Source organism: Streptomyces sp. NPDC043738 (assembly GCF_056436545.1).
Genome location: NZ_JBWKCJ010000012.1, coordinates 90,146 through 145,358, shown reverse-complemented (window position 1 = coordinate 145,358; position 55,213 = coordinate 90,146). Strand labels below are relative to the sequence as shown.

Sequence of the window (55,213 nt, the reverse complement as noted above, 5' to 3'; positions counted from 1 at the left end):
TGCCGTGCGAGGCAACGACCCCACCGGCAGCCGCAATCCGTGTTTGGATCCGAGCCATCACCGGCCATCCACCCGACACACGGGGGCATCAACAACCCATGACCGACGAGCTGAGCTTCACCGTCCTCGGACCACTGCACATCACCCAAGGCGGCCACACCCACGCACCCCGCGGCCCCAAAATCAGCAAACTCCTCGCCCTGCTCCTCCTACGAGCAGGTCAACTCGTCGACACCGACACACTCATCGACGAGCTATGGGAAACAGACCCACCACGACACGCAATCAGCACTGTCCGCACCCACATCTACCACCTACGCCACCAACTCAAGAACCACCCCGGAAATCACAACGACCAGACCCAGCATCTTCTCGAAACCCGTCCCCGCGGCTACATCCTCAACGCCCCGCCCTACACGATCGACGCCGCTCAATTCACCACCCTCCACGCCCAGGCCCGTCATCAGATCGCCAACAACCAACCCCACCAAGCCGCCCATACCGCTCACGCAGCGCTCGCTCTCTGGAAAGGGCCGGCCCTCGCCAACACCCCGGCCGGCACTCACCTAACCGCCCACAAGCAGCATCTCGAAGAGCAGCGCATTCAAACCCTCGACATTCACATCAACGCCAAACTGAAACTCGGCCACCACCGAGAAATCCTCCCCCAACTCCGCCAACTCACCACCACCCACCCCCTCAACGAACAATTCCACACCTACCTGATAGAAACCCTCCACCACACCGGTCGCCGCGCCGAAGCCCTCACTGCCTACCACCAGCTACAGCACACCCTCCACAGCGAACTCGGGCTCCAACCCACTCCCACCCAACACCATCTCCAACACATCCTCCTCGCCAACTAAGGACATCCCCCGCACTCACCACCAAAAGCCCGACACTTCACCGGACGCAGCCCCGCCGGATAGACCCACACCGCAGGACTTCGATAAACGTCCCGTCCCGCCCACCCCCGCGCCCTGTCAACCGAACCCGCCCGCAAACCCAGACCAACGGCACCCCGAACAGGCGCAATATCAGCCATCTTCACCACTCCTTTCCGCCGCCCACCTTCACACCGCGCCATAAAAGCCCGATCAAACGACGGGGAAATCAACCCCGGACAAGTAGCAACGGAACACTCGACTACTCATACCGGCCAGCCCGCCTACTACTTGCGAAACAGCTGACCGCCGCCGGAGCAGCGGTACGACTGCCCGAACAGCCCGGTCCGCTACCGGCATTGACTGCGCGGGCCGGCCACATCCTGAGGGCCGCCTCCGAGGACACCGTGCCTGGTCGCGCGGCACGACCCTGTGTCAGTCAGGGCGCCGAGGTCCACTAGGGTCGTCACGACGTCCAGGCAAGGAATCGGGGGGCACGCGTTGCCACACAAGACGGACATCATCGCGGCTACCACGCTCGTGCTGGCATTGTTCGTGGTCCTTTTCAGCAGCGCCGGCATGCCCAAGGGCATCGGCGTACGCCAGGAGGGAAATGGCGTGCTGCAGATGCGGCCGGGCGAGGTCATGATGATCGGTAAGGACGCCTTCGTCCTGGAAGAGCACCACTGACCTGCCGAACGGTCGAAATCGTCTTCCGTCAGCCCTGATCGAAGTCAAGGGTGACGTTGTCCGCGGTCGGAAAGGTACGGCAGGCGAGGACATATCCGGCGTCGATATCGGCCGGCTGGAGTGCACAAGGGGGCTGGAGGCGGACCGGGCCCTTGGTCAGCTTCGCTCGGCACATTCCGCAGACGCCCTCGCGGCAGGAGTGCGGAAGGTCCACGCCGGCGCGCAGTGAGGCGTCGAGGACGCTCTGCTGGGCGGGGACCGTGACGGTCGTCCGCACACCACGGTCGATCACGTGCACCCGTGAGGCCTCCTCCCCCGCCACACCGTGTGCAGTCGTGTCCGCCGTGCGCGCCGTGCCCGCCGAGTCCGGAGCCGAATCCGGAGCCGGAGCCCGATGTGCGGCTGCCGGGGCCCCGGAGAACCCCTCCGTGTGGATCTGTTGCGTCGTCAGCCCCAGCCCCGTCAGGGCCGCGCGGATGCCGTCGACGAAGCCGCCCGGCCCGCACACGAACGCTACGCTCAGGCCCTTGGTGAGGTCCGTCGCCTCGGCGAGTTCGCGGAGCTTGTCCTCTGACAGCCGCCCCCGCAGTATCGGGTCCGGGGAGCTGCCGCTGCTGTGGACATGCACGACGCGCAGACGCTCACCGTAAGTGCACGCCAGAAGTGCGAGTTGGCGGCGGAAGATCGTCGTTGCGCTGTCGCGGCTGCCGTAGAGGAGGGTGCAGCGGGTGTACGGCTCGACGGCGAGCAGGCTCTTGACGATGGACATCACGGGTGTGATGCCGCTTCCGGCCGCGACCGCGAGCACATGACGGCTGTGGGAGGGGGCGAGGTCCGTGGTGAACCGGCCGCGGGGGCGGGAGACTTCGACCCGGTCTCCGGCCCGCAGGTGGGTGTTGATCCAGGTGGACACCTTGCCGCCCTGCTGCTGCTTGACGGCGATCCGCAGTTCCCCGTCGGCGATCCCGCTGCAGATGGAGTACGCGCGCAGGGCCTGGACACCGTCGAGCACGGTGCGCAGCAGGACGTGCTGCCCGGGCCGGAAGCGGAACTCGGCGGCCAGCTCGACGGGGACGGCGAAGCCGACGGACACGGTGTCGGGCGTCTCTGGACGTACGTCGGTGACGGTCAGCCGGTGGAATCCGCGCGCGGTCGGGGAAGCGGGCGGCTGCGGGCCGCGGGGCCGGCCGAGCCTTCGGAGGGCATGTGCGATCCGGCGGCCCGCATGCAGCCGGTGGGCCACCAGGATGCTGAAGGCCGCGCCGGTGACCGTAGCGGTCCACCGGGTGAGCGGATCGCCCGTCGTCTTCCCCGCCGTGAGGGAGTGCAGGGTGACCAGGACGAACACGGCGAAGGAGCCGCGGTGGACGTGACGCCACAGCCGCTGCGGGAGCCGGGGGCGCAGGACGGACGTGGCCTGGATCGCGGCCATCAGGTACACGGCGGCCACGCCCCAGGCCCCGGCGAGTGGGCGGTGGCGGGTCGGCAGGGGTACGAGGAATTCGGCCCAGCCGAACAGCAGGCGGGGATCGGCGGCCAGGCCTGCCAGGTGGAGTGCGGTCAGGGTCAGGGACGTCGCGGCGAGGTGTCGGTGCACCTGGACGAGCCGGCCGGCACTGCGGCCGCGGCCGATGACGCGGGTGGACAGCAGCAACCCCCACAGCACGGCTGCCGAGACCAGCCACCATGCCGCCAGCCCGCCGGCGCGGGCGACGTGGGCGCAGAATTCGGGCGTCGACATGCCTCCACCGTGTGGTGGGGCAGACCGGTGCGGCAGCCACGCATTCTCGTTACTTGACGCCGTCGAGCCATGCGCGTCACTTGACGCCGTCGAGGGGCGCGGCCAGCGAAGCCGCCGATCGGGCGCGGGATCCGGCGGACAGCCGCCGAAGGGGCGCGGGATCGGCGGACAGCCGCCGAAGGGGCGCGGGATCGGCGGACGGCCGCCGTAGAGGGGCGGGGCCCGGCGCGCGACCGTCGAGGGGGCGGGGTCCGGGTGGTCGCCGAGCACTCTCGATTGGCCGTGCCCGCCCGCCTCCTCCCCCTACGCCGGCTACCCGCCTCCGTCAAGGCACGGATTGTCGCTGCTTGGCCGACGCTGCGCCGCCACCTGTCCTGGTGAGAGCGGCGACCTGCCGCTATCCGGCGCATCCCTCCGGTTGCGGATGTGCGGAACTGTGGTAGGAGGAATAGCGTCGTGTATATGAACGACCGCGGGATGGTCGCCGCTATGCAGGCGTCCGATCCGCAAGGGCTGGCAGAGGCGTACGACACTTACGCACATCGCCTATACGGCTACTGCTGCTCCGTACTGCACAACCCCGATGCGGCGGCTGACGCACTGCAGGACACGTTTGTGCTCGCCAACGAGCGGATCGGCCAGCTGCGCAATCCCGAGCGGCTGCGCCCCTGGCTGTACGCCATAGCCCGTAACGAATGCCTGCATCAACTGCGCGGTCAGCGACGTACCGCCGCGATCGAGGAGGCCGGCGAGGTGCGTGACGAGACCGTCGACCTCGATGCGGATCTGCGCACCGACGAGCTGCGGCACCTGGTGCAGGACGCGTTCGACGGGCTGAACACCCGCGATCGCGAGGTGCTGGAGCTGGCCATGCGCCAGGATCTCCAGGGCTCGGAGCTCGCCGCCGCGCTGGGCCTGTCGCTCAATCACACCCATGCGCTGCTGTCCCGCGCGCGTCAGCAGCTGGAGGGCGCCCTGGCCGCGGTGATCGTGGCCCGTAACGGTCGGCGGGACTGCGCGGAGCTGGCGCAGATGCTCGACGCCTGGGACGGCACGATGACGATCCTGATGCGCAAGCGCATCAACCGGCACATCGCCGCCTGCGAGATCTGCGCCGAGCGCAAGCATCGCGACGTCAGCGCCGCCTCGCTGCTGGCCCTGCTGCCCGTCCCCGTACTCTCGCCGACTTTGCGCGATCAGGTCGTCGAGGTGGTCACCGGTCCGCGGCACGCAGAGCGCCGCCGCGAGGTCACCGAGCGCGCCCGTCACTTCGACGCCAACGGCTTCCCCGTCCCCCTCGACAGGTGGGCGCGCCGGATGTCTCCCACGCCGGCCAAGATGGCCGCGGCCGGTGCCGCGGGCGTGGGGATCCTCGTCGCGGGCCCCTTCCTGTGGGCGAGCGGCGGGCCGGGGCCGGGGCAGGGGCCGGGCGAGGACCGCCCCGGACCGCAGGTCACCCGAATAGAGCCCGGCGGCACCGTGCCCCCCGGGACCGTGCTGGGGCCCGGCGACGTCGTCAACGGCAGGACGCTGGCCCCGGGCGAGACCTACCGGCCGGGCGACAAGGTGCCGGCGGACGCACCGGATCCGCGCCTGCACCGTGGCTCGACGAACCAGCCCGGGGAGAATCCGGGGGAAAAGCCGGCGGACGGCTCGTCGCCCTCGGGCAAGCAGGACACCCCCGGTGGGCCGGAAAAGGGTGGCAGCCCCGGTGGCCAGGACCGGGACGAGCCGGGTAGCCGGCCGGGCGGTGACCGCGACGAGCCGGGTAGCCGGCCGGGCGGGGACCGCGACGAGCCGGGTAACCCACCGGGCGGTGACCGCGACGAGCCCGGAAACCCGCCGGGGAACGACCCCGGCGACTCGCCGCGGGAACCTGGTGGCCAACCGCCGGATGAACCCGGCTCACCGAACGAGCCCGGCCCACCGGACGGCCCTGGTGGCAACCCTCCGCCGAACCCGCCCCCGCCACCACCGGAGCCGCCGGAGCCGAAGAAGAAGCCCCCGCCAACGCGTTTCGTCATTCCCGAGGATCCCTGCCATATCGAGCAGAACTGCCCGAAGAAGTGATCGGCGGAACTGCCCGGACGGTGATCAGTGGCCCCGTAGGACCCCGTAGGACCCCGTAGGACCCCGTAGGACCCGTGTGGCCCTGCGGGGCTTCGCGGTGCCTCGGGCCGTGCTGCCCTCGCGGACCGCGGTGCACAAATGCGACCGCGCTCGGTCCGGTGCGCCATACCCCGGCCCGTCACGCACCTGCGGCACTTGCATGCCGAGTCAAGACCCGAATTCCCGTGGCTGTCAGGCCCTGCGGCGGTCTCGGACTCTGAGGTCGGAACACAGCGACACAGCGTGTCCCAGAACCGATAGCCGACAGCCGACAGCTCACGGAGATTCGGAGATTCCGATGCAGATGAACATCGCGCTGGGTACCCGGCCGGGACGCAGCCACAACCACGACGAGACCGTGCTGAGCCTCCTTGGGAACAACCACAACGAGACGGTGCTCGCCCTCTCCGGCGTCAACCACAACGAGACGGTGCTCGTGGAACGGGCATGCGAGCCCGGCAGGACGGGACAGCACAACGAGACCGTGCTTGTTCCCCCCGGGACAAGCGGAAAGGACGGACGCGACGACGCAAGGGTGACATCCGCATGAGCGCCCTGATCCCCGCGCTGCCGCGCAGCGCCTGGACGGTCCTGGCAGCGGACGCGTTCTCGGCGGTCGGCACCGGTCTGACGCTGCCGATCCTCATCGGCAGCGGCTGGTTCGCCGTCGTGGCCGTCCTGTGCGGGGCGGGCGTGCTCCGCACCCTCCGCCTGGAGCACGGGCTGCCCCGGGCGGCCAACGGTCTGCCCGCCCCGGAAGAGATCTCCCGAACCGCCGTGCCGGCGGGCCGGACGGGGAGCTCACCATGACAGCCACAAGGACGGCCGGGCCGGGCACGGAGTCCGGCACGACCGGCACAACCGGCACGAACACAGCCAGGTCCAGCACGGAGTCCGGAAAGGCCGGCGCAAGGAGGGACAAGCCGGGGAGCAGGGCCGGTGACGTGCGGCAACGGGTGTGCGACGCCACCGTGCTCGGTGCCCGGTACCGCGCACAGGGCCGATACGGCGCGGCTGAGCGCCTCCTGCGCACCGCGCTCGCGGTGGCCCACGGCGCGCTCGGACCGTCCGACCCCGCCCTTGTGGGACCGCTCAACGAGCTGGGCGTCACGCTCAAGTACACCGGCGGGTTCACCGAGGCGGACAGGCTGTACCGGAGGGCGTTGGCGGTGGTCGAATCCGTCCTCGGGCCCGACCACCCGGATGCGGCCACCCTCCACCACAACCTGGGCGGACTCGCACACGCCCGGGGCGATTTCACGGCGGCGGAGGGGCCCGCCCGGCGTGCCGTGGCGATCCGAGAGAAGGCATGCGGCCCGGATCACCCGGACGTCGCCGCCGACCGTGCCGCGCTCGCCGCCATCGTGGACGGCCTGGGCCGGCCCATCGAGGCCGAGGCCCTGCTGCGCCGGGCACTGACGGTCTTCGAACGGACGCTGGGGCCCGTGCACCATGAGGTCGCGGTCACCCTGCACAATCTCGCCGCCCTGGCCTTCCGGCAGGGCGACCCGGCGGCAGCCGAGGCGGGCTTTCGACGCGCCTTGACGATCAAGAAGGGCACGCTCGGCCCCGACCACCCCGAACTCGCACCCACCCTGCACGACCTCGCGCTGATCCGCGGCACCCTCGGCGACACGAACGAGGCCATGGAGCTGTACGCGCAGGCCATCGCCGTATTGGAGCCGGCCGTCACCGCCCACCACCCGCTCCTGACCGCCGCCCGCCGGGGTCTGGCCGCCCTCCTCTCCGCACCTTGACACCGCGCGGCCCTAGCCCCGCCGTTGTCGTGGGCCTCGGTCCACGACAACGGGGACACGGTCCCGCCCTCCCGCGGCGGGGCTGCGGCCACCGACCGCAGCCACAGCCCGTCCACAGTCCGTCACCCGGCGGCTCCGGTCGAACCGAACCGGTCGGCTCTCTAGGCCTTCGGCTGGGTGAAGCGGATCCGGTTGCCGAACGGGTCGCGGAGCCCGCAGTCGATTCCGTACGGGCGCTCGGTGGGTTCCTCGGTGAACTCGACGCCCTTGCCCAGCAGCGTCTCGTACGTCGAGCGGCAGTCGTCCGTGGTGAGGATGAGCCAGCCGGCCATCGCGCCCTTGGTCACCAGCTCGCGGACCTGCTGCGCCGTCTCCTCGGACATCGCCGGCGGGCCCGGCTTCTCCAGCAGGAGCTCGCGCTCCGGGTGGCCGGGGACGTTGACGGTCAGCCAGCGCATGAAGCCCAGGTCGACGTCCGTGTTGACCTCCAGGCCGAGCTTGCCGACGTAGAAGTCCAGGGCCTCGTCCTGGTCGAGAACGTAAATCGCAGAATGCGTGATCGCGTTGAACATGTGCCTCACGCTACTGGGCACACCCGGCGAAAACTTATCCAAAACTGCTCACTGCAGGGCGCGGGCCGCCAGGTCCGAGCAGGCGGCCAGGTCCGAGCGGGCGGTCAAGCGCTCGGCCGCGTCCACGCCATCGTGAAGCACGTCGGCACACCCATGGCCGTCGCCTCTTTGCGGTACGCCCGCGGCGACCGGCCGACGATGTCGCGGAACGTGCGGCTGAAGGTTCCCGGGCTGCCGAAGCCGACGTCGAAGCAGATGTCCGTCACACTGCGGTCGGTCTCCCGCAGCAGGAACATCGCACGCTCGACACGGCGGCGCTGAAGGTAGCGGTGCGGCGTCTCGCCGAACGTGGCCCGGAAGGTGCGTGTGAAGTGAGCCTGCGACACATGGGCGATCCGGGCCAGGGCCGGGACGTCCAGCGGCTGCGCGTAGGCCCGGTCCATCGCGTCCCGCGCCCGAAGCATGCGGCGGTTGGTCTCTTCTGCGGCGCGGCTCACCGCGTCATCACACCACAGCTCCGCACCGTCGCGGTGCGCGTCCGCCCCCTTAGGCTGGGCACCGTGACAGGTTCGAGCCCCTTCGTGCACCCCTGCTGGGGCCTCCGGTTCCATTGGTGGGCAGTGGACTCGGCCGGCCGGGTGGGCATGTTCTCGTCCGCTTTCGGGCCCGTCCCGGCTGCGGCCCATGCCGGAGAGTTGGCCATGAACGGTGCCACCGCTGAGGCGAGAGCACAGCACCCGGAGTGGTTCGACCGGGTCTGCCATGACGACCCCGAGGAGTGCCCCGAAACGCACTGCGCTGTCGCATTGGGCCAGGGGCCCTACCTCTTCACCTGGGACGAGGAGCACGACGACCGCTACACACGCTTCGGCGTGCCGAAGGATCCGCTGCTCGCCTCGCAGCTGTCAGGGCGGCTGGCAGAGGCCGCCCGGCTTGTCGAGGTGGACTTCCCCTTCGAGCGGTCGATCCGGGTCGATCTGAGGTACCCGGGAGGCCGGGAGCTCCTCTCCGGCACGCCTGGTACCGCGGTCTGGCAGGCCGGGGACCGACGGATCCAGGGCCTGTCCGATCCTGCCCCATCGGACACCCGCCAGGTACGACGCATCTAGGTACGCGTACTCATGCCCCGCCCGACGCGGTGCGGACACCATGCACGTATGAGAACGCACAAACTGCACACTGCCGCCTCCGCCGTCTTAGTGGCGGCCGTGCCGGTTGCCACATGGGGCCTGATGGGGCGGCAGGACGCAGCCGGCTACCCGCCGTCCGAACTCGACCATGCCGTCCGGCCGCTGCCCCTCGCAGAGAGCCTGGAGACTTCTCTCGGCGTCGTGTCCCTGGTGTTGGCGGTCGTCACCGCGGCGCTGCTGGCGCGCGCCTCGCGCAGCGAGACCGTCGACCGCGGCCGGTGGATGGTGCTTGTGCCTCTGATCGTGGCCGGGCTGATCGTCGGCGCGGGTTGGCGGGTGCTCACCGCGGGGGTCATCGGCGCGAACATCGGCGCGGGGCTCGTCGTCTGGGCGGGCGGTCCAGTGACGGCCGCGCTCCTGTTCTGGGCGCTGTTCGTCGGCCTGCAGCGCCACAACGGTGACCGGGGTGGCCGGGTGCGTCAGCTCAAGGTCTGAGCCGCTGCGCTCAGGCGACGCAGTGGGGCTGGAAGGCAGGGTCGGCCGGGCCCTGCCGGTCCAGGGCGTGCTTCACCCACTGGGCGACGACGGGATCCTTGGTGGCCTGGTCGTGCTCCGTCGTGTCGAGCGGGCACCTGTCCTGGAGCAGGACGTTGGTGACATGGGCTGGCGGACCGCTCAGGAACGAGCTGGTGTAGGGGAGCACCACCTCGTCGTACTTGGTGGCGAGCTGCGTGTAGTCGGGGCCTGCGGGCGCCTCGGGGTCGGCGTTGAGCTTCTCGAGCAGATCGGAGCCGGTGGTCTGGTCCACGCAGGAGGGACAGACGGTGGCTCCGGCCACGAGGGCCAACGGGTTCGAGGTGCCGTGGTTGGACGGCACGATGCCGACGAGGTCGTCCACCTTGTTAGCGCCGCCGAGGAACTTGATGTAGTAGCGCGGCATCATCCCGCCCTGGCTGTGGCCGACGAGGTCGACCTTCTTCGCGCCGGTCGATCCGAGTACGGCGTTCACGAAGTCACGCAGCTCGGACGCCGAGTCGGGGATGGGGTCGGTCGCGGCATGCCCGTAATTGAAGGCGAACACGCAGTAGCCCGCACCGGCGAGGTTCGGTGAGAGCGTGGCCCAGTTCTCGGCCATGGTCTTGAACGTGCCGTTGACCAGGACGACCGGCTCGGGGTGTGCCGAGCTGGGCTTGCACGACCAGTCGTTTGCGCCCGCCGGGGGGATGTCGGTGACATCGGCGTGGGCGGTGGCGGTGAAGCCCATGAAGCCGAGGGCCACGGCCGCTGTGGCGGCGGTCAGGAACCGGAGGCGGGAGCGCAGACGCATGGTGGGACCTTTCTCGGATCGAGCCACTGCCCGAACTGCGGTCGGCAATGCCGAACCGTAAGCGGAATAGTTACTTCCGAGTCAGTAGCCGTCAAGGCTTCCGCCGCCAGCCCGATGTCACATCCGCGCCCCCTTGCCATGACGGCTCGCGTCGTGCTGGGCGGGGGTCGCCGCCGGAACGATCAAGTCGAGGGATGCGGAAATTCGTAGAAATGGGACGAACCGCCCGATAGTCGGCGCGCGGTAGCGAGTCGACCGCACGGTAGTGAGCCGGCCGCAGGTGGCGGGCCGTCCGAGAGTCCCCGAGGTGGCCGTCCGGGAGGTCCCAAGGTCGTCGTCCGAAAGTGCCCGTGGTGGCCCGTCCGAGGGGGTCCGAGGCGGTCAGCCGGCTCCGTTGGGGGTGGTCATCGCCAGTCGGGCGAGGGAAGCCGCCTCCGGGCTGTCCTCCTCGGCACTGAAGACGTGTACGACCAGGCCCATCTCGCCCGGCACGGCCGGCACATGCAGCGTCTCGTAGTCCAGCGTGAGCAGTCCGGCCTCCGGATGCCGCAGCCGCTTGCGTCCCGCCGCGCACATCACGACCTCGCCGGTGGCCCAGATCCGCCGGAACTCGGCGCTGTGTGCGGACAGTTCGGCGATGAGCGCGGTCAGTTCCGCGTCACCGGGATAACGTCCCGCGGATACCTGCAGCTGCCCGACCGCCTCTCTCGCCCGGTCCTCCCACTCGGGGTGGACGGTCCGGGCCGCGGGGTCGAGGAAGAGGTACCGGGCGTTGTTCCGGTCGCGGCGGGCCGGGGCGGCCAGGCCGCCCATCAATTCGGCGCCCAGGCCGTTCCAGGCGACCACGTCGAGACAGTGGTTCGTCACGAAGGCCGGGAAGCGGGCCATGTCGTCCAGGAGCCGCTGCAGCAGGGGGCTCACCCGGGCCCTGGGCGCGGGGTCGCGCCGCGCGCCGGCGAGGGTGGCGAGGTGCCTGCGCTCGGCCGTGTCGAGGCCGAGCGCCCCGGCGAGCGCGTCGAGCACCTCGGGCGACGGCTGGGTGGCCCGGCCCTGTTCGAGGCGCACGTAGTAGTCCACGCTGATTCCGGCGAGCTGGGCCAGCTCCTCGCGCCGCAGCCCGTGCACCCGCCGGCGACGGCCGCCGACGAGACCGACCTGCTCCGGCGCGACACGTCCCCGGCGGGCGCGCAGAAAGCCGCCGAGTGCCTTGCGGGTATCACCGATCCCATCGATGGGATCGATGCGGTTGCTGCGGTCGATGCGGTCGGCACTCCTGCCGTTGCGGGTGCCGTCTTCGCTGCGGCTGTCCATGCCGTCCGTGCGCTGGATGTGGTGCGGGCCGTCCATACGCCCAAGTATGCGTGGCCCTCTCAGTACCAGGATCACCACTCCGCCGGTTGACCAGGGTGCTGGCTACCCGGCGCCGCCCGGGGGAACGTAGCGGCATGACCGAAGCAATACCGCAGCAGCCCAAGAAGATCCTCGTCGTCAGTGCCCACCCGGAACCCCGTTCGCTCAACGCCGCGCTGGCCGCCTTCGCGGTCGAGCATCTGCGGGCAGCGGGGCACGAAGTGCGGGTGTCCGACCTCTACGCGATGAAGTGGAAGGCGGCGATCGACGCCGACGACTTCCCCGACCACGGCGCGGACCACCGGCTGGACGTGCCGGCCGCCCATGAGCGGGCCACGCTGGCGGGCCGGCTGTCGCCCGACATCGCGGCCGAGCAGGAGAAGGTGCGCTGGTCGGACGCGGTGATCCTGCAGTTCCCGATGTGGTGGTTCTCCGTGCCCGCGATACTCAAGGGCTGGATCGACCGGGTGTTCACCAATGGGTTCGCGCACGGCCCGGCGGTTCCCCCGCCCTACAGCGAGGGCGCCCTGGGGGGACGGCGGGCCCTGGTGTCGGTGACGATCGGCGCCCGGGAGTCGGCGTTCTCCGACCGGGGCGTCCACGGGCAGCTGTCGGACGTCCTCCACCCGGTGCAGCACGGCCTGTTCTGGTTCACGGGCATGACGCCGCTCGACCCGTTCGCCGTGTACGGCACCGTCGACCTGCCGGAGGAACGCTTCGAGGCGGCGAAGCGGGAGTACGGCGGACGGCTCGACGGGCTCTTCACCGACGAGCCGGTCCCGTTCCGCTCGCTCGTCGGCGGCGACTACGACCACGACATGCGGCTGCTGCCGGACGTGGAGGCGCCGGGGACGAGCGGACTCGCCCTCCACGTCCGCCCGCCTGTCTGATACCCGGAGCCACTGGCCGCGCTCCGGCCGTATCGCCTCCCTGCCGTACGAGGTCCGGCGGGGAGCGCGGCCGCCGGTGCGACGGCTGCGACCGGGCAGGTTGTGCCGGCGGCCGACGAGGCCGGGCGCGCGGTGCGTGCCCTGAGGAAATTGCGCTGGACAGACGCCGCATGGCTGGCCGATAGTGCGCCGCATGGCCTCTGTTGTACGGCACCTCACCATCGACTGCTCCGACGCCTACCGTCTGGGGCAGTTCTGGGCCGCGGTCCTGGACGGCTCCCTCGCTGACGACGACTTCCCCGGCGACCCCGAGGCGGTGGTCACGGCACCCGGCTCGAACCTCCTGTTCATCACGGTCCCGGAAGCCAAGACCGTGAAGAACCGGCTGCACGTCGATCTGCAGCCGCAGGACCGTTCGCGCGACGAGGAGGTGGAGCGGATCCTCACCCTGGGCGCGACCGTGGTCGGCGATCACCGCAAGCCGGACGGGACGGGCTGGGTGACCCTGGCCGATCCCGAGGGCAACGAGTTCTGTGTGGAACGCAGCGCGGCCGAGCGGGCCGGGGCACGGTGAACCGCGAGGGGTGGACCGGGCCTTGGAGCCGCGGGGGAAGGGTGGTGGTGCGCGGATGAGCGTGTACGAGCGCACAGACTGCCCATGCGTGGGAACACGTGATTCCCCCACGGGTCGTCGCGGCGGTGAGACCACGCGACTCCCCAGGTCCAGGCTTGCGCAGGCTAGGTTGCGCCGGGCAGGCCCAGAGCGACCAGGAGGGCCGCGGAGAGCTCTTCCGCGAACTGGGCCGATCCGGTGAGCGTCTGACGGACCGCTTCCTCATCGGGCGTCAGCCCGGCCGCCGCCGCCCAGGCGAGCGCGCCGGCCACGGCGGGTTCGATCGGGAACTGCTCCAGCGGTATCCCGTAGTCCTCCGCCATATCGCGATTGAGCAGCGCCTCCCAGCTGCTGCCGTCCGGCATGGCGGCCTCGATGAACCCCACGTCGCTGTCGAGGAAGGACACCACGATGGCCGGCGTCCCCGTTCTCCGCACGAGGGTCGCCGTGCTTCGCGGTCCGGCGTCGGCGAAGTCGGTCACCTGCCAGCCGTCCGCCAACGCCTCCGGGTCGTCCACGCCGGTGAACCCGGCTGCCCGCATGAGCTGGTGCAGTTCACCCGTGGACCGGGTCGTCAATGATCCGCCTGAGTTTCCCATGGTCCGCAAAGTAGCGGATGCCTCTGACAAGCCGGGTGACAGCCCAGCTCAGTGTGGTGGGGCCCCAGGCGGCCGGTCCCCCGTCCGGACGGCGGCAGCTGCCCGTGCGCCGGTCAGCCTGCCGGTACGACGTTGGTCGCTGCCACCGCGGGGCGCAGGGCCTTGGCGATCCGGACGCCGTCACCGACGAGCCAGAAGTGGACGAAGAAGAGGCGGGGGTCGTCCGTCAGGCCGTGGTTGTGCAGCTCGACGAGTTCGGCCCCCGCCCGCCGCAGGGCCGCCAGGACGTCCTGGACCTCCTTGGCGATCATGGCGCAGTCCCCGCTGATCGCGGCGTGGCCGCCGCCCAGCGGCTGGAAGTTGAACGCGGTGGTCGATCCCAACCCCGGGGGCAGTACCCGGCGGCCGTCGGTGACGGTCTCCCGGCGGACGAAGACGGACTTGTAGATGCCGTCGTCGATGGATCCCTTCACGCCCAGCGTGGCATCGATCGCGGCGGTGTCCAGGTCGAGGGGCCGTGGCGGGGCCGACATCAGCGGGGGCGGTGTGCTGGTGCGGTCCAGCGCCGCCCGCAGGCCGCGGGCCATGGACACCGCGTGGTGACCGTGCGCGTGGACGTGCACCCACCAGATGTCGGGGCTCTGGGAGAGCAGGTGCTTGTGGATCGCGGTCAGCGCGATCCCGTGCTCGGACAGGGCGTCGACGAAGGGCTGCAGTTCGGACTCGGTGACCACCAGATCACCCATCACCATCGTGCTCTTGTCGGCGTAACGGACGAAGGACACGTGCGAGCCGAGGGCCAGCGCCGGTTTGACGATCACGCCGTGGGAGCGTACGAGGAGGTCCCGGCGCGGGAAGGCCGTGTGGTACATCAGGTTGCGCTTCATGTCGCCCGGCCGTCCCAGCGCGTTGGCCACGCCCTCCCAGCCCGATACGTCGGTGGGAACCGGTTTGACCAACCTGCCGCTCTTTCCCCCGGCCGTCCCAGCGGCCATGGCCCGGGCGGGGGCCGTCGCCCCGGCCAGCATCGGAACCAGGGCGGCCGCGGCCAGCACGCGCCGCCGCGGCGCACCCGCGTGCGGGTAGTCGTCCTGCTGTCGGTCTCCAGCCATCACGTGAGCACCTCCATGACGGGATGGAAGCACGGCGGACCGGCATCAAGGCCGTCCCCCACAGCGCTTGAGGCCACATGAGCTAAGCAACGTGAAGCCACATGGGCTAAGCGATCAGCCCCGGTTCCGGTTCGGCCGGCCCGCCGTGGGCGTACGCGGTCGACGCCACGGCCGGCCGGTCGAGGCGGGACGCGGGTCCGGCCGGCAGGTTCAGGGCCGGGTGGTCGAGCGCAGGCGGTGCCGTACCACACGCTGGGCGAGCGGACCGAGCTCGTCGAGGGCGGCGGCCAATACGGCGAGCTGTTCGAGCGCATCGAGGGCGAGCGTCGCACCGTGTTCGTCGACACCTTCATAGAGTTCGAGACCGACGAACGAGCCCGCCACGGCGCGGGCGAGTCCGGGGATGTCCGTGAACTCGGCGATCGGCGAGCCGTCCAGGACCCTGGCCAGGGCCTTCTCGATCTCGTCGATCCACAGCTGCAGGCCCGCGGCGGTGGCGGGCGCGAGACGCGGCTGGGTCTGGGCGGCTGCCAGCAGCTGTCCCAGGAAGGCGACCTGGCCGGCCGCCCGCTCCTCGATGTGCATCTCGCGGCCGAACGTGAGGAGTTCCGCGAGGCTGCCGACCTCCGCAAGCCGGGCACGGTAGCGCGCGACGCGCTGTTCGGCGCCGTGGCGGCAGGCGGCGGCGAGCAGTTCGTCGACCGAGCCGAAGTGATAGAAGACCAGGGCCTGGTTGACGCCTGCCGCCGCCGCGATGGAGCGGGCGGAAGTCTTGGCGATGCCCTGTTCGGCGAGGGTGCGAAGCGCGCCCTCCAGCAGCTTCTCCTTGGTGTCCGGGGTCTTGGCGTCCACTGCCTTGGCGGTGGGGGTGCCTGCCTTGGAGTCCGGGCTCATGCGCGCGCCTCCTCGCGTACGGGACGCAGCCCGGCGCGCACTCCGCACGCGTCCACGTCGGTGTATTCGGCGGTGAACGACCCCTCGTAGCCGAACAGTGGGCCGAAGTAGCGGTTGGTCACCCGGACCCGGATGTGGAACCGGCCGGTGGAGTCGTCGAAGGACTCCCGTACCTCCGCTTCGCCGCCGATCAGCGCCGGGACGCGGAGGTCGAACGGCCCTTCGCGAAAGCGGTGTTCACCGGAGCGGATGACGAGCGAGCCGTCCGGTTCGGCCGTGGGGTGCAGGTCGGTGGCGAGGTGCTGGTGGGTGCCGAGGTAGTCCAGGACGCAGTCGCGCTCGGGGCTGTGGACCATGGTGGCGTCGAAGCGGCGTGGTCCACCGGGCAGTGCGAACGTTCTGACGAAGGTGACGGTCTCGCGGCCGTAGGAGTCTGCGTAGGGGACGTTTTCGATGGTGAAGGGGACCTGGGTGCCGGTGCGCGGGACGAGGATGTTGCGGCTGGCGCCGAGTGCGAGAAACGGCCTGATGAAGGCGGGGCCGTGCCAGATCCGGTCCATCACGCCGCGGCCGGTGCAGGCCTCGCCGCTTTCGAGTCCGACGGAGAAGCGCCGCCGCAGTTGGGGGTGGAGCCGGGTGAAGGCGCGCTCCCCCATGACGCGTTGGAAGATCGAGCTCATGCGTGCTCCAAGGTGGTGAGGAGGGCGGGCGTGGCGGTGGGTGCGGGTGGGGTGCGTCGGCAGCGGCGGGCGGCCGGGGTCCGGGGCGAGGGCGGCGCGAGGAGCGCTACGGCGGCGAGCGCGAGCGTGAGGTACGCGGCGGCGCTCATCGCGGGCACGTAGGAGGGGTGGACCGCCCACACCATCGCCGTGCAGACGACGGCCGTCGCCACGGCCAGGACGCGGGCCGTCAGGTCGGCCACCGCATACGCGAGTGACCTGCCCGGGCTGATCCCGCGCTCGCACCACAGCCGCAGCCGGTCGAAGGACCAGGCGGTCGCCCAGCCCATCAGCGGCCGGAACACGGTCCGGTCGGCGACGGCGCCGAAGCGGCCCCAACGCGGCCGGTAGTCGTAGCCGGTGAGGAAGCGCACGCCGTCGGTGGTGGGCACATACCTCCAGTAGCCGCTGCCCTCGGCGAGGAGCGAGAGCCGCTGGGGTGAGGCGAATCGGAGGGCCGAGACACGCTCGCCTCCGCTCCGGTGTCGCTCCCCGGCGGAGATGCCGGTGCCGGCGACGGTCAGGAAGGGCAGCACCCGGGTCGCGTAGCGGAAGCGCTGGGGCTCGCCGGGTGCACGCGGCAGGTAGTCGATCTCCGTGAAGCGCAGGTCCCAGCGTTCGTGATGGGCGGGGACCTGGGTCCGCTCCCAGATGGTCTCGATGTCGGCGCGGATGTGCGTCTCCACGTAGAGCCTCATGAACGCCCCGTCCTCACGAATCGGCCCACTCCTGGCACACGCTCTTTTGAGCGACTGCTCAACGCGAAGTTAGCAGGCGTTTGAGCAGTCGCTCAACGGGGGGTGACGCGGCGTCATGCATCGGTGGGTCGGGAGTCGTTCCGGCGACGTGGTCGCCGCGGAGGCGGCGCGCCCGCCCCGGGGAGTCCGGCCTGCGCACGCGCGGCGCGGAGAGACACGGCCCGTCCCAGGACGCCACGCCCTCGACTCAAGCCGCCGAAGCCCCGGGCGAGGAGCGGCCGCGAACCGTCCTGCCCGGCCTGGGCGATGTGCCGCCGGGCTGGGAGAGGGCCGGGACGCCACGGTTCCAGGGGCTTGACCGCGAAACCGGCCTGGTGGCCTCCGGCAGTCGGGGGTACGTGGCGACCGACCTCCCCCGACGGCGAAGGCGACCTGAGGACGGACTCGGCCCGCCTCGGACGCCCGCCGGTACGGGTGTGCGCTGCGCTGCACACCGGTGACGTCGGGCGTCCGGGCGGGTGGAGAGGTTCGTTCCGGGCGGGCGGAGCGGTTCGTCCGGACGGGACGCCGGCATGCCGTCCCGTCCGGACGCGATCCGGTCCGTGTCGCCTCCCGTCCGGACGCGGGGTGGCGTGAGGTCCTTCCGTCAGGACTCTTCGGCTGTCTTCGTGTTGAGGAACTGAGCCAGCATGGCGACCACACGGGCCTCCGTCGTGGCCTTGTCGATGCCCGCGTCGGCGAGCAGGCCCGAGCCGTTCTCGTGCTCGAGGAGGGCCAGCAGGATGTGCTCGGTGCCGATGTAGTTGTGGCCCAGGCGCAGTGCTTCACGGAAGGTGAGTTCGAGCGCCTTCTTGGCATCGGCGTCGAAGGGGATGAGGGCCGGCATCTTCTCCGCGGCCGCGGGCAGCGCCGCCGTCGCCGCCTGCCGGATGGTGTCGAGTTCGACGTCCTGGGCGCGGATCACCTGCGCCGCGAGCGCCTCGGGCTCGCTGAGCAGGCCGAGGACGAGGTGCGCGGTGCCGATCTCGTTGTTCTCTGCCGCGTGGGCGGCGTTCTGCGCGGCCACCACGACGCTCCTGGCGCGGGGCGTGTAGCGGCCGAAGCCCTGGTTGGGATCGAGGTCGGTCTCACCGGGAGCCTTGGGCACGAACCGCTTCTGCGCGGCCTGGCGGGTGACGCCCATGCTCTTGCCGATGTCCGTCCAGCTGGCGCCGGAGCGTCGGGCCTGGTCCACGAAGTGACCGATCAGGTGGTCGGCGACGTCGCCGAGGTGATCGGCGGCGATGACGGCGTCGGTCAACTGGTCGAGGGCGTCCGTGTGGACCTTCTTGATCGCCTCGATCAGGTCGTCGAGACGGACGGGAACGGAGGTCTGGGTTGGTTTCTCCATGTGACAACCGTAGGTTGACACCCAGAGGGTGTCAACCCGAGGTTGACACTAGATTGTGGAGTCCGCACGGGCGTCAGTGAGGTCGCTCAGCCTCCGGGTTCCTCGGCCAGCCAGGCCGCGATGGCCTGGGCGATGGGCTGGTCGGTGTCCACCTGGACGAACCCGAACTGGCCGCCCTGGTTGCACTCGAGGAACCACCACGTGCCGTCGCAGTCCACGGCGAAGTCGAAGGCTCCGTAGGCGAGTTGGGCGACGTCCATATAGGAGTCCACCGACCGGCGAACGACGTCCGGCACCTCGGCGGGCTTCCAGGAGCCGTGCTCCGTGAAGCGGCTGTCGACCTCGTCGGCGTCGGCTTCCTTGCGGGCGGCGAACATACGACCGCCGACCCAGGTCAGCCGGATGTCGGCCCGCTTTCGGATGTGCTGCTGAAACAGCGTCGGCCCCGCCTCCACCGCGGAGAAGTCCGCATCGGGACTGACGCGAGTGGTGGGCAGCACCATCGGAGGATCGCCGGGATGCCGCCCCGAAACCGACTTCACCACCAGGTCCTGATGCTTCGCCGCGAACTGGCGGGCAACCGACGGGAACGAAGTGATCAACGTCGCGGGAACACCGAAGCCGCTCTGCTGGGCGAGCTGCAGCTGCCACGGCTTGTAGCGCGCCTGCATGGCCGCGACGGGGTGGTTCATCCAACGCGCCGGGGTGCAGAAGAGCATGCCGTACAGCGCCTGCTCGGACTCGGCGGACAGCCACGCGGACTGCTCCTCGGCACGAGCGCCCGGAGCGCCGGGCCGGCGAACCCACACGGACCGCAGGCTGCTCAGGCTCACCATGCGCTCATCCGTCTTCAGATACCCGCGGAAGTCGCCGTCGCCGTAATCCGCCGACAGCGCGACCCTGCCCGGCAGATCGGCGGGGTCGAGGCGGACGAGCGGAACACCGAGGTCGTGCAGGGCCGCGACGACCATGTCCGCCGTCAAGTCCTCCTCGCAGGTGAGAACCAGGACAGTCATCGCCGTTCAATCATCGAAGTGCGTCTTGGAACCAGCGGTGGAGGCGGTGGTTCCCGTCGCCAGCAGCACCGCCCGATTGCGGGCGGCCGGACGCCCGTCGGGCAGGACATTGAGCTGCCGCGCAGCGTCATAGACGTACGGAGCGGCAACCACCGACCTCACCACCGGACGGGCATAACCCAAAGCAAACGGACGCATACCTTCTCCTTAAAAACCCACGCCCCGCCCCCGCGGGAAGAAGCAGAGACAGGGAGACTTCACCAGACAACTCTGCACAGATGACGCGATCATGCGGTCAAACAGTTGCCTGTTTCGATCGAATACGAAGAACCGCTTGACGGGACAACTCCGAGAACGTAGATGCCGCATGCCGGGCGCCACTGAACCGCCTCCCTCCGCGGCCTGACCCGCCCGTTCAGTCCAGGACCGGGGCGACGGCCCCGTGATCGCGCGCCACCCCCGTGCGCCGATCCACCAACTCCCCTCCGCCACAAGGAACTTGGCATCGACGGTGCGACAACCCGATTGACAGGGTGACCGGAACTGACCAAATGCGACAGGGGGAAGCATGGACACCGTGAAAACGACGCATTAGCAGGCACCGGAAACGGTCACCCGATGAGCCGGGCGAGGTTTCTGAGCACTGCCGTGGACACAGCGACCATGTCGTCCCGGGCACACGGCCCGGTCCGCACCGGGCCACTCCCGCACCGTTCCGCTCCCTGTGCCCCATGCCATCCCACTGCGACACATACGCCCCTCCATCGGGAGGGATGGCGTAAGATCGCCAACCAATACGCACGACTTCGAACAACTGTCGCAGTCACCGCACATTCGGAGAATCTCCTCCGTACCAGACCAAGGTGACCGCACAGGGGGGAAGGAAACTCGATGAAGTCATCCCGTCTCCGGCGTCGTCTGGCCGGAACCGCGGCAGCCACCGTCCTGGTCGGCGCCGGCGCACTGGCCGCCGCGCCGTCCGCTTTCGCCAAGGCCAATCTCCTGACCATCGGCAAGGTCTCGCTCCAGGAGTCGGGCCTCCGGGCGAACGTCACGTACTCCTGCGACCCCGGCATGAACCACCAGTTGGTCGCCAACGCCACCAAGGTCAGCACGGCCGGCCAAGACGAGTCGATCGCCGCGGGCACCATCAAGAGCGCCAAGCTCACCTGCGACTACAACAGCCACGCGGCGCAGGTCTCGCTGCGCCCGGCCGTCGGTTCGCACTTCGCCAAGGGCGACAAGGTGAAGGTCGCGGTCTTCTACTTCGACGAGGACGGGTTCAGCTACGCGCGCCAGGAGACGGTCACCGTCCTCTAGGCCCACGCACCCACGCTCTTCCGCCCGGCAGGCGACGTCCGTCACCGCTCGTCGCCTGCCGGGCGGAAGACGCGGTGGGTGGACTGCTTCTTGCCGGCGATCGTGACGATTTCCCGGCTCTCACCGGTGAGGGGCCCGCGATTCCAGTCGCCGTACTGGGCCTCGACCTCGAAGCCCGCCCGGACGAGGAAGGCGTTGAGCGTCGTCACGTCCAGGAACCGCAGGCTGGTGCGGTCGACGCGGAGCAGCGCCCCGCCCGGCTCCGCCGTCGACCCGGTGAAGGTGACCACATCGCCGACGACGGATTCGACCTGGTGCCAGATGCGCAGCGCACGGCCGTCGGCGTCGGTGACATCGGAGGCGTTCGACGGGTTCCAGCCGTCCCAGGCACACGCCTGCGGATGGCGGCCTGTGGAGCGTCGGCGCGTCAGGCGGCCTCGGTTCGTGGGTGTGTGGTGCGGCGTGGGGCGGTGGCTCGTCCGGTCAGCGAGATTTCGGGCTCTTCCGGGCGGACAGGGTGGCGAGGAAGGCTCCGAGGGCCTCGTTGAAGGCGTCGGGGCGTTCCATGTTGGGGTAGTGGGCGGTGTCTTCGATGGTTGCCGTACGGCCGTCGGCGACGGCGTGCACGAGTCGTTCCGCCATCCCGATGTGGTCGTCGGAATCGATGCCGCCGTTGATGGCCAGCACGGGGACCGTGACCTTCGCGGCCCGCTGCCACGTGTCGGGCACGGGGACCAGATGCACCGGTTCGGTGCTGCTGTGCTTGGCGACGGTGCGGGTGAGCATGCTCCGCAGCCGCCGGACGACATCCGGGGCGACGTCGTCGAGGGAGCGGTGCGGGCCGGCCGCGCCCCGCATCCATGCGTCGACCCAGCGCTCGGTGTCGGACTCGGCCAGCGCGTGGGCCTGTTCGGCCAGCATCTCCTTGACCCAGGGGTCCTGGAACTCGGGTTCGTTGGTCCCCGCGCCACTGACGACCAGCGCACGTACCAGGTCGGGGTGCTCCAGCGCGGTGTCGACCGCGATGCCGGCGCCCATCGACAGGCCCACCAGGATCGCCGGCCCGACGTCGAGATGGCGCAGGAGCGCGGCCAGGTCGTCGCATTGCCGGAACGGTCCGCTCGCGTTGGTGGATCCGCCGTGGCCACGGGCGTCCGGCGCGATCACGCGGTGGTCCGACGCGAATGCCGGCACCTGGTCGTCCCACATGCCGTGGTCCAGGAAGCCGCCGTGCAGGAGCACCAGCGGTTGCCCGGTGCCGATGTCGCGGTACGCGAGTCGGCCGTCCGCAAGCTCGAATGAGTACACGTCAGAAACCCCAGTCATGACAACCAAGGTGTCATGACTGGGGCGGCTTGGCAACTGAGGTGTCATCATGGGGAGGTGACCCATGAGCCGCTCGAACCCGATGACCTCGCCCTCCGGCTCACGGAGGTGTTCGACCTGGTGGGCCCGCTGTACAGACGGGTTCAGCGCAAGGTGGAGCAGTCCGCGCCGCTCGAGGGCCTCTCCGTCGGCGTGCGCGCGGTCCTCGATCTGCTCCGCGAGCACGGGCCCATGACCGTCCCGCAAATGGGCCGGGCGCAGGCGCTGAGCCGGCAGTTCGTCCAGCGCATGGTCAACGATGCCGTGGCACAGCGATTCGTCGAGGTCATCCCCAACCCCGCCCACCAGCGGTCTTCGTTGATCCGGCTGACCGACGACGGCAGCGCGGCCATCACCGCCGCCCTCACCCGTGAGCGTGCCCTGCTGCGCCAGGTGGGCGGCGATCTGACCGACGCCGACGTCGGGGCCTGCGTGCGGGTGCTCACCGAGATGCTCAGGCTCTTCGACCACGTCGAGGTGAACTGACCCGCACGCGCCGTGCGGACGGCCCAGCGGTCGACGGCGATGCCGACCGGAGAGGGAACCTAGGGGGTGGGGCGCAGGACGGCGAACAGTCCCTGGGCGCGGGTGCCGTCCGGCAGGTCCCAGGCGCCGGCGACATGGCCGGTCGCGCCCTGCGGGAGAAGCGACGAGCCGTCCGGGGCGGGTCGAAGTGCCCGCTGCACGTGCAGGGTCACCCCGTGCGGCGTGGTCAGCTCGGTGCCCTCCTGGTTGTCGGTGGTCGTGGTGGTGGAGTCGGCGAGGATGTGGTCCGCGCCGGCGTAGGAGCGGGTGACGTCCCGGTCCGGGGTGTCGCTGGTGCTCTGGGCCTGGGCCTGGACCCGGCCCTCGATCAGGGCCAGCAACTGGGCGGTCAGCACCCGGTCGTGGAGGCCGTCGTAGACCCAGCGCTGCCCCAGCACGCCGTGCTCCATCGTGCCGACGAGGGCGTGCTCGGCCCCGTCGAGCGGGGCGCCGCGATAGGTGAGCGGCACCAGGTAGGTGGTCGGGTGAGTGGTGGAGGTGTCGGTGACCACTATGAACTCGATTCCGACCTCGCCCTCCGGGTCGTCCAGCCGGAAGCCGCCGGCCTTGGCCAAATTCGTTTCACCCGCGCCGTCGCGGTACCACGGGCGGGTGGGCAGCCAGGTGGTGAGCAGCTCCAGCTTGGTCGGTTTGATGGTGGTGTGGTGGATGACGGCCATGCCGGAGCTTCTCCTTCGTCAGGTGGATATGAGCAGCGACAGCTTTTCATCCGCACGGCGCCGTCAGGGCGGCTCTCCGGAGAACAAGATCCGTTGGCCGCTTCTGGACACGCCGGCTCACCCCAGCCGCACCTCGGACCCGATCGACCGCTCCCGGGCCGCGGTCACGACGAGGGCCGCCGCCGCGGCGTCCTGCGCCGCTACCCCGACGGACTTGTAGAGGGTGATCTGGTCGCGCGAGGAGCGGCCCGGCCGGCTGCCGCTGAGGAGTTCGCCGAGTTCGGCGTGTACGTGCGCTTCCGTGATGACGCCGTCGCGGATCGGATTCAGCAGGTCGTTGCTGCCCGCGGGGAAGGGGGCCAGGGCCGCCTGCCGCGACTCCACGCACACCAGCGCCTCGGCGATGGTGGCGTCGTCGATCTCACGGCCGGCCGGGTTGAAGCCCACCGAGGTCACATGCACGCCCGGGGTCAGCCAAGTGCGACGGATCACGGGGTCGGTGGCGTGGGTGGTCGCGGCGGCGATGTCCGCGCCGTCGAGCGCCTGCGCGTACGTGGGTACCGCTTCGACGGGCAGTCGGAGTGCGGCGGCGAGTTCCCCGGCGAGGGCGGCCGCCTTGGTCTGACTGCGGCCCGCTACGCGGATCTGCCGAATCGGGCGGACCCTGCACATGGCCTCGGCGTGGGACCGGGCCTGGGCTCCGGTCCCCAGGACCGCCAGCACCGAGGCGTCCTCGCGGGCGAGCAGCCGCGCCGAGAGCGCGGAGCAGGCGGCGGTCCGTGCCGCGGTGATGGCCGTGCCGTCCAGCAACGCCACGGGCTCACCGGTGTCCGGATCGAAGACGACGATCAGCGCCTGATGGGTCGGCAGAGGTGTGCCGGTGTTGCGGGGGAAGACGGAGACCAGCTTGCTCATGAGCACCCCGGCCGACGGTACCCGTCCCGGCATGGCCGCCAGGAAGCCGTCCCGTTCGGGCACCAGCGCGGCGACGCGGTCCGGTGAGGAGGCCCGGCCGGCGCTGAGGTCCGTCATCGCCGACGCCAGGCCGTCGATCAGCGTGTCCACGTCCAGCAGCGCCTCGACCTGCGAGCGACCGAGAACCAGCATCCGCCTCAACCTCCTGATGCAGCCGTACGGCCGGCGGGTCGCCTGGCCGCGGAGTCGACCGTAGTCCCGTACGGACCGCCGGGGCGCGGCGCACCGGTTGAACGCGGGTGCGCCGCCAGACTGGCTCTGCGAGCCGCGTTGAGGGAGACGGCTCCTGTGACGGAAGGGACGTGCCCAAATGACGACGGATGCCCACCCGGGCCCGCTGCGACTGCTTGTCCTCGGTGCTGCTCTGCGGGCCGAATCGACCAACGCCCGTCTGGCGTCCCTGGTCGCGGGGATACTGGCCGATGCCGGGGCCGCCGTGGACCTCGCCGCGATGCGGGAGTTCGACATGCCGCTGTACGACGGTGACCTGGAGGAGGCACAGGGGCTGCCCGACGGCGCCCTGGCGCTGCGCGACCGGCTGGAGTGGTGCGATGCCTTCGTGCTCGCCTCCCCCGAGTACAACGCCTCCGTGCCCGGTGTGGTGAAGAACGCGATCGACTGGGTTTCGCGGGTCCGGCCGCAGCCGTTCAAGACCAAGCATGCGCTGCTCCTGTCCGCCTCCCCGTCCCTGGTGGGCGGCAATCGGGGGCTGTGGGCCCTGCGGGTGCCGCTGGAGCACCTCGGTACCCGGGTCTACCCCGACATGTTCAGCCTTGCCGCGGCCCACAAGGGATTCACCGAGGACGGGCAGCTGACCGACGCCGGGTTGCAGCAGCGCCTCGGCGAGACGGTGACGGCCTTTCTCCGTCTCGTCGAGGCCGATACGCGCTATGTGTGCCTGCAGCGCCGGTGGTACGAGTTCCCGGGCGACCGCACGGAGGCGCCGGTGACACAGCGGGCGGAGGACTGACCGGCTCCGCCTCGCCGTCGCCGGCCGGCCTTCGGGGGTGCACCCGGTCGGCGGCGTTCGGGACGCAGCGAGACAACCGGGCATTCATGGTGATCTCATGAACACTACACGGATGAATCGCTCACAAAGGACCGTTGCGCGGGCACTTGCTGTCACCGCCGCCCTGGGTATCGCACTGGCGACAGGAGCGGCTTCGGCGGCGGCCGCGGTCCCCGATCCGGACGCCGCCACCAGGCCCACGGTCACTCGGCCCCATCAGTCCAAGCCGGCTGGTGGGCAGTCGAACCACGACGGTGAGCAGAGGACCCCGTACGGCGGTAACCACGAAGACGAGTGCAGTCTCATCATCCTCTGCCTGTGACGGACGGCGCGTGCGCGGCAGGGTGCGCGGCTGCGGCCTGACTCTCGGTCAGGCCGCAGCCGAGCGGCTCTCCTCAGCCTCCGACACGGAGGTAGTGGCCCCAGTACCCCTGATGGCGGCCATAGCGGTCGGTGAGTTCGGCGAAGGCGGTGTCGTCGAGGGTGCGGCCGTAGACGCGTTGGGCGGCGCGGGTCATCTCCTTGTCGGGAGTGAGGTGTTCGGTGCGGCCGAGGCCCCGGATGAGCAGGAAGGTGGCCGACCAGGGGCCGATGCCGGGCAGGCCCAGGAGTTGGTCGCGGACCTCGTCGTAGGGGCCGGTGCGCAGGAACGTCTCGTCCAGGTCGAGCCACTGGCGGGTCGCGCGCGAGAGGTAGCCGGCCTTGCGCTGGTTGCCGATGAGGTGCTGGAGGGCGGGTTCGTCGAGGGCGGCGAGTTGTTCGGCGTCGGGGAAGGCCCAACGGGTTTCGCCGTCGACGGTGATGCGGTTGCCGACCGCTTCGACCAGGGCCTGCTTCATCTTTCTGGCCACCGGCATGGGGACGCGCTGGCAGAGGATCGCCCAGCACAGCAGTTCCAGCGGTGAGGGGAACTTGACCTGGTGGTAGCCGTGCAGTCGGTCCACGACACGGGAGAACGGCCGGTCGAGGCGGGCCAGGCGGTAGAAGTCGGTGAGGTCGTCGGTGAGACCGAGGTGGAAGGAGAGCCGGTCCGCGGCGGCCTCGGCGGTGGCGTCGCCGAAGGGGGCGGCGGCGGTCAGGACGCAGTCGACGGCCGGTTCGTCGGGGGCTGCCGTCACGCGGGCGCCCAGGGTGGTGCCGTTCTCGCGCAGGGCCAGGGTCAGGGTGTCCTGCGCGGTGCCCTGCTGTCCGGTCATGGCGGGGAACGCGCCGATGAAGGCGAGGGAGGCGGAGAAGGAGAAGGGGGGCCGGGCCGCCAGCCGGACGGTGCGGGTGGCGGCGGCTGCCGCTGCGGTGTCGGGTGCGGTCACCGCCCGGCCGCTCCCCTGGTCGGTGGTCGCAGGGGAGGTGGCCAGGACTCCGGCCCCGAGGGGTGTGGTGTCGGTCATCACGGTCTCGCTTCGTTCGGTGGCGGCCCGGGGGATCAGACCGCGCGGCCGAGCCACCCCGCCAGGCGGCGGTGGATGTCGGCGTCCTCGGGGACGGGGTGGACCGCGGCGAAGGGCATCTCGCCGCCGCGCGGCTCGGGCGGCAGGACCTTCTGGGCGATGGCGAAGGCCATCCGGGCGAGGTCCTCGTCCAGCTCCGCCTCGGGGGCGATGACCTGGGCGATGTCCCAGGTGTGGGTCACCGTCTCCATCACATAGCCGCCGAGGGCGATCCGGCCCTCGGCCACGCCCCACGGGACCTCGAACTCCGTGGCGAGCTTGTCGTCGTCCGCCCAGGCGGCGGCGGCACGGGCCCGGGCCCGGCCGACCGCGCCGCCCCAGTCGGTGTCCGCGATCTCGCCGGCCGCCGCGGGGACGTCCATGCCGCGCCCGCCCTCGCCGATGTAGGCGATCCGGTGGAGCGCGCCGACGGTGTGGCTCAGCAGCGCCCGCAGGTCGTACGCCTCGCAGGGCGTCGGCCGGCCGAGGTGGGCGGGGTCGAGGCCGCTCACCAGCTTCTCCAGCTGGTCGATGGCGTTGAGGAACTGGGGGCGGGGGTCGAACGCGTTCATGGGAAGCGCCTCTCGTACGGGGCCCGGACGGTGGGTGCGGGCCGATGAGGACCACTCTGCGGGGTGATACCTGACAGAACCCGTCAGGTTTTAGACTGCGCTGCATGAAAGCCGACCGGCTGCTGTCCATCCTGTTGCTGCTGCAGGCCCGCGGCGGCATCCCGGCGACGGAACTCGCCGCCCAGCTGGAGGTGTCGGTCCGTACGATCTACCGGGACGTCGAGGCGCTCTCCGCCGCCGGGGTGCCGGTGTGGGCCGAGCGGGGGCGCAACGGCGGGGTGCGGCTGCTGCCGGGATACCGCACCGACGTGACGGGCCTGACCTCCGACGAGGCCCGGGCCCTGTTCGTACTGGCGGCCGACGGGGCGCACAAGGCGCTGGGGCTCGGCGGCTCGATCGCCTCCGCGCTGCGCAAGGTGATGGCGGCGCTGCCCCCGGATCACCGGCCGGCGGCGGAGCGGACCAGTGAGCGGATCCTGGTCGATCCGGTGCGGTGGATGCAGGGCCGGTCCGCCGACGTGGAGCTGGGCGAGCTGCAGCGCGCGGTGTTCACCGACCGGCGGCTGCGGCTGCGCTACCGGCGCAGCGGGGAGGCCGAGGCGGGCGAGTACACCGTCGACCCGTACGGCCTGGTGAGCAAGGCCGGTGTCTGGTATCTCGTCGCCGACCGGGACGGTGAGCCGCGGCTGTTCCGGGCGGACCGGGTGCAGGCGGCGACGGTCGACGAGGAACCGGTCCGCCGGCGCCCGGGGCTGGGGCTGGCGGAGGTCTGGACGGCGTTGCGGGACGGAGTGGAGCGGGTCCCGGACGAGGTGCGGGTGCACTGCCGGGTGCGGAGCGAGCGGCTGGACATGTTCCTGCGGATCCAGTCGGCACATCTCGCCGGTCCGCCGGCGGACCGGGGCGAGGGGTGGGCGGATGTGGAGCTGGCCTTCCGGGCCGTGCGGGCGGCGCGTGCGCTGCTGGTCTTCGGGGCGGATGTGGAGGTGCTGGCGCCCGCCTCGGCGCGCGAGGAACTGGCGGCCGCGGCGGCGGAGGTGACGCGGCTGTACGGGCGGGGTGACGGCGACGGCCGTGGGTGAGGCGCGCGCCGGGCCCGGCGCGCGGTCAACGCGCCGGGAGATCACCGCCGGTGGCCGGGCGGCCGCTCAGACCAGCAGTTTCTGGTAGAGGTCCTGCACCTCCGGTGAGGGCTGTACGCCCAGTTCGGCGTCGAGGATGCGCCACAGCCGCTGGTAGGCCTGCAGCGCTTCGGCCCGGCGTCCGCAGTGGTGCAGGGTGCCGATGAGCTGGGCGTGGAAGCCCTCGTTGAGCGGGTTCTCCGACACCAGCGTGCGCAGCTCGGGCACGAGTTCGCGATGCCGGCCGAGGCGCTGCTGGGCCTCGATGCGGATGCCGACCGCATTGAGGCGCAGCTCCTGCAGGTAGGTGACGTGCGCGTCGAGGACCTTGCCGATGGGCATGCCCGCGAACGCCGGGCCGCGGGAGAGGCGGAGCGCCTCGGTGATGCGGGTGGCCGCCGATTCGACGTCCCCGCTGCCGAGGAATCCGCTGCCCTGCGCGACCAGGCACTCGAACCTGGAGGCGTCCAGGGCGCTGTCGTCGACCGCTATGAGGTATCCGGACGGCCGGGTGACCAATATCCTTTCGGTGTTGTGCAGCCGCAGGCCCTTCGCCAGTGTTTTTCGGGCGTGGTAGACGTACGTCTGGAGTGTGGTGAGAGCGCTCCGCGGAACACGCTCTCCCCACAATTCCGCGATGAGCGTGTCGACGCTCACGGTTTCGTTGTTCCTGGCCAGCAGGAGAGAAAGCATCTGCCCAACCTTTGACCTCCCCACGATCAATGACTGGGCTTCATGAGATATCTCCACCTGTCCGAACACCTTGAACTGCACAGCGGCCCCCCGCTTCCATGCTGTCTGGTTTCAGCGACGTCTTCGACCGTCCGCCGGAGCCTAACCCCGCCGGTCGGTTTTTCCGGCTCAAGAATCAGTAATTTCCCAGCCCTCCGCAGACGTTGAGGGCCTGTGCGGTGACCGCGCCGGCGCCGGGAGCAACCAAGTACCGCACCATCGCCGCGACTTCGGACGGCTCGACATAGCGCCCGATCGGCACCCGCCCGGTTATGCGCTGATGCACCTCCGCCTCGTCCACGCCCCAGACCCCGGCGTAATGTTCCCGCACCCGTTCCGCCATGGGCGTTTCCACGAATCCGGGGCAGACCGCGTTGACGGTGACCGGCGTCCTGGCGAGCTCCAGCCCCAGTGCCTTGGTGAAGCCCACGACACCGTGCTTCGATGCCGAGTAGGGGGCCGCGTGCACGACGCCTTGTTTACCGCCGGTGGAGGCGATGTTGATGATGCGTCCGTATGCCGCCTCAGCCATTCCACCAAGGGTGAGTACGCGTTTGGTGACGAGAAATACGCTGTTGAGATTGGTGTTGATGACGTCGTACCAGAGGTCGTCGGCTACCTCCGCCGTAGCGCCGCCACCGGGCCGTCCGGCGTTGTTGACCAGGATCTCCACGGGACCGTAGCGGTCCACGCAGGCGCGTACCAGCCGGTCGGCCTCGGCGGCCGAAGTCACGTCGCAGGCGGTGCCGTCGACGTCGAACCCGCCCTCCTGAAGCTCCTTGGCGGTGGCGGCCACGGCTTCCGGGCGGCGTGAGCAGAGGAAGACCCGGGCGCCGTCCTCGGCGAGAGTCCGGGCGATCTCCAGCCCTATGCCGCTGGTCGCTCCGGTCACCAGTGCCACGCGGTGCTGTGCGCTCATGGTTGTCCCATCCCTTCCGCGATGTCCGTAAATGAATCGTCGGCACCAGAGAGACCACACGGCGCTCGAAGCTCCCTCGCAGGGCTCTGGAAGGTCGCTCGAAGACCGGTCGCAAGGCCGTCGGAAGGGGAGCGAGGCACGGCCCGGCGCGCCGCCGCGGGCCTCCACCGGCGGGTGAGCGCGCTTCGAGCGGGGTGGGCGATCGTGGCGCGGCGATCGCATCGTGCGGCGCGAGAGGGGAGATCCATGACCGAGCCGGCAGACGAGACGGCGGGCGACCCGTATCCGAACAAGTGCTATCTGCCCTTCATCCTGTACCCGCCGGGCATGCACCGGACCACCGGCGGCCGGGAATGGCTGGAGTCGCATATCGACATGCGGCAGCAGGGCGGCGACTTCGTGCTGTACATCGGCATCCCGTTCTGCCGTACGCGCTGCAAGTCCTGCCCGTACTTCGCGAGCCTGCTGTCGGAGAAGGACCCCAACGGCCGCGAGGAGCGCTACATCGAGGCCCTGATCACCGACCTCAAGCGGTGGGGTGCCTATCCGAAGTTCGCGACCGGTCTGATCCGCAACATCTTCATCGGCGGCGGCACCGGCAGCATTCTGCGCACCGGGAATCTGCGGCGGCTGGTCGACACCGTCTTCGAGACGTTCCACGTCGCGGACGACTGCGAATTCACGCTGGAGGGCAACGCCCGCGACTTCGACGAGGAGAAGATCGACTACGTCACGGGGTCGGCGATCAACCGGCTCAGCCTGGGTGTCCAGTCCTTCCAGCCGGAACTGCTCGGGGTGATCGGCTCACCGCACGCCGCGGAGGACAGCGCCCGGGTCATCAAGGAGTTCCAGGCGCGCGGATTCCGCAACATCCAGCTGGACCTGATGTACAACATGCCGGGGCACACCCTCGACATCTGGCGGCGTGACCTGCAGACGCTGTCCAGCCTGGACGTCCCGCACTTCACGATCTACCTCTACCGGATCCACCAGGACACCATCCAGGCGAAGCTGATCACCAAGGGCAAGGTCGACCGGCCGGCGGACCCCGAGGGCCCGATGGTGAAGGCGATGTACCGGGAGGCCATCGAAATAGCCGAGGAAATGGGCTACTCGATGTACATGGTCGACCATTTCTGCAAGCCGGGCTACGAGAACATGTACAACCACTGGAACTGGAAGGTGTACATCGACACCCTGGCCGTCGGCCCCGGTTCCTACAGCTACTTCGACGGGTACCGGCTGGGCACCGAGACGGACGTCGAGAAGTACATCGAGACCGTCGAGAGCGGCGACTTCCTCATCAGCACGGTCACCGACGAACTCTCCCCGCGCGTCCAGCGCGAGCGGTACGTGGTCTTCGCCCTGCTGTACTACGAGATCGAGTACGCCTTCTACCGGAGCAAGTTCGGCAGCGACTTCCGCGAGGACTTCGCCGACGAACTTCAGCGGCTGGAGCGCAAGGGGCTGGTCGAACTCACCGAGGACCGGATGCGGTTGACGCGACTGGGTCTGATCTGGCACACCAACGTCATCCTCGAATTCTTCAATCCGGCGTTCTGGAACGACTCGCGGTCGCTGGCCGAACCGAACTGGTCGCTCAACGGCGTGATGGTCGAGGTCGGCGCGCACGCCCGCGAGTACTGGCTCGGCGACAAGGACGTGACCTTCTTCCCGCCGCCCGGCGAGGTGGCGGCCCCGGCGGCCGTGACGGCGGCGTCCACCACCCGGCGGGAGGCGGACGGCCGTGACTGAGACCCAGCGGTTCGTCGCGCAGGCGACCGTCACCGTCAACGCCCTGGTGCACGACATCTGGGCGGTGTGGGTGGACGTCAACGCCTGGAAGACCTGGGACGACGGCATCGACAGCACCCAGCTGCACGGCAACTTCAAGGCCGGCAACAGCTACACCCTCACCCCGCAGGGAGGACAGCCGCTGACGGTCACCCTCACCTCCGTCACCCAGGGCGAGGAGTTCAGCGACCAGGCGGTGCTGCCGTTCGGGACGCTCGTCACCCACCACCGCATGGAGCCGCTCGGCTCCCGGATCAAGGTGACCCACGAACTCGTCGCGGACATCGCCGAGCACACCGTGCCGGCCTTCGCCCGGGACGTCTGGCCGCATCTGCAGAGCGGGCTGGCGCAGTCGCTGGTCAACCTCGCCGACCTCGTCGGCAGCGACTGAGGGCCGGGCGGCGATGGGGGATCACGACACCGGCTCCGGCACCCGGCCCGCGGTCAAGCTGGCCGACCTGCTGCTGGGGCCGGGCCCGGAGTCCGGCACCGGGGCCGGCGGGGCGTTCCGGCTGACCGAGCCGGGACGCACCTACACCCGGCAGCAGCTCGCCGACACCGCCGGGCGCTGCGCCCGGCAGCTGCGCCGGTACGGCCTCGCCAGGGGCGACCGGGTGCTGGCCCTGCTCGACCACGACGCGCGCGGCATCGCCTTCCTCGCCGCGGCCGGGGCACTGGGCCTGCGGGTGCTGATGCCCTACAACCTGCGGGCCGCGGCGCTGCCGGAGTGGCGCACCATCGTCGCCGACGCCCGCCCCGACGCCGTCGTCCACCTCCAGCGCGACGACGGCGACGCCGGCCGGCTCGCCGGGGTACGCGCCCTGGGCAGGCTCGGGCCGCGGGTGCTCGTGCTCCCCGAGGAGACCGCGCACGCGCGGCCCGGCGAGGCCGCCACTCCCCTGCCGGTCGGCCCGCCGGAGCCGGTCGAGAACTTCCTGACGCTCTTCACGAGCGGCTCGACCGGCTCGCCCAAGGCCGTCAGCGTCTCCGAGGCGCTGGTGTGCCGGCGGGTGCGCAGCGTGACCCGCACGCTGCGGTTCGGGCCCGGCGCGCGGGTGTTCCTGTCCGGGCTGCTCAACAACACGACCGGGGTGATCTTCTCCTTCGGGGCGCTGCTGCACGACGCCGAGCTGATCGTGCCGCAGAGCCGGGACCCCGCGCGCTGGGCGGCGGAGGTCGCCGCTCACCGGGCCACGCACATCATGCTGCGGCCGCTGGCGTTGCGTCGCTTCCTCGACGGCGCCGAGGCGGGCCCGGCCGACCTGTCCGGGCTGCGGGTGGTCGCCTACGGCGCGGCCGCCATGCCGCGGACCCTGCTCGAACGCGGCCGGCGGGCCATGCCGTGCGCGTGGGTGCAGGGTTACGGCCTGAGCGAGACGTACGGGCCGTTCTGCTGGCTGGACGAGGCGGCCCACCGCGCGGGGCGCCAGCTGCGCGGCGCGTACAACGTGGGACGGCCCGACGACACCCTGGAGGTGCGTCTGGACCCGCTGCCGGGACATCCACCGGAGGTGGGCGAGGTCCTGGTGCGCGGCGACGCCGTCATGGAGGGGTACCTCGATGTGGCCTCCGGCGTGGTCGAGCCGCCGGGCCGGTGGCTGCGCACCGGTGACGTGGGCGCCTGGAGCCCGGACGGCGATCTGCTGCTCAAGGGGCGGCTGAACGGCTCGGTGATGAGCGCGAACGGCCATCGGGTCTACCCCGAGGAGGTCGAGGCGGTACTCGCCGGGCTGCCCGGGGTGCGGGAGGTGGCGCTGGTCGCGCTGGCCGGCCCCGAGACGCTGTCCGAGTGCCCGGTGGCCTGCGTCTCGGGCCCCCTGGGAGCCCGCCCCGCCGCGGAGGTCCAGGCGGCGGTGACGGCCGCGCTGAGCGGGGTGCTCAGTCGGGAGAAGTGGCCGGACCTGGTGTACGCGAGCGACGCCCCGTTCCCCAAGAGCGGCAACGACAAGGTGCTCCGCGCCGAGGTCGCCCGGCGGATCGACCGCGGCGCGCTGATCGAACTGTGACCCGCCGCCGCGCGGCCCGCCCGGCCGTGCGGCACACCACCGTCGAAGAGCAGGAGTTGTGTGCCATGCGCTACCACCTGTCCCACTCCGTCGTCTGTGCCGCCCCGCCGGGGCGGGTGTACGACGTGATCCGCCGTTCGGCCGACTGGCCGCGGATCTTCGCACCGTGCCAGGCGGTCACCGTGCTCGAACAGGAGCCGGACCGCGAACTGGTCGAGATCCGCGCCCTGGTGGGCGGCGCACCGATGACCTGGCGCTCGCGGCGCCGGTTCCTGCCGGAGGTGTGCGGCGTGCGGGCCGAGGTGGTGGAGCCGATGAAGCTGGTCGCCGCGATGACCACCGAGTGGCGGGTGGTCGCGGTCAACGCCCAGCAGAGCCTGCTGTTGCTGGAGCACGCCTACGACCTGTGCGAGGACGTCGCCGGGCAGGTCGAGGGCGTCACCACCCGGGAGCAGGCGGAGCGCTTCATCGAGTCCGCGATAGACGCCAACTCCGCGACGGAGCTGGGCAACATCAAGGCCGCGGTCGAACGGCCCGCGCCGTCCGCCGCCGAACTCGACTGCCACGCACGGCACTCCGTCGTCGTCGGCGCGCCGGCCGACGCGGTGTACGGGCTGATCCGTGACACGACCCACTGGCCGCGGATCTTCGACGCCTGCCTGGGCACGGCCTCCGTCGGCTCGGACGCCACCGGCGAGCTGGTGCGCATCGAGGCGGCGCAGGAAGGGCGGACCGTGGCCTGGGAGACCCGGCGCCGGTACCACGACACGATCCGCCGGATCGACTACCACCTGCCGGTGCCGATGCCGTTCGTGGCGTCGATGCGCGGTGAGTGGCGGGTGGTGCCGCTGGGGCCGGAGCGCTGCCTGCTGACCGTGGACCGGCACTGGCGGATGCTCGACGACGTCCGGGGCGTCCGCGACGGGGTGACGACCGTGGCGGAGGCCGCCGCGGTGGTCCGCGGCTTCGTCGAGACCAACGCGGCCGCCGAGATGACGGCGCTGCGCGCCTACGCCGAGGACGGCATCGACACCCTCACCGAGGTCACCACCCGTATGTCGCTGCCGTACCCCCCGGACGCGGTGTACGCCCTGCTCGCCGACGTGGCGGGCTGGCCGAAGCTGCTGCCGCACTGCGAGGGGCTGGAGCTGCGCCACGACGACGGGCGCCACCAGGAGTTCGTGCTGGAGGTACAGACCACCGCCGGGGCCGAGACGTTCCGCAGTGTGCGGCACTGCGACGCCGAGCAACTGTCGATCGTCTACTTCCAGCCGGAGCCGCCGCCGCTGCTGCTGCGCCACGAGGGCGGCTGGCAGGTGCGGGCCGCCGCCGGTGGCGGCAGCGAGGTGGTTTCCCGGCACACCGCCGTGCTCGACGCGGTGGCCTGCGAGAAGGCGTTCGGCACGGCCGAGCTGCGGGAGTGCAAGCGGCGGGTGCGCGACATGCTGGACGGCAACAGCCGGCGGACCGTGGAGGCTTGCGCGGAGGCGCTGGAGAGCCGGTCGCGGGGCGCCGACGGCGCCGCGGCCCCCGCGCCGGACGGGCACGGTGCCTAGCGCACCGCCGGCCGTCCGGCCGGCCCGGCTGCCCGAGCCGCTCTTCCGCGCCTGCGGCTACTTCCTGCCGCGGCTGATGTTCCTGCGCTCGCGCTACGCGCCGCAGGTCGGCTGGGGCGATGTCGCGGTGGCTCTGGACGGGTTCCCCTGCGACGACCTCGATCTGGCGTCGGCCGCGTTCTGGGACGAGTGGCGGCGGCGCTGGACCTCGCTCGGCGACCGCTACGCGCGGCTGGCCGGCGGCTCGTCGACCGCCGCGGGCCGGGCGCGGGCCGCCCGGGCCGCCGCCGGCTGCTACCACTGGGCGGAGTTCATGTACTTCGACGACGCCCGGCGCAAGTCCCGGCTGCGCGGGAAGGTCCGCGAGTTCTTCCTCGCCGGTCTGGAGGGCGCGGACCTGGACTTCGAGGCGGGCGAGCTGCCCGCGGGTGGGGCCGGCCCGGAGCCGGTCCCGTACTGGCTGGTGCTGCCGCCCGCGCACCGTCGGCCGGCCGGCCCCCTGCCCTGCGTGGTGCTGTCGAACGGGCTGGACTCGATGACCGAGGTGGAGGTGCTGGCGCTGGCGGAGGCCTATCTGGACCGGGGCATGGCGGCGCTGCTGTTCGACGGGCCCGGCCAGGGTCTCCAGGTCGGCCGCACCCCGCTGCGCATCGAGATGGAGAGTGTGATCGCGGCGCTGGTGGAGCGGTTGCGCGCGGACGACCGGATCGCGTCGAACCGGCTCGGCTTCTTCGGGGTCAGCTTCGGCGGGTACTTCGCGCTGCGCGTGGCGCGGTTGATCGGGGACGCGTTCGCGTGTGTGGTCAACGCCTCCGGCGGGCCGCGTATCGCGCCCTACGACGAACTGCCGCGCCGTCTGAAGGACGACTTCCGCTTCGCGTTCATGGGTGGCGACGCCGCCGACATGCGCGTTCGCCTCGCGGCGCTCGCCCTTGACGTCGGCGGCCCGATCGGCACGGAGGTGCTGAGCATCCACGGTGCGCTGGACGACATCTTCCCGCTCACGGCTCTGGAGGAGCTCGACCGTGCCTGGGGCCCGCGCCACCGGCTGCTGACGTATCCCGGCGAGGCGCATGTGTGTCTGAACATGATCGAGGCCTGGAGCCTGGAGGCCGCCGACTGGGTCGCCGGGCGGCTGCTGCCCCCGGGCGGGCCGGTATGACGGGCGGCGGCGGGCGCCGCCCGGCCGAGAGCCCACCACCGCAACATAAGGAGATGCCATGGCCCTGACGATCCCGACCGGGCTGGTCGCCCTCGTGACGGGCGGTGCCGGCGGTATCGGCACCGCCGTCTGCCAGCGGCTGGCCGCCGACGGCCACCATGTCGTGGTGGCCGCCTTCACCGGGGACGCCGCCGCGAAGCAACTGGTCGCCACGATCGAGCAGTCGGGGGGCACCGCCGAGGCGGTGCACCTCGATGTGACCGACGCCGACCAGGTGTCCGCGGTCTTCGCCGGTGTCCTGGCGCGCCACGGCCGGCTCGATGTCGTGGTCAACAACGCCGGGACGACCGTGCCCCGGCCGCTCGCGGAGACCGAGGAGGAGCACTACGAGCGGGTCTTCGACGTCAATGTGCGCGGGGCGCTGAACGTCCTGCGGGAGGCGAGCCGTCATCTGACGGAGTGGGGGCGGATCGTCGGCATCTCCTCCACGCTCGTCCAGGCGCCGATCGCCGGGTCCGGTCTGTACGCCGCGAGCAAGGCCGCGCTGGAACTGCTGAGCACGGTCGCCGCGAAGGAGCTGGGCGCCCGCGGCATCACCGTCAACTCCTTGCGGGTGGGGCCGACCGTGCCCGGGATGTTCGACCGGGCGCCCGCCGAGCGGCAGGCGGCGATGGCCGAGGCGTCGCCGTTCAAGCGGCTCGGACAGCCGCAGGACGTGGCCGATGTGGTCGCGTTCCTGGTGAGCGACGCCGGGCGGTGGATCACCGGTCAGGTCATCACCGTGGACGGCGGTGCGACGCCGTAGCCGAGCCGTCGCACCGATGACCACCACGGGGGAACGGAGAGCAGGGTGCTGGTACGCATCACCAGGGGCGAGCCGACGACGGAGGAACTGGCGGCGCTGACCGCCGCGCTGGTCGGCGCGTTGGCGCGGCGGCCGCCGCGGCGCGTCCGACCGGCTCCGCGCGGCGAGCGCTACGCCGGGTGGCAGCGCCTGGAGCGGCTGCCCCGCCATGCCGCACCGGGCAGTTGGCGGCGCGGCCACTGACCGGTGACGACGAGGGCGCCCGCGGCCGGCGGCCGCGGGCGCCCGTGCACCGTCCACCTCACGCCGCGCAGCCGGGCAGTTTCCCGTCGTTGTACGCGACCATCTCGCCGAAGACCGGGGGCACGTCCAGCGCCGCCCCCGGTGTGGCGCCCGGCGCCAGTTCGGCGTACGCCCGGTGCAGGTTGCCCACCAGCCGCTCCGGGTCCAGCCAGTGCCCGAACTCTCCGGTCCCCGCCTCCCGGGCCGCCCGCAGCGGGCTCCAGCCCTCCGCGGCGCCGGCCGCGGCGATGTCCTGGACGCGCCGCAGATAGGCGGCGTTCTCCTCGAACACCTCCGGGCCCGCCACGGGGCCGTGCCCGCACACGACGGTCTCGGCACCGAGGCCCCGCAGTCGCTCGATCGCCGCGAGGGAGCCGGACACCGAGCCCATCAGCGCGAACGGCGTACAGTCCGACAGCACCACGTCGCCGGCGAACAGCACCCTCGGCCCGGGAAGCCACACCACGATGTCGTTGGTGGTGTGCGCCGGGCCGACGTGGAAGACCTCCATGTGCGTCTCGCCGACCCTCAGCGCGATGCGGTCGGCGAAGGTGAGGGTGGGCCGGGCGACGCGGACGTCGCCCCACTCCACGTCGGGCCACAGAGCGGTCAGGGCCAGGCCGGTCGCGTCGAGTTCGGCGACCGCCCGCTCGTGGGCGATCACCTCGGCCGCGGCGCCGAAGACGTGGTTGTTGAAGGTGTGGTCACCGTGGTGGTGGGTGTTCACCACCGTCCGCCGCGGGCCGATGCCCAGCGCGTCCACCGACGCCCGCAGCCGCTCGGCCCGCCGCTGGGTGGCGAGGGTGTCCACGACCAGCGCGCCGTCCCGCCCGGCGACCACTCCCGCGTTGCTGACGCACCAGCCACCGGGCGGCTGGACGTACGCATAGACATCGTCGGCGACCTCGGTCAGGCCCGCCGACTCGGTGGGGGTCCGCATCGGGCTCTCCCCCGTCCTCAACGCGCCTGCGCGGCGGCGCCGTTGATCAGGTCCAGCACGGCGCGCGGGGTGCGCAGCTCGAAGAGGTCCTCGTCGGCGATGCGCACCCCGAACTCCTGGGTGATCAACGCCGCGGTCTCCAGCAGGGCCAGCGAGTCATAGCCGAGCGCCTCGAACTCGGTGTCCTCGATGTCGCCCGCGAGGGCGCCGTGTTCGGGCTCGCCGGCCGCCTCGGTCAGCATCCGGCGCAGGTCGTCGAGGGTCATGGGAGTCGTTGCCATGGTCAGCTCCTTGGTGTGTCGATGGTGTGGTCGAGATGGCGATGGGCGGGTGTCCCGGGGCCGTGCGGGGTCAGCGGGGTGCGTCGCGGACGACGACGGCGGCGTTGAAGCCCCATCGGCCGCGGGCCAGGACCAGCGCGCAACCGACCCGCGCGGCCCGCGCCCGCCCCCGCACGAGGTCGATCCGGTACTCCCGCGGCACCGTGCCGCCGGGCGTGGGCGGGATGACGCCGTCCCGTAGGGACATCAGCGCGGCGGCCACGTCGACCGGTCCGGCCCCCGAGAGCAGCCGTCCGGTCAGGGCCTTGGGCACGGTGACCGGCACACCGTGCGGGCCGAAGAGGTCCGCGAGGGCGTCGGCCTCCGCGCGGTCGAGTTCGGCGACCCCGGCGCCGTCGGCGAACACCACATCCACCTCCCGGGGCGCCACTCCCGCCTGTGCGAGGGCCAGTCGGGCGGCGCGGCCGAGCCCGGACGGCGTCGCGGAGCCGGGTGGGGTGACTGCTGCCCGAGCGGGGGCGGGCGGCGGGTCGAAGGTCGCCGCGTAGCCGGCGATCTCCCCGTAGACCTGCTGCGCGCCGCGCCGCCGCGCCGCGTCGGCGTCCTCCAGCACCAGCAGTGCGCCGCCCTCTCCGGGCACATGGCCCAACGCTTCGGCGTCGAAGGGCAGATAGGCGGCGGCCGGGTCGGTCGCCGGGCTCACCCGGCCGCCGGCGATCTGGGACGCCCAGCCCCAGGGGTCCAGGGCGGAGTCCACTCCCCCGGTGACGACCAGCGGGGTGCCGTCCACGATCGTCCGGCGCGCGTGGCCGATCGCGTCCAGCCCGCCGGCCTGCTCGGTCACCAGTGCGCTGCTCGGCCCGCGCAGCGTGTTGCGGATGGAGATCTGGCCGGTGTTGACCGCGTAGAACCAGGCGAAGGACTCGTACACGCTGACCGCGTCCGGCCCTTGCGACCACAGCTTGCGGAACTCGCGGTGGGTGAAGGCGAACCCGCCGCACGCGTTGGCGGTCACCACGCCCATCTCGTAGTCGGCGTACGCGCCCGGCTCCACCTTGGCGTCCTGCAGCGCCCGGTCCGCGGCGACCAGGGCCAGTTGGGTGGAGCGGTCCGTCTGCGGCAGCAGCCGGCCGGGCAGGTGCCGCGCCGGGTCGAAGCCGGTGATCTCGCCGGCGAGCCGTGCCGGGTAGCGCGCGGCGTCGAACCCCGTGAGCGGGCCGATTCCGCTGCGGCCCTCCAGCGTCGCCTCCCAGAACTCCTCCAGGCCCGACCCGTTGGGTGTCAGCAGACCGATTCCGGTGACGACGGTCCGCACGCCGTCCCCCGGCCGCGGCCCGGTGGGTATCTGCGGTTCCGTCATGCCCGCGCTCCTTCCGGGCGGCGCAGCACCATCGCGCTCTGGAAACCGCCGAACCCGCTGCCCACCGTCAGTACGGTGTCCACCCGGCACTCGCGGGCGGTGCGCGGTACGTAGTCGAGGTCGCACTCGGGATCGGGCGTGTGCAGGTTCGCCGTCGGCGGCACCACGCCGTGCTCGATGGCCAGTGCGCACGCGGCGATCTCGATGGAGCCGATCGCGCCCAGAGAGTGCCCGACCATCGACTTGATGGAGCTGACCGGTGTCCGGTAGGCGTGCTCGCCGAGGCTGCGCTTGTACGCGGCGGTCTCGTGCCGGTCGTTCTGTCGGGTGCCGGAGCCGTGCGCGTTGATGTAGTCGACGTCCGACGGGTTGACTCGGGCCTCCGCGAGCGCCACCCGGATCGCCTCGGCCATCTCCCGCCCGTCGGACTTCAGCCCGGTCATGTGGTAGGCGTTGCACCGGTTGGCGAAGCCGGAGATCTCCGCGTAGATGTGTGCGCCGCGGCGGCGGGCGTGGCCGTACTCCTCCAGGACGAACATCGCGGCGCCCTCGGCGAGGACGAAGCCGTTGCGGGTCCGGTCGAACGGCCGTGAGGCGTGCTCGGGGTCGTCGTTGCGGGGGCTGGTGGCCTTGATGGCGTCGAAGCAGGCGACCACGATCGGGGTGATCGGGGTGTCCGCGGCGCCGGCGAGCATGACATCGACGCTGCCCTCGCGGATCAGGCGGCAGGCGTGGCCCACCGAGTCCAGGCCCGAGGTACAGCCGTTGGAGACCAGCGCCACGGGGCCCTGCGCGGCCACCGTCCAGGCCACCTCGGCGGGCATCACGCTCGGCACGAGGTAGTCGGCCATGTGCGGCGACATACGGGTGTGGTCCACCAGCCAGTCGCGGCCGGCCCCGGACACCGCGAGGTACTGCTGCTCCAGGCTGGTGGCGGCGGCCACCGCGCTGCCGAGGCTGACGCCGGTGCGGGTGGGGTCCAGCGCCGCGAAGTCCAGGCCGCTGTGCGCCACCGCCTCCCGTGCGCAGACCACCGCGAACTGCGAGGCACGGTCCATCCGTTCGGTCTCGGCGGGGGTCAGGCCCTCGGCGGCGGCGTCGAAGTCCGCTTCGGCGGCCACCTGCGAGCGGTAGGGGGACGGGTTGAAGAAGGAGATCCGGCGGGTGGCGGTACGTCCGGAGGTCAGCAGCTCCCAGAACGGCGCGGTGCCGCGGCCGCCCGAGGTGCGCACCCCGATGCCCGTCATGACGACACGGCGGCTCATGCCGGACCGCCGTTCACCGGTGATTGTTGACCGCAGACCATCGCGAACCCCTCTTCCCCCTGGCGGTGTTGATGCGGCACAGCCTGCTCAGCGGGGCTTGAGCGCCGCTTGGCGGCCGATCACCGCCCTTGACCGCGCGCTTCCAGCCGACTTCGAGCGACTTACCAGCGGACCACGACCGGCGTTCGATCAACTGGTCTCCCAGCCGCCACGACAGCAGGGAGAGGGCAGCACACATGGCGCCGACCCAAGGTGACCCGGATTCCGCGAGCGGCCCCCGGGTCGCGGCGTCGACCGGCCCGAAGCCCGCCCCGGCCGTGCCCCGCGAGGTGTGGCGGGTGACCGCGGTGGTGATCGTCGGCGCCTTTCTGACGCAGCTCGACGGCGCCCTGGTCAACGTCGGGCTCGCCACCGTCGCCGACTCCCTGGACGCGCCGCTGCCGTCGGCGCAGTGGATCGTCAGCGGCTATCTGCTGGCCCTGGTCATCGGGCTGCCGCTGTGCGGCTGGGGCAGTCAGCGGCTCGGCGCGGGTCGCCTGTGGCTGTGGGCGCTCGGCGGCTTCACCGCCGCGTCGGCGCTGTGCGCCCTGGCCACCGACATCCGGCTGCTGATCGCCTTCCGGGCCCTGCAGGGGCTGGCCGGCGGTCTGCTGCTGCCGGCCGGGCAGACGGTGATCGCGCAGGTCGCGGGGCGTGCGCTCATGGGGCGGGTGATGAGCACCGCGGGGATGGCGCTGGTGCTGGGGCCGGCGGCCGGGCCGACGATCGGCGGCCTGCTGATCGCCCACGCCTCCTGGCAGTGGCTGTTCTGGGTGAACGTGCCGCTCGGCCTCCTGGGACTGTGGCTCGGCCGCCGCGTCATCCCGCCCGGCGAACGGGCTGCCGGGACCCGCTTCGACGTCCGCGGATTCGTCCTGATCGGCGTCGGCCTGCCCGCCCTCACCTACGCGGTCAGTCTGCCCGGCCGATCCGGCGGGCCCGGCCTCGCCACGACCTATGTCCCCCTGCTGCTCGGCTGCGGCGCCCTGGCGGCCTTCGTACTGCTCGGCCGGCGCACCGAGGCACCGCTGCTGCGCATCGGCCTGTTCACCAACCGTGTGTTCGCCGCCGCGGCCGCCTCGAGTTTCCTGGCCGGTGTGATCCAGTTCGGTGCCCTGGTCGTCTGGGCCCTGTACTTCCAGATGGTGCGCGGCTACGACGTGATCGGCACCGGTCTGGCCATGGTCGGTTTCGCGGCCGGTGCCGCGGTGCTGCCGCTGTCCGGGAGGCTGACCGACCGCTTCGGCGGCGGCCCGGTGTCCCTGGCCGGTGCGGTCCTGACGACCGCGACGTTCCTCCCGGCGGCGCTGCTGCCACCGGACGCCTCCCTCGTCGTCCTGGAGGGCTGTCTGTTCTTCCTCGGTGTCGGCAACGCCCTGTCGGTCGTGCCGTCGTCGACGGCCGCCTATGTCACCGTCGACCCGCCCCACCTCCCCGACGCGGTCACCCTGGTCAACATCTTCCTCCGCCTCGGCGGCGCGGTCGGCGCGTCCCTCCTGGTCGCCGTCGTCACCCACGGCGCCGGAGGCCAGACCGCTCCCGGCAGCTACCACTCGGCCTTCTGGTGCCTGATCGCGGCGTCCGTCCTGTCCGTCGCCGGCGCCGCGGCGATCCTCACCGCCTCGCGACCGCGGACGGAGGGGGCGGAGGGAGCAAGGAGGTAGGGGCCGGCGCAGGGCGGGGCAAGACATGACCAGGCGGCCACAATCAGCCTTTGTCTGTTTTATGTCTTGTCGCGCGGACTGATCACCCGCACTGTCGGTTCCGGCAGTCGTTGATCGCCACCGTCACGCCGGAGAACGGCTGCCCCGTGGGCGACGACCGCCCGCACCGCCTCCCGTTCCCCCGCAGCCAAGGTCCCACGATGACTGAAACGACCGCACGTCACGCCGCCGTCCGCACCGAACTGGAACGCTTCCTGCAGACCCCGGAGTTCAGCTGCCTGGGGGCGCGCGCCGCGCTGAAACGCGGCACGATCACGCATCGGCACTACCGAAGAATGGGCGAGCCGGCGTCGGCTCGGGACAACCACCGCGACCTCGTGGCGTACGTCGAGGAGGTGCGGCCCCTGTTGTCCGACCAGAGTTTCCGTACATTCGTCGCGACCTTCGACGAGCCCGGCACGGTCGACGAACTCGTCTACGAGGGGCTGATATGGCAGCACCTCCAGCTCATGCACGACATCGACAGCCGGACGTACGGCCTGGACGCGGGCGCGTCGTCGGATCCCGACCGGGCCAATTTCGGCTTCCACGCGGGCGGGCACGCATTCTTCGTCGTGGGGATGCACCCCGGCTCGTCGCGGGCGAGCCGTCGCTTCTCGGCGTCGGCGATCGCCTTCAACTCCCTGGCGCAGTTCATGCTGCTCGGCGAGAAGTTCTACTCGATGCAGGACGCGATCCGCCGGCGCGAGGAGCGGCGCAACGGCTCGGTCAATCCGAGCTTCACGGTCTACGAGTACGCGCAGCCCGCACGGCACTTCTCGGGGCGGTTCACCGAAGCGGACTGGAAGTGCCCTTATGCCGCACGGCATGAACCGGCCACCGAGGACTACACCGAGGGGCTGATGCAGCACAACCGGTGAGGCGCCCCGCACCGTGGCGTGGCGCCTGCTCGTGCGGCCGGCCGTCCGGAGCGGGGCTACAGCACGTCCGAGGCCGAGTCCGCCGGCCGTCGTCGTGCCGCACGGGCGGCCGGCAGGGTCGCGGCCGCCCCCGCGACCGCCACGGCCAGGGCGACGACCAGCAGCAGGAGGCTCAGGGCGGGGCGCTGGGCGATGCCGGTTCCCCAGCCGCTGGTGTGGCCCTGGAGGTTGATCAGCCATTGCGCGGCGAGGACGCCGAGCGCCGTGCCGGCCAGTGCGGCGGCCAGGGCGACGAAGCCGGCGGCAGAGACGATGACCGCAATGATCTGGCGGGGAGTCAGGCCGACGGCCCGGAGGGCGAGGAGGTCGCGGCTGCGGTCGCGTACGGCGGCGCCGACCGTCGTCGCCAGTTCCACGAGCCCGATCAGGGTCACCACGGCGATCAGGCCGGCGGTCACGGCACGGACCGAGGTGAGCTGGTCGGCGGGGTTGGGCGTCTGACGCACTTCGAGGCGGCCGGCGGAGGCCTCGGTCAGGGCGTGGCGTACGGCGCCGGGGTCGGCGCCGTGCGGCAGGACGAGGTGGTAGAAGTCCGGGCGGGGCGAGGCGGCTCGGGCGGACGCCGGGGGCTCGTCGCGCAGGGTGTCGAGGGTGGTGGAGACGGTGCGGCCGCCGTCGGCGGTCTCGATGCCCCGGCCGACGAGGTGGAGGACGTGCGGTCGGCCGGCGACGGTCATCCGGACCCAGTCGCCGACGCGTGCGTCGAGGAGGTCCAGCAGGCCCTGTCCGGCGACCGCCTCGTCGGGTCCGTGCGGGGCGCGCCCCTCCGCGATGGCGTAGGGGTAGGGGTGGGCGTCGGTGCCCAGCCCGCGCAGCGTGATCGTCCCGGTCTGGCCGGGGACGAGGGCCTGGACCTCGGTACCGGGGTAGGCGGTGACCTTCGGCTCGGTGGCGAGCAGCCGCTGCACCTGGCGGTCGTCGAGGGTGTCGGAGCGGGCGGTGAGGGCCGCGGGCAGGCCGACGCTCTCCGGGTGGGTGGTGAAGCGGTCCAGTGTGGTCCAGGTGCCCAGGGCGATGGTGATCAGCAGCAGGGGTACGGCCAGGCGCGCCACCGCGGCCGTCGAGCGCAGCGGGCGGTGGAAGGCGCCGCGCCAGCCGAGGACCAGGGCGGGCGGGATGCCGAGGCCGAGCGCCCGCCGGGTCGTGGCGGACGGCCGCCCGGCGGTGGCCGCGGCGGCGCGTGCGACGGGCACCGGCGGCACCCGTCCGGCCCGCCACGCGGCCAGGCAGGTCGCCGAGCCGATGAAGGCCATCACCCCGCCGACGATCGCCGGCGGCAGCCAGGCGTGCTCGGGGAGCTGCTCCCACAGGGTCATCGCCTCCCCGATCCGTCCGGGGACGAGGGCACCGAGCGTCTGGGCGAGCAGCGCCCCGAGGGCGGTGCCCAGCAGTGCGAGACCGAGGTGGAGCGCGAGGAACATGCGGACGACCTGGCCGGGGGTGAAGCCGATGGCCTTGAGGACGGAGATGTCCCGCAGGTGTCCGTGGACGCGGTTGGTGATCGCGCCGCCCACGGCGAGGGCGGCGGCGAGCAGGGCGCCGAGGCCGAAGAGGCCGAGGAGCCGGGCCAGGAGGTTGTTGTCCCCGGCGGCCTCGGCCTTGGCCTGGCGCCAGGTGGAGACGTCGGTGATCTGATCGGCGCCGAGCTGGGTGACCGCCCGCTGGACGACGTAGTCGGTGTCCTCGGGGTGGGTGAGCTGGAGGCCGATGGTGCGGCCGCGCTGGTCGCGGGCCGCGTCGGAGGCGGTGAGGGTCTTGGGCAGCACCCAGGCCACGCCCGGGGTCTCGCCCGCGCGGAAGGGGGCTTCGGCGGTGTCGGCGATGCCGACCACCCTCAGGGGTGCCTCGAAGCCGCTCAGGACGAGGGAGTCGCCCGGTTCCGCCCACATCGCGCGGGCCACCGAGCTGTCGAGCACGATGCCCTGGGTGGCGCCGGCGTCGGCGCCCTCGTCGAGCCAGCGGCCGGCGACGGTCTGGGGGGCCGCGGTGGCCGGGCGCTCGGCCGTGCCGCGCAGCTCCAGGGTCGCCTTGGCGCCGCCGGGCTGGAGGGCGGCGGTGGTGCGGACGGTGGGGAAGGGGCCGGAGGTGGCGCGCACCTCGTCCAGCGTCGAGAGCGATCCGGCGGGGGCGTCGGCCTGGGTGTGGATCCAGACGTGGGCGCCGGCGGACTGGGTGAAGACGCGCTGCCAGGGGTCGGTGGCGTAGGCGAAGAGCGCGGTGGCCAGCAGGAGGGAGATGGTGATCCCTGCGGTGGCCAGCACGATCAGCACGGCCGCCGGGCGGTGTGCTCTGAGGTGCGCCTGGGTCCAGCGTGCCGCTGCTCGCACAGGTCAGCCCTTGAGCTTCAGTACGTCGGCCACGCCGGCGGCGGGGCGGTCGTGGGGCTCGCCGAGGTGCGCGTCGTCGACGACCTGGCCGTCGTGGAAGCTGATCACCCGGTCCGCGGCGCTGGCGATCCTGGCGTCGTGGGTGACCAGCAGGATCGTCTGGCCGCGCTGGTGGAAGCGGGCGAGCAGCCGCAGCACCTCACGGGTGCCCTTGCTGTCGAGGCTGCCGGCGGGCTCGTCGGCGAGCAGCAGGCTGGGTGTGTTGACCAGCGCGCGGGCCAGAGCGACGCGCTGCTGCTCGCCGCCGGAGAGCTCACTGGGTGTGCAGTTCTCCTTACCGGTCAGGCCCAGCTCGTCGAGCAGCTCGGCACGGGCCGCGCGGGCCTGCCGGGGGGACCTGCCGGCCAGCAGCGCGGGGAGTTCGACGTTGTCGGTCACGGTCAGGTTGGAGACGAGGTTGAAGAACTGGAAGACGATGCCGATGTGCTTGCGGCGCAGCACCGCCCAGCGGGCTTCGCTGTAGGCGTCGACCTGGCGGCCGCCGAGCCAGAGGGAGCCGCTGTCGGGGCGGTCGAGGCCGCCGAGGAGGTGCAGCAGGGTGGACTTGCCGGCTCCCGAGGGGCCGGTGACGGCGACGAATTCACCCCGTTCGATGCGGAGGTCGACGCCGCGCACCGCGTGGACGGGGGCGGCGCCTTCCGGCCGGTGGGTCTTGACCAGGCCGGCTGCCCGCACTATCGGGCCGGATGGCTCGTCCCGGTTCATTCCAACTCCTCTTGACAGCGCTCCAGCCAGTCGAGGTCCGCCTGCAGGTGCAGCATCGCGCCCTCGATCAGCAGTTGTGCGACGCGGTTGCCCCGGTCCTCGACGGCCGCGAGTTTCGACAGGTCGCGCATGGTGTTGAGGTACTGGCGGCGCTGCTTGTTGATCAGGGCGATCTGGTTCGCGGTCCCGGTGTGCCGGGCGAGCGCGAGCTTCATGAAGAACTCGTCCCGGACCCGCGGTTCCGCTGTGGTCTCCTCGAACCACGCGTCCACCGTCTCCCGTCCCGCCTCGGTGATCCGGTAGATGCGCTTGTTCGGACGGTCCGACTGCTCGACGTCCTCGCCCTCGATCAGGCGCGCCTTCTCCAGCCTGCCCAAGGTGACGTAGATCTGGCCGACATTTGGCTGAGGGTAGGCGGCGCCGAGGAGGTTCTCAAGGGCCTGCTTGAGTTCATAGCCGTGTGCGGGTCCGCTGACCAGCAGTGCCAGGAGTGGCAGCCGCACGCTCTCTCCCTCTCCGCCCCGCCGTACATGCCGGTTATCTGGGCCCGTCCGACTGTGAGCCGGATCGCCGTCGTATCTTCCTGCGACATCTAGTATCCCGCATGGCTAACAGGTATACATGGGGCGGGCTGTCGGTCCTGTGTCCCGTCGACGCCTGGTTCAAGGAGGAGCCCATGCGGTGGAAGCGTGCCGCGGGGAGGGCTCTGCTGATCTGTTCACTGCTCTTCGCGGGCAGTGCGGGTGCGCAGGCCGGGGAGCCGGCCGGCGGCTCGGACGGCCGTGGCCCGGTCACGCTGGTGACGGGCGGCGACCTCACGGGCTATCTGCGGGGCGTCCTCGACGGCTGGAACGCGCGGCACCCTCGCGAGAAGGTGACGCTGGTCGAGCTGCCGGACGCCGCCGACGAGGTCCGGGCGCAGATGGTCACCGAGCTGCGCTCGCGCAGCGCCCGCTTCGATGTGCTGAACATCGACGTGGCGTGGACGTCGGAGTTCGCGGCCGCTGGCTGGATCAAGCCGGTGGACGGCGGACAGTTCCCGCTCGATCGCTTCCTGCCGCCGGTGGTGGACACCGCCACCTTCCGGGGCCGGCTCTACGCGGTCCCGTACGTGACCAACGCGGCGTTGCTCTACTACCGCAAGGACGTCCTGGAGAAGGCGGGCGCGCACCCGCCGCGCACCTGGGCGGAGTTGTCCCACCTGGCGAAGACGGTCGCGCCCAAGTACGGACTGGACGGCTACGCGGGACAGTTCCTGCCGTACGAAGGGCTGACCGCCAACGTCGTCGAGGCCGTGCAGTCGGCGGGCGGCACGGTGCTCGCCGGGGAGGGCGAGCGGGTGACGGTGGACTCCCCCGCGGCCCGCCGGGGTCTGTCCTTCCTGCTCGACGGGGTGCGCGAGGGGTGGATCCCCCGGCGTGCGCTGTCGTACAAGGAGGAGGAGTCCCGCGAGGCGTTCCAGGACGGCCGGCTGCTGTTCCTGCGGAACTGGCCGTACGCGTACGCGCTCGCCGGGGGCCGGTCCTCGAAGGTGGCGGGGAAGTTCGGCGCGGTGCCGCTGCCGGGTCCCGACGGGCCGGGGTCCAGTGCGCTGGGCGGTTCCAACCTGGCCGTCAACACGCAGTCGCGGCACCAGAAGACGGCCACCGAGCTGATCTCGTATCTGACGTCCGAGGCGGTCCAGCGCCGGGTGCTCACCGAGGGCGCACTGCCACCGGTGTGGGCCGGGCTGTACACCGATCCCCAACTGGTGCGGCGGTTTCCGTACCTGCCCACGCTCAAGCGGAGCATCCTCGCGGCCAGGCCGCGCCTGAAGAGCCCACAGTACGACCAGGTGAGCCTCGCGGTGCAAGCCGTGATGCATGACGCGCTGGTCCACCGGCGGAGCACGGACGCCACCGTCGCGCGCCTGGAGTCCGAGCTGAGGGCGATCGTCAGCCGCGGCTGACCCCCTCTCATTCGGTCGCGAGGGCGACCATCTCTAGTTACTTGTTAGGTACAGCCTCGCGCTGTCACGCCTCTTGACGCTGCGCAAGTCACCGCAAACTAGGACACTTTACGGGCATATTCGTCCGTTCCGTTGACACCCAAATGACATCCCTACTTAACATGCATGCATAACGGCGACCAGCAGGTCGCACAGCACGCCCCTGCAAGAACGGGATCACGGCAGATGCTCACAGCCACGGCGGACAACGGCCGGCCGGCCGACTCCGCGCCCTCTCTCCCCCTCCCCGGCCCGGGCGCCCCCGCGCTCTCTCCGGCCGCCGAGGACGCCTCCCGGAACACCGCTCAGCGCTGGTGGCGCGACGCGGTGATCTACCAGGTCTACGTCCGCAGCTTCCTCGACAGCACCGGCGACGGCATCGGCGATCTCGACGGCGTCCGCACGGGTCTGCCGTACCTCAAGAAGCTGGGGGTGGACGGCATCTGGCTCAGCCCCTTCTACCCCTCCCCGCAGCACGACCACGGCTACGACGTCGCCGACTACCGCCAGGTGGACCCCGTCTACGGCGACCTCGCCGCCTTCGACCTCCTGGTGGCCGACGCCCACCGGCTCGGCCTGAAGGTGCTCCTGGACATCGTCCCCAACCACTGCTCCAGTGAGCACCCGTGGTTCCGCGCCGCCCTGGAGGACCGGCCGGACGGCCCCGCCCGCGAGCTCTTCCACTTCGCCGACGGGCGCGGCGAGAACGGGGAACTGCCCCCCAACAACTGGCGGGCGATGTTCGGCGGCCCCGCCTGGTCCCGCGTCACCGAGGCGGACGGGACCGCCGGCCAGTGGTACCTGCACATGTTCACGCCCGAGCAGCCCGACCTGAACTGGCGCAACCCCGCCGTGGGCGCCGACTTCGAGAAGGTGCTGCGCTTCTGGCTGGACCGCGGCGTGGACGGATTCCGGATCGACGTGGCCGCGGGCCTGTTCAAGCACCCCGAGCTGCCCGACTCCCCCGACCCGTCGGCCGACGAGCGGACCCGCGACTCGGTCAACCCGCTGGCCTGGAACCAGCCCGAGGTGCACCAGGTGTGGCGCGAGTGGCGCGCGCTGTGCGAGGAGTACACCGCCCGCGACGGCCACGACCGGCTGCTGGTCGGCGAGGTCTCCGTACGGACACCGAGCGAGCAGGCCGCCTACGTCCGGCCGGACGAGCTGCACCAGGCGTTCTTCTTCCACCTGCTGACCGCGCGCTGGGACATCGACACCTTCCGCACGGTGATCTCCGAGGCGCTGACCGACATCGCCGCCACCGGCTCCACCGTCACCTGGGTGCTCAACAACCACGACCAGGTCCGCACCGTCACCCGCTACGCAGCCGGGTCCGGCGGCGGGTCCGGTGCCACCGCCGGGCCGGAGTCCGCGGACGGGTGGGGGCCGGCGCGGGCCCGTGCCGCCGCCCTGCTGATGCTGGCGCTGCCCGGCGCGGCGTACATCTACCAGGGCGAGGAGCTCGGTCTGCCGGAGGTCGTCGACCTGCCGGACGAGGTCCTCACCGACCCGATCTTCCACCGGACGGGCAGCCGCCAGCACATCCGCGACGGCTGCCGGGTGCCGCTGCCCTGGTCCGGACACGCCTCCCCGTTCGGCTTCACCGCCACCGCCGACGCGCCGGCGCCCTGGCTGCCGCAGCCCGCCTGGTTCGCCGAACACACCACGGACCGGGCGCTGTCCGACACCCGGTCGTTCTGGCACCTGTACCGCGAAGCGCTCCAGCTGCGCCGCAGCCTGCCGCAGCTCGGCGAGGGCACCCTGCGCTGGCTGCCGTCGTCACCGCAGGTCCTGGCGTTCGTCCGCGGCGACGGCCTGGTCTGCGCGGTCAACTTCGGCACCGAGCCGGTGCCGGCGCCCGTACCGGGTGTCCCCCTGCTGGCCAGCGGCGACTGCCCGGCGGGCACGCTGCCGGGCTCCACCGCCGCCTGGTGGATGCACACCCCCGACCCCCGATGACTCCACCCCTCCAAGCCCCGCCCCGCTGGCCCCGCCAGTCCCCGCCCCTCCTCGCAAGTCCTCCCGAAGGGAATCCCACGATGAGACGCTCCGCAGTACGACACACCCGAGTCGCCCTTTCCGGCGCGGCCGTACTCGGCCTGGCGCTGACCGCCACCGCATGCGGCGGCGACGTCTCCGCCGGAGGCGGCAAGCAGGAACTCAACGGCCAGACGGTGACCGTCGCCGGGGTCTGGACCGGCGTGGAACAGCAGAACTTCAAGAAGGTCCTGGACGCGTTCTCGGAGAAGACCGGCGCCAAGGTCGTCTTCTCCTCGACCGGCGACAACGTCTCCACCGTCGTCGGCAGCCAGATCGAGGGCGGCAACGCCCCCGACGTGGTGATGGTCCCCCAGGTCGGTGTGCTCCAGCAGTTCGCCAGGAAGGGCTGGCTGGCTCCGCTCTCCCCGGAGATCGCCGCCGCCGCCAAGAGCAACTTCGCGAAGGTGTGGAAGGACTACGGCACGGTCGACAAGACCTACTACGGCCTGTACTTCAAGGCCTCCCACAAGTCGACCGTCTGGTACAGCCCGGAGGCCTTCCAGCAGGCCGGGGTCGAGCCCGCCAAGACCTACAAGGAGCTGCTGGCGGCGGGCCGCACCCTCTCCGACTCGGGTGTCCCGGCCTTCTCCGTGGCGGGCGAGGCCGGCTGGCCGCTCACCGACTGGTTCGAGAACATCTACCTCTCCCAGGCCGGGCAGGAGAACTACGACAAGCTCGCCGCCCACAAGATCCCCTGGACGCACCCCACCGTGGTCAAGGCGCTGACCACTCTGGGCAAGCTGTTCGGGGACAAGAACCTGGTGGCCGGCGGCGGATCGGGCGCGCTGCGCACCGACTTCCCCGAGTCCGTCCAGCAGGTCTTCGGCCCGGAACCGCAGGCGGCCATGGTCTACGAGGGAGACTTCGTCAGCGCGCTGGTCACCGACGAGCTGCACAAGCAGGTCGGCAAGGACGCCAAGTTCTTCCCCTTCCCCTCCGTCGACGGCGGCAAGGCGCCGGTGGTCAGCGGCGGTGACGCCGCGGTGGTGCTCAAGACCGGGAAGAACAAGAAGGCCGGGATGGAGCTGGTGAAGTACCTGGCCTCCCCCGAAGCGGCGAGCGTCTGGGCCAAGGCCGGCGGCTACATCTCCCCCAACAAGAAGGTGCCCGCGGGCGCCTACCACGACGAGGTCACCCGCAATGCGGCCAAGTCGCTGACCGGCGCCGGGAACTCGGTGCGGTTCGACATGTCCGACCAGGCGCCCGCGGCCTTCGGCGGCACCCAGGGAGCCGGCGAGTGGAAGCTGCTGCAGGACTTCCTGCGCGACCCCGCCGACCCCGAGGCGACGGCCGGAAAGCTCGAGGCCGCCGCGGCCAAGGCGTACGGAAAGTAAGGACCAGGGCCCCCTCCATGCCTGTGACCACTCCCGAGGTGCCGCGCGCGACGACGCGCGGCACCCCGCCCCTCCCGCCGCGCGGCACCCCCCGCCGGCCCAGTGCCCCCGCCCGGCGCGCCGTCCGGCGCCGCCGCCGGATCGCCGCGGTGTTCCTGTTTCCCGCGCTGTTGCTGCTGGGCGCGCTCGTCGCGTACCCCATCGTCTTCTCGGTGATCCGCAGCCTGTACGACGCCTCGGGCGACACGTTCGTCGGCGCCGGCAACTACACCCAGATGTTCCAGGACCCGGCCACGCTCCGGGCCATCCGCAACAGCGCGATCTGGGTGGTGTTCGCCCCCGCGCTGCTGACCGGACTCGGCCTGGTCCTCGCCGTCCTGACCGAGAAGATCCGCTGGAAGACCGCGTTCAAGCTGCTGATGTTCATGCCCATGGCGATCTCCTTCCTCGCCGCCGGCATCATCTTCCGCCTCGCCTACGAACAGGATCCGCAGCGCGGCGTCCTCAACGCGGTCACCGTCGGCATCCACGACAGCGTCCAGGGCGAGTCCGCCTCCTTCCCCACCGCCAAGACGCGCATCGGCGACAAGCAGTTGACCCACGCCCGTGACGGCTCCTACCGCACGGCCGACCGCACCTCCCCGGGACACACCGTCAACCTCGGCCTGGTCGGCGTCGCGCCCAAGGACATGCCGCCGCAGGCACGACCCGCCGCACCGGCGGCCGACACCCCGGCCGGCGACGGCGAACTGCGCGGTGTGGTCTACCTCGACTTCACCCCCGGTGGTGGCGGCACCCCCGGCACCGTGGACCGCGGCGAGCGGGGACTGCCGCGACTGTCGGTCGAGGCCGTCGACTCCCACGGCAAGGTGGCGGCCACGGCCACCACCGGGCCGGACGGCTCCTACCGGCTGAAGGGCCTGTCGCCGGGTTCCTACGCCGTCCAGCTCCCCGCGAAGGACTTCGCCCCGCCCTACGAGGGCATCTCCTGGCTCGGCCCGGCCCTGATCACCCCCGCCATCATCGGCGCCTACATGTGGATCTGGACCGGTTTCGCGCTCGTGCTGATCGGCGCGGGGCTCTCCTCGATGCCCCGGGACGTCCTGGAGGCCGCGCGGATGGACGGCGCGAACGAGTGGCAGGTGTTCCGCCGGATCACCGTGCCGCTGCTCGGCCCCGTCCTGGGCGTGGTGTTCGTGACGATGGTGATCAACGTGATGAAGGTCTTCGACCTCGTCTACATCATCGCCCCCGGCCCCGTGCAGCAGGACGCCAACGTCCTGGCCCTGCAGATGTGGCTGGTCTCCTTCGGCGGCGGCAACAACCAGGGCCTGGGCAGCGCCCTCGGCGTCCTGCTGCTGCTCCTGGTGGTGCCGGCCATGGCCCTCAACATCCGACGCTTCCGCAGGAGCCAGTCTTGACGTCCTCGCCGGGTTTCCACGCAAGGAGATTTCGATGACCACCGTCCAGGGAACCGCCGCGCCCCGCAAGCGGGCGGCCGCGCGGCCGGCGAAGTGGCTCAGCCGCGGCGCGATCCAGGTCCTCCTGGCCGTCGTCGGGCTGGTCTGGCTCACTCCGGCCGCGGGCCTCTTCCTCTCCTCCCTCCGCACGGAGGAGGCGAACGCGAGCAGCGGGTGGTGGACCGCGCTGACCGCGCCCGGCCAGCTGTCGTTCGACAACTACGCGGTGCTGCTGAAGGACTCGGGCATCGTCCAGGCCTTCTGGAACACCGTGTTGATCTCGGTGCCCACCACCCTCGCCGTGGTGGCGTTCGCCGCGCTGGCCGGATACGCCTTCGCCTGGATGGAGTTCCCCGGCCGGGACTGGATCTTCCTGGTGGTGGTCGCCATGCTCGTGGTGCCGGTCCAGATCGGACTGCTGCCGGTGGCCAAGCTGTTCGGGGCGCTCGGCCTGTTCGGCTCCATCCCGGGCGTGATCCTCTTCCACACCGCCTACGGTCTGCCGTTCGCCGTCTTCCTGTTGCGCAACTACTTCGCGGAGATCCCCAAGGAGATGCTGGAGGCCGCCCGCATGGACGGCGGCGGGGAGTGGCGGATCTTCTCCCAGCTGGTGCTGCCGCTGGGCCGCCCCGCCATCGCCAGCCTGGCCATCTTCCAGTTCCTGTGGGTCTGGAACGACATGCTGGTCGCGCTCCTCTTCGCCGACAACTCCTCGCAGCCGCTGACGGTGGCCCTGCAGTCGCAGATGCGGCAGTTCGGCAGCAACATCGGCGTGCTGGCGCCCGGCGCGTTCCTGTCCCTGGTCGTTCCGCTGATCGTGTTCTTCGTCTTCCAACGGCACTTCGTCCAGGGGATCATGGCGGGTTCGGTCAAGTAGCCCGCCGCCCCGGGACGTTCGGGGGGATGGGCGAGGGGGGGGGGGGGGGGGTGGGTGGCCCCCCCCCCCCCCCCTTTTTTCCCCTCCCTTGGGTCCTGGGGGGGAGAGACCGCTTCCCCCCCCCCAGCCCGGCGTATTCTCTGTTGTAGGTGA

The 55,213-nt window shown here is 71.3% G+C and carries 56 protein-coding genes; 28 read left to right on the top strand and 28 right to left on the bottom strand.

Annotated features, from left to right (window positions below; translation table 11 throughout):
• Nucleotides 1–98: 98 nt before the first annotated feature.
• A complete protein-coding gene (locus AC0680_RS18175; protein ID WP_478629601.1) occupies nt 99–866 on the top strand; it encodes an AfsR/SARP family transcriptional regulator in 768 nt (255 codons plus the stop codon).
• Nucleotides 867–1,385: 519 nt separating this feature from the next.
• On the top strand, nt 1,386–1,574 hold the full coding sequence (locus tag AC0680_RS18170) for a hypothetical protein (protein ID WP_478629598.1): 189 nt from the start codon (nt 1,386–1,388) through the stop codon (nt 1,572–1,574).
• A 28-nt stretch (nt 1,575–1,602) separates the two neighbouring features.
• On the opposite strand, the gene AC0680_RS18165 is transcribed toward AC0680_RS18170, so the two are convergent.
• Nucleotides 1,603–3,315 carry a 2Fe-2S iron-sulfur cluster-binding protein gene (locus tag AC0680_RS18165; protein ID WP_478629596.1) on the bottom strand — a complete coding sequence of 571 codons (1,713 nt, stop codon included), beginning with the start codon at nt 3,313–3,315 and terminating at the stop codon, nt 1,603–1,605.
• A gap of 462 nt (nt 3,316–3,777) precedes the next feature.
• Here AC0680_RS18165 and AC0680_RS18160 point away from each other — a divergent pair, with 462 nt between their 5' ends.
• The 4 genes from AC0680_RS18160 (at nt 3,778) to AC0680_RS18145 (ending at nt 7,181) form a co-directional block, all read left to right on the top strand.
• Nucleotides 3,778–5,385, top strand: a complete 1,608-nt coding sequence (locus tag AC0680_RS18160; RefSeq protein ID WP_478629595.1) for an RNA polymerase sigma factor — start codon at nt 3,778–3,780, stop codon at nt 5,383–5,385.
• Nucleotides 5,386–5,722: 337 nt separating this feature from the next.
• Complete coding sequence (locus AC0680_RS18155) at nt 5,723–5,974, top strand: hypothetical protein (protein ID WP_478629593.1); 252 nt, start codon at nt 5,723–5,725, stop codon at nt 5,972–5,974.
• Complete coding sequence (locus tag AC0680_RS18150) at nt 5,971–6,234, top strand: hypothetical protein (RefSeq protein WP_478629591.1); 264 nt, start codon at nt 5,971–5,973, stop codon at nt 6,232–6,234. Before AC0680_RS18155 ends, AC0680_RS18150 begins: the two co-directional genes overlap by 4 nt.
• On the top strand, nt 6,231–7,181 hold the full coding sequence (locus AC0680_RS18145) for a tetratricopeptide repeat protein (protein ID WP_478629588.1): 951 nt from the start codon (nt 6,231–6,233) through the stop codon (nt 7,179–7,181). Before AC0680_RS18150 ends, AC0680_RS18145 begins: the two co-directional genes overlap by 4 nt.
• A 161-nt stretch (nt 7,182–7,342) precedes the next feature.
• Here AC0680_RS18145 and AC0680_RS18140 read toward each other — a convergent pair whose 3' ends face one another.
• Entirely contained in the window at nt 7,343–7,753 is a 411-nt protein-coding gene (locus AC0680_RS18140) for a VOC family protein (protein WP_384430725.1), read from the bottom strand.
• Between the two features lie 104 nt (nt 7,754–7,857).
• Nucleotides 7,858–8,250 carry a helix-turn-helix domain-containing protein gene (locus tag AC0680_RS18135; RefSeq protein WP_478629585.1) on the bottom strand — a complete coding sequence of 131 codons (393 nt, stop codon included), beginning with the start codon at nt 8,248–8,250 and terminating at the stop codon, nt 7,858–7,860.
• A gap of 204 nt (nt 8,251–8,454) precedes the next feature.
• Between AC0680_RS18135 and AC0680_RS18130 the strand changes: the two genes are divergently transcribed.
• Both AC0680_RS18130 and AC0680_RS18125 read left to right on the top strand, forming a co-directional pair.
• Complete coding sequence (locus AC0680_RS18130) at nt 8,455–8,862, top strand: hypothetical protein (protein WP_478629583.1); 408 nt, start codon at nt 8,455–8,457, stop codon at nt 8,860–8,862.
• A gap of 48 nt (nt 8,863–8,910) precedes the next feature.
• Complete coding sequence (locus AC0680_RS18125; protein ID WP_478629581.1) at nt 8,911–9,378, top strand: hypothetical protein; 468 nt, start codon at nt 8,911–8,913, stop codon at nt 9,376–9,378.
• A 10-nt stretch (nt 9,379–9,388) separates the two neighbouring features.
• Here AC0680_RS18125 and AC0680_RS18120 read toward each other — a convergent pair whose 3' ends face one another.
• Both AC0680_RS18120 and AC0680_RS18115 read right to left on the bottom strand, forming a co-directional pair.
• A complete protein-coding gene (locus tag AC0680_RS18120) occupies nt 9,389–10,210 on the bottom strand; it encodes an alpha/beta fold hydrolase (RefSeq protein WP_478629579.1) in 822 nt (273 codons plus the stop codon).
• Between the two features lie 381 nt (nt 10,211–10,591).
• Entirely contained in the window at nt 10,592–11,557 is a 966-nt protein-coding gene (locus AC0680_RS18115; RefSeq protein WP_478629577.1) for a helix-turn-helix transcriptional regulator, read from the bottom strand.
• Nucleotides 11,558–11,655: 98 nt separating this feature from the next.
• Between AC0680_RS18115 and AC0680_RS18110 the strand changes: the two genes are divergently transcribed.
• Nucleotides 11,656–12,450, top strand: coding sequence for an NAD(P)H-dependent oxidoreductase (locus AC0680_RS18110; protein WP_478629574.1), 795 nt, complete (start codon nt 11,656–11,658; stop codon nt 12,448–12,450).
• Between the two features lie 193 nt (nt 12,451–12,643).
• Nucleotides 12,644–13,024 (top strand): VOC family protein, encoded by a 381-nt coding sequence (locus tag AC0680_RS18105; protein ID WP_478629572.1) that lies wholly within the window; start codon nt 12,644–12,646, stop codon nt 13,022–13,024.
• Nucleotides 13,025–13,188: 164 nt separating this feature from the next.
• Here the strand turns inward: AC0680_RS18105 and AC0680_RS18100 are convergent, their stop codons facing one another.
• The 8 genes from AC0680_RS18100 to tgmA all read right to left on the bottom strand — a co-directional run bounded on the left by AC0680_RS18100 (nt 13,189) and on the right by tgmA (nt 19,689).
• Nucleotides 13,189–13,641, bottom strand: coding sequence for a hypothetical protein (locus AC0680_RS18100; RefSeq protein WP_478629570.1), 453 nt, complete (start codon nt 13,639–13,641; stop codon nt 13,189–13,191).
• A 134-nt stretch (nt 13,642–13,775) separates the two neighbouring features.
• Entirely contained in the window at nt 13,776–14,774 is a 999-nt protein-coding gene (locus AC0680_RS18095; RefSeq protein ID WP_478629567.1) for an LppY/LpqO family protein, read from the bottom strand.
• A 210-nt stretch (nt 14,775–14,984) separates the two neighbouring features.
• Entirely contained in the window at nt 14,985–15,668 is a 684-nt protein-coding gene (locus tag AC0680_RS18090; protein ID WP_478629565.1) for a TetR/AcrR family transcriptional regulator, read from the bottom strand.
• Nucleotides 15,665–16,348: a DUF4166 domain-containing protein gene (locus tag AC0680_RS18085; protein ID WP_478629564.1), complete on the bottom strand. Its 684-nt coding sequence runs from the start codon at nt 16,346–16,348 to the stop codon at nt 15,665–15,667. The genes AC0680_RS18090 and AC0680_RS18085 overlap by 4 nt, the downstream gene beginning before the upstream one ends.
• Entirely contained in the window at nt 16,345–17,085 is a 741-nt protein-coding gene (locus tag AC0680_RS18080) for a hypothetical protein (protein WP_478629561.1), read from the bottom strand. Before AC0680_RS18080 ends, AC0680_RS18085 begins: the two co-directional genes overlap by 4 nt.
• 646 nt (nt 17,086–17,731) lie before the next feature.
• Entirely contained in the window at nt 17,732–18,475 is a 744-nt protein-coding gene (locus AC0680_RS18075) for a Clp protease N-terminal domain-containing protein (RefSeq protein WP_478629560.1), read from the bottom strand.
• A gap of 86 nt (nt 18,476–18,561) precedes the next feature.
• Entirely contained in the window at nt 18,562–19,491 is a 930-nt protein-coding gene (gene tgmB / locus AC0680_RS18070; protein WP_478629558.1) for an ATP-grasp ribosomal peptide maturase, read from the bottom strand.
• 6 nt (nt 19,492–19,497) lie between these two features.
• A complete protein-coding gene (gene tgmA / locus AC0680_RS18065) occupies nt 19,498–19,689 on the bottom strand; it encodes a putative ATP-grasp-modified RiPP (protein ID WP_384441964.1) in 192 nt (63 codons plus the stop codon).
• A gap of 693 nt (nt 19,690–20,382) precedes the next feature.
• On the opposite strand from tgmA, the gene AC0680_RS18060 reads away from it, so the two are divergent.
• Nucleotides 20,383–20,811: a hypothetical protein gene (locus AC0680_RS18060; RefSeq protein ID WP_478629555.1), complete on the top strand. Its 429-nt coding sequence runs from the start codon at nt 20,383–20,385 to the stop codon at nt 20,809–20,811.
• Nucleotides 20,812–20,852: 41 nt separating this feature from the next.
• On the opposite strand, the gene AC0680_RS18055 is transcribed toward AC0680_RS18060, so the two are convergent.
• Nucleotides 20,853–21,101, bottom strand: a complete 249-nt coding sequence (locus AC0680_RS18055) for a hypothetical protein (RefSeq protein ID WP_478629554.1) — start codon at nt 21,099–21,101, stop codon at nt 20,853–20,855.
• A 193-nt stretch (nt 21,102–21,294) separates the two neighbouring features.
• Entirely contained in the window at nt 21,295–22,137 is an 843-nt protein-coding gene (locus AC0680_RS18050) for an alpha/beta fold hydrolase (RefSeq protein ID WP_478629553.1), read from the bottom strand.
• 57 nt (nt 22,138–22,194) lie between these two features.
• On the opposite strand from AC0680_RS18050, the gene AC0680_RS18045 reads away from it, so the two are divergent.
• Nucleotides 22,195–22,662, top strand: a complete 468-nt coding sequence (locus AC0680_RS18045) for a MarR family winged helix-turn-helix transcriptional regulator (RefSeq protein WP_478629550.1) — start codon at nt 22,195–22,197, stop codon at nt 22,660–22,662.
• 59 nt (nt 22,663–22,721) lie between these two features.
• Here the strand turns inward: AC0680_RS18045 and AC0680_RS18040 are convergent, their stop codons facing one another.
• Together AC0680_RS18040 and AC0680_RS18035 are read right to left on the bottom strand one after the other, a co-directional pair.
• On the bottom strand, nt 22,722–23,381 hold the full coding sequence (locus AC0680_RS18040) for a maltokinase N-terminal cap-like domain-containing protein (protein WP_478629548.1): 660 nt from the start codon (nt 23,379–23,381) through the stop codon (nt 22,722–22,724).
• A gap of 117 nt (nt 23,382–23,498) precedes the next feature.
• Nucleotides 23,499–24,488, bottom strand: coding sequence for an ornithine cyclodeaminase family protein (locus tag AC0680_RS18035; protein ID WP_478629546.1), 990 nt, complete (start codon nt 24,486–24,488; stop codon nt 23,499–23,501).
• Between the two features lie 178 nt (nt 24,489–24,666).
• Here AC0680_RS18035 and AC0680_RS18030 point away from each other — a divergent pair, with 178 nt between their 5' ends.
• Complete coding sequence (locus AC0680_RS18030) at nt 24,667–25,326, top strand: NADPH-dependent FMN reductase (RefSeq protein WP_478629545.1); 660 nt, start codon at nt 24,667–24,669, stop codon at nt 25,324–25,326.
• Nucleotides 25,327–25,760: 434 nt separating this feature from the next.
• Here the strand turns inward: AC0680_RS18030 and AC0680_RS18025 are convergent, their stop codons facing one another.
• Both AC0680_RS18025 and AC0680_RS18020 read right to left on the bottom strand, forming a co-directional pair.
• Nucleotides 25,761–26,753, bottom strand: coding sequence for a DNA-3-methyladenine glycosylase family protein (locus tag AC0680_RS18025; RefSeq protein ID WP_478629542.1), 993 nt, complete (start codon nt 26,751–26,753; stop codon nt 25,761–25,763).
• Between the two features lie 35 nt (nt 26,754–26,788).
• Entirely contained in the window at nt 26,789–27,364 is a 576-nt protein-coding gene (locus AC0680_RS18020; protein WP_478629539.1) for a TIGR03086 family metal-binding protein, read from the bottom strand.
• A 104-nt stretch (nt 27,365–27,468) separates the two neighbouring features.
• On the opposite strand from AC0680_RS18020, the gene AC0680_RS18015 reads away from it, so the two are divergent.
• Nucleotides 27,469–28,446, top strand: coding sequence for a helix-turn-helix transcriptional regulator (locus AC0680_RS18015; RefSeq protein WP_478629538.1), 978 nt, complete (start codon nt 27,469–27,471; stop codon nt 28,444–28,446).
• A 66-nt stretch (nt 28,447–28,512) separates the two neighbouring features.
• Here the strand turns inward: AC0680_RS18015 and AC0680_RS18010 are convergent, their stop codons facing one another.
• Together AC0680_RS18010 and AC0680_RS18005 are read right to left on the bottom strand one after the other, a co-directional pair.
• Nucleotides 28,513–29,178: an AfsR/SARP family transcriptional regulator gene (locus tag AC0680_RS18010; protein WP_478629535.1), complete on the bottom strand. Its 666-nt coding sequence runs from the start codon at nt 29,176–29,178 to the stop codon at nt 28,513–28,515.
• 175 nt (nt 29,179–29,353) lie between these two features.
• Nucleotides 29,354–30,136, bottom strand: a complete 783-nt coding sequence (locus AC0680_RS18005) for an SDR family NAD(P)-dependent oxidoreductase (RefSeq protein WP_478629534.1) — start codon at nt 30,134–30,136, stop codon at nt 29,354–29,356.
• A gap of 246 nt (nt 30,137–30,382) precedes the next feature.
• Here AC0680_RS18005 and AC0680_RS18000 point away from each other — a divergent pair, with 246 nt between their 5' ends.
• Genes AC0680_RS18000 through AC0680_RS17970 form a run of 7 tightly spaced genes read left to right on the top strand, consistent with a single transcriptional unit; the run spans nt 30,383 to nt 37,702 of the window.
• Nucleotides 30,383–31,891, top strand: a complete 1,509-nt coding sequence (locus AC0680_RS18000; RefSeq protein ID WP_478629531.1) for a coproporphyrinogen-III oxidase family protein — start codon at nt 30,383–30,385, stop codon at nt 31,889–31,891.
• Complete coding sequence (locus AC0680_RS17995) at nt 31,884–32,321, top strand: SRPBCC family protein (protein WP_478629528.1); 438 nt, start codon at nt 31,884–31,886, stop codon at nt 32,319–32,321. Before AC0680_RS18000 ends, AC0680_RS17995 begins: the two co-directional genes overlap by 8 nt.
• A gap of 13 nt (nt 32,322–32,334) precedes the next feature.
• Nucleotides 32,335–33,936 carry a class I adenylate-forming enzyme family protein gene (locus AC0680_RS17990; protein ID WP_478629527.1) on the top strand — a complete coding sequence of 534 codons (1,602 nt, stop codon included), beginning with the start codon at nt 32,335–32,337 and terminating at the stop codon, nt 33,934–33,936.
• Nucleotides 33,933–35,492, top strand: a complete 1,560-nt coding sequence (locus AC0680_RS17985; RefSeq protein WP_478629526.1) for an aromatase/cyclase — start codon at nt 33,933–33,935, stop codon at nt 35,490–35,492. The genes AC0680_RS17990 and AC0680_RS17985 overlap by 4 nt, the downstream gene beginning before the upstream one ends.
• A complete protein-coding gene (locus AC0680_RS17980; protein ID WP_478629524.1) occupies nt 35,485–36,654 on the top strand; it encodes an alpha/beta hydrolase family protein in 1,170 nt (389 codons plus the stop codon). Before AC0680_RS17985 ends, AC0680_RS17980 begins: the two co-directional genes overlap by 8 nt.
• Nucleotides 36,655–36,712: 58 nt before the next feature.
• Nucleotides 36,713–37,459: an SDR family NAD(P)-dependent oxidoreductase gene (locus AC0680_RS17975; RefSeq protein WP_478629521.1), complete on the top strand. Its 747-nt coding sequence runs from the start codon at nt 36,713–36,715 to the stop codon at nt 37,457–37,459.
• Nucleotides 37,460–37,504: 45 nt separating this feature from the next.
• Entirely contained in the window at nt 37,505–37,702 is a 198-nt protein-coding gene (locus tag AC0680_RS17970; RefSeq protein WP_478629518.1) for an acyl-CoA carboxylase subunit epsilon, read from the top strand.
• A 58-nt stretch (nt 37,703–37,760) separates the two neighbouring features.
• Here AC0680_RS17970 and AC0680_RS17965 read toward each other — a convergent pair whose 3' ends face one another.
• From AC0680_RS17965 to AC0680_RS17950, 4 genes are all read right to left on the bottom strand, one after another.
• The gene (locus AC0680_RS17965; protein ID WP_478629515.1) at nt 37,761–38,681 is read right to left on the bottom strand and encodes an MBL fold metallo-hydrolase; all 921 of its coding nucleotides are present in this window, start codon (nt 38,679–38,681) and stop codon (nt 37,761–37,763) included.
• Between the two features lie 17 nt (nt 38,682–38,698).
• Nucleotides 38,699–38,962, bottom strand: a complete 264-nt coding sequence (locus tag AC0680_RS17960) for an acyl carrier protein (RefSeq protein WP_478629513.1) — start codon at nt 38,960–38,962, stop codon at nt 38,699–38,701.
• A gap of 70 nt (nt 38,963–39,032) precedes the next feature.
• Nucleotides 39,033–40,322 (bottom strand): ketosynthase chain-length factor, encoded by a 1,290-nt coding sequence (locus AC0680_RS17955; RefSeq protein ID WP_478629511.1) that lies wholly within the window; start codon nt 40,320–40,322, stop codon nt 39,033–39,035.
• Entirely contained in the window at nt 40,319–41,587 is a 1,269-nt protein-coding gene (locus AC0680_RS17950) for a beta-ketoacyl-[acyl-carrier-protein] synthase family protein (RefSeq protein ID WP_478629509.1), read from the bottom strand. The genes AC0680_RS17955 and AC0680_RS17950 overlap by 4 nt, the downstream gene beginning before the upstream one ends.
• A gap of 236 nt (nt 41,588–41,823) precedes the next feature.
• Between AC0680_RS17950 and AC0680_RS17945 the strand changes: the two genes are divergently transcribed.
• Both AC0680_RS17945 and gntA read left to right on the top strand, forming a co-directional pair.
• Entirely contained in the window at nt 41,824–43,290 is a 1,467-nt protein-coding gene (locus AC0680_RS17945; protein ID WP_478629507.1) for a DHA2 family efflux MFS transporter permease subunit, read from the top strand.
• Between the two features lie 200 nt (nt 43,291–43,490).
• A complete protein-coding gene (gene gntA / locus AC0680_RS17940; RefSeq protein WP_478629504.1) occupies nt 43,491–44,210 on the top strand; it encodes a guanitoxin biosynthesis heme-dependent pre-guanitoxin N-hydroxylase GntA in 720 nt (239 codons plus the stop codon).
• Between the two features lie 56 nt (nt 44,211–44,266).
• On the opposite strand, the gene AC0680_RS17935 is transcribed toward gntA, so the two are convergent.
• The 3 genes from AC0680_RS17935 to AC0680_RS17925 are packed head-to-tail and all read right to left on the bottom strand — an operon-like array spanning nt 44,267 to nt 47,865.
• Nucleotides 44,267–46,597, bottom strand: coding sequence for an ABC transporter permease (locus AC0680_RS17935; protein ID WP_478629501.1), 2,331 nt, complete (start codon nt 46,595–46,597; stop codon nt 44,267–44,269).
• Nucleotides 46,598–46,600: 3 nt separating this feature from the next.
• Entirely contained in the window at nt 46,601–47,362 is a 762-nt protein-coding gene (locus tag AC0680_RS17930; protein WP_478629500.1) for an ABC transporter ATP-binding protein, read from the bottom strand.
• On the bottom strand, nt 47,359–47,865 hold the full coding sequence (locus AC0680_RS17925; protein WP_468981034.1) for a PadR family transcriptional regulator: 507 nt from the start codon (nt 47,863–47,865) through the stop codon (nt 47,359–47,361). Before AC0680_RS17925 ends, AC0680_RS17930 begins: the two co-directional genes overlap by 4 nt.
• A 173-nt stretch (nt 47,866–48,038) precedes the next feature.
• Between AC0680_RS17925 and AC0680_RS17920 the strand changes: the two genes are divergently transcribed.
• The 5 genes from AC0680_RS17920 to AC0680_RS17900 all read left to right on the top strand — a co-directional run bounded on the left by AC0680_RS17920 (nt 48,039) and on the right by AC0680_RS17900 (nt 55,060).
• Complete coding sequence (locus tag AC0680_RS17920; protein WP_478629742.1) at nt 48,039–49,310, top strand: ABC transporter substrate-binding protein; 1,272 nt, start codon at nt 48,039–48,041, stop codon at nt 49,308–49,310.
• A 225-nt stretch (nt 49,311–49,535) separates the two neighbouring features.
• Complete coding sequence (locus tag AC0680_RS17915) at nt 49,536–51,308, top strand: glycoside hydrolase family 13 protein (protein WP_478629497.1); 1,773 nt, start codon at nt 49,536–49,538, stop codon at nt 51,306–51,308.
• A gap of 80 nt (nt 51,309–51,388) precedes the next feature.
• Entirely contained in the window at nt 51,389–52,723 is a 1,335-nt protein-coding gene (locus AC0680_RS17910; RefSeq protein WP_478629496.1) for an ABC transporter substrate-binding protein, read from the top strand.
• Between the two features lie 17 nt (nt 52,724–52,740).
• A complete protein-coding gene (locus AC0680_RS17905) occupies nt 52,741–54,144 on the top strand; it encodes an ABC transporter permease (RefSeq protein ID WP_478629495.1) in 1,404 nt (467 codons plus the stop codon).
• Nucleotides 54,145–54,178: 34 nt separating this feature from the next.
• Nucleotides 54,179–55,060, top strand: a complete 882-nt coding sequence (locus AC0680_RS17900) for a carbohydrate ABC transporter permease (protein WP_478629492.1) — start codon at nt 54,179–54,181, stop codon at nt 55,058–55,060.
• Nucleotides 55,061–55,213: the final 153 nt, after the last annotated feature.

Coding starts and splice junctions, on each gene's coding strand:
- AC0680_RS18040 (WP_478629548.1), bottom strand. CDS start 23,381: ATGGCCGTCATCCACCACACCACCATCAAACCGACCAAGCTGGAGCTG.
- AC0680_RS18095 (WP_478629567.1), bottom strand. CDS start 14,774: ATGGCTGGAGACCGACAGCAGGACGACTACCCGCACGCGGGTGCGCCG.
- AC0680_RS17910 (WP_478629496.1), top strand. CDS start 51,389: ATGAGACGCTCCGCAGTACGACACACCCGAGTCGCCCTTTCCGGCGCG.
- AC0680_RS18085 (WP_478629564.1), bottom strand. CDS start 16,348: ATGAGCTCGATCTTCCAACGCGTCATGGGGGAGCGCGCCTTCACCCGG.
- AC0680_RS18120 (WP_478629579.1), bottom strand. CDS start 10,210: ATGCGTCTGCGCTCCCGCCTCCGGTTCCTGACCGCCGCCACAGCGGCC.
- AC0680_RS18015 (WP_478629538.1), top strand. CDS start 27,469: ATGAAAGCCGACCGGCTGCTGTCCATCCTGTTGCTGCTGCAGGCCCGC.
- gntA (WP_478629504.1), top strand. CDS start 43,491: ATGACTGAAACGACCGCACGTCACGCCGCCGTCCGCACCGAACTGGAA.
- AC0680_RS18140 (WP_384430725.1), bottom strand. CDS start 7,753: ATGTTCAACGCGATCACGCATTCTGCGATTTACGTTCTCGACCAGGAC.
- AC0680_RS18105 (WP_478629572.1), top strand. CDS start 12,644: ATGGCCTCTGTTGTACGGCACCTCACCATCGACTGCTCCGACGCCTAC.
- AC0680_RS18110 (WP_478629574.1), top strand. CDS start 11,656: ATGACCGAAGCAATACCGCAGCAGCCCAAGAAGATCCTCGTCGTCAGT.
- AC0680_RS17945 (WP_478629507.1), top strand. CDS start 41,824: ATGGCGCCGACCCAAGGTGACCCGGATTCCGCGAGCGGCCCCCGGGTC.
- AC0680_RS18000 (WP_478629531.1), top strand. CDS start 30,383: ATGACCGAGCCGGCAGACGAGACGGCGGGCGACCCGTATCCGAACAAG.
- AC0680_RS18060 (WP_478629555.1), top strand. CDS start 20,383: ATGAAGTCATCCCGTCTCCGGCGTCGTCTGGCCGGAACCGCGGCAGCC.
- AC0680_RS18150 (WP_478629591.1), top strand. CDS start 5,971: ATGAGCGCCCTGATCCCCGCGCTGCCGCGCAGCGCCTGGACGGTCCTG.
- AC0680_RS17930 (WP_478629500.1), bottom strand. CDS start 47,362: ATGAACCGGGACGAGCCATCCGGCCCGATAGTGCGGGCAGCCGGCCTG.
- AC0680_RS18090 (WP_478629565.1), bottom strand. CDS start 15,668: ATGAGCCCGGACTCCAAGGCAGGCACCCCCACCGCCAAGGCAGTGGAC.
- AC0680_RS18005 (WP_478629534.1), bottom strand. CDS start 30,136: ATGAGCGCACAGCACCGCGTGGCACTGGTGACCGGAGCGACCAGCGGC.
- AC0680_RS17965 (WP_478629515.1), bottom strand. CDS start 38,681: ATGCGGACCCCCACCGAGTCGGCGGGCCTGACCGAGGTCGCCGACGAT.
- AC0680_RS18035 (WP_478629546.1), bottom strand. CDS start 24,488: ATGCTGGTTCTCGGTCGCTCGCAGGTCGAGGCGCTGCTGGACGTGGAC.
- AC0680_RS17960 (WP_478629513.1), bottom strand. CDS start 38,962: ATGGCAACGACTCCCATGACCCTCGACGACCTGCGCCGGATGCTGACC.
- AC0680_RS18145 (WP_478629588.1), top strand. CDS start 6,231: ATGACAGCCACAAGGACGGCCGGGCCGGGCACGGAGTCCGGCACGACC.
- AC0680_RS17955 (WP_478629511.1), bottom strand. CDS start 40,322: ATGACGGAACCGCAGATACCCACCGGGCCGCGGCCGGGGGACGGCGTG.
- AC0680_RS18175 (WP_478629601.1), top strand. CDS start 99: ATGACCGACGAGCTGAGCTTCACCGTCCTCGGACCACTGCACATCACC.
- AC0680_RS18080 (WP_478629561.1), bottom strand. CDS start 17,085: ATGAGGCTCTACGTGGAGACGCACATCCGCGCCGACATCGAGACCATC.
- tgmA (WP_384441964.1), bottom strand. CDS start 19,689: ATGCGTCCGTTTGCTTTGGGTTATGCCCGTCCGGTGGTGAGGTCGGTG.
- tgmB (WP_478629558.1), bottom strand. CDS start 19,491: ATGACTGTCCTGGTTCTCACCTGCGAGGAGGACTTGACGGCGGACATG.
- AC0680_RS18125 (WP_478629581.1), top strand. CDS start 8,911: ATGAGAACGCACAAACTGCACACTGCCGCCTCCGCCGTCTTAGTGGCG.
- AC0680_RS18160 (WP_478629595.1), top strand. CDS start 3,778: ATGAACGACCGCGGGATGGTCGCCGCTATGCAGGCGTCCGATCCGCAA.
- AC0680_RS18025 (WP_478629542.1), bottom strand. CDS start 26,753: ATGACCGACACCACACCCCTCGGGGCCGGAGTCCTGGCCACCTCCCCT.
- AC0680_RS18030 (WP_478629545.1), top strand. CDS start 24,667: ATGACGACGGATGCCCACCCGGGCCCGCTGCGACTGCTTGTCCTCGGT.
- AC0680_RS17950 (WP_478629509.1), bottom strand. CDS start 41,587: ATGAGCCGCCGTGTCGTCATGACGGGCATCGGGGTGCGCACCTCGGGC.
- AC0680_RS17915 (WP_478629497.1), top strand. CDS start 49,536: ATGCTCACAGCCACGGCGGACAACGGCCGGCCGGCCGACTCCGCGCCC.
- AC0680_RS17900 (WP_478629492.1), top strand. CDS start 54,179: ATGACCACCGTCCAGGGAACCGCCGCGCCCCGCAAGCGGGCGGCCGCG.
- AC0680_RS17905 (WP_478629495.1), top strand. CDS start 52,741: ATGCCTGTGACCACTCCCGAGGTGCCGCGCGCGACGACGCGCGGCACC.
- AC0680_RS18130 (WP_478629583.1), top strand. CDS start 8,455: ATGAACGGTGCCACCGCTGAGGCGAGAGCACAGCACCCGGAGTGGTTC.
- AC0680_RS18115 (WP_478629577.1), bottom strand. CDS start 11,557: ATGGACGGCCCGCACCACATCCAGCGCACGGACGGCATGGACAGCCGC.
- AC0680_RS17975 (WP_478629521.1), top strand. CDS start 36,713: ATGGCCCTGACGATCCCGACCGGGCTGGTCGCCCTCGTGACGGGCGGT.
- AC0680_RS17920 (WP_478629742.1), top strand. CDS start 48,039: ATGCGGTGGAAGCGTGCCGCGGGGAGGGCTCTGCTGATCTGTTCACTG.
- AC0680_RS17990 (WP_478629527.1), top strand. CDS start 32,335: ATGGGGGATCACGACACCGGCTCCGGCACCCGGCCCGCGGTCAAGCTG.
- AC0680_RS18155 (WP_478629593.1), top strand. CDS start 5,723: ATGCAGATGAACATCGCGCTGGGTACCCGGCCGGGACGCAGCCACAAC.
- AC0680_RS18075 (WP_478629560.1), bottom strand. CDS start 18,475: ATGGAGAAACCAACCCAGACCTCCGTTCCCGTCCGTCTCGACGACCTG.
- AC0680_RS18010 (WP_478629535.1), bottom strand. CDS start 29,178: ATGCTTTCTCTCCTGCTGGCCAGGAACAACGAAACCGTGAGCGTCGAC.
- AC0680_RS18165 (WP_478629596.1), bottom strand. CDS start 3,315: ATGTCGACGCCCGAATTCTGCGCCCACGTCGCCCGCGCCGGCGGGCTG.
- AC0680_RS18020 (WP_478629539.1), bottom strand. CDS start 27,364: ATGAACGCGTTCGACCCCCGCCCCCAGTTCCTCAACGCCATCGACCAG.
- AC0680_RS18050 (WP_478629553.1), bottom strand. CDS start 22,137: ATGACTGGGGTTTCTGACGTGTACTCATTCGAGCTTGCGGACGGCCGA.